The 57671-nt window shown below is 60.8% G+C and carries 49 protein-coding genes and 1 pseudogene (2 of these 50 cut by a window edge); 22 read left to right on the top strand and 28 right to left on the bottom strand.

Translation table 11 applies throughout. The features are described 5' to 3' along the window. Both SOP95_RS02060 and SOP95_RS02065 read right to left on the bottom strand, forming a co-directional pair. Window positions 1-154, bottom strand: partial view of a LysR family transcriptional regulator gene (locus SOP95_RS02060; protein WP_323605794.1) — the beginning only. The gene continues 827 nt to the left of window position 1, outside the view; the window shows 154 of its 981 coding nt (coding positions 1-154); it begins with the start codon at window positions 152-154; its stop codon lies off the left edge, out of view. Between the two features lie 73 nt (window positions 155-227). Continuing rightward, window positions 228-668 carry a carboxymuconolactone decarboxylase family protein gene (locus tag SOP95_RS02065; protein ID WP_323605796.1) on the bottom strand — a complete coding sequence of 147 codons (441 nt, stop codon included), beginning with the start codon at window positions 666-668 and terminating at the stop codon, window positions 228-230. Between the two features lie 205 nt (window positions 669-873). Here SOP95_RS02065 and pdxR point away from each other — a divergent pair, with 205 nt between their 5' ends. From pdxR to SOP95_RS02085, 4 genes are all read left to right on the top strand, one after another. Then, window positions 874-2307, top strand: a complete 1434-nt coding sequence (gene pdxR, locus SOP95_RS02070; RefSeq protein WP_274076969.1) for a MocR-like pyridoxine biosynthesis transcription factor PdxR — start codon at window positions 874-876, stop codon at window positions 2305-2307. A gap of 124 nt (window positions 2308-2431) precedes the next feature. Continuing rightward, the gene (locus SOP95_RS02075; RefSeq protein WP_046818089.1) at window positions 2432-2725 is read left to right on the top strand and encodes a putative quinol monooxygenase; all 294 of its coding nucleotides are present in this window, start codon (window positions 2432-2434) and stop codon (window positions 2723-2725) included. Between the two features lie 194 nt (window positions 2726-2919). Continuing rightward, window positions 2920-3330 (top strand): cupin domain-containing protein, encoded by a 411-nt coding sequence (locus SOP95_RS02080; protein WP_323605799.1) that lies wholly within the window; start codon window positions 2920-2922, stop codon window positions 3328-3330. Between the two features lie 228 nt (window positions 3331-3558). Beyond that, window positions 3559-4269: an ATPase gene (locus SOP95_RS02085; RefSeq protein ID WP_323605800.1), complete on the top strand. Its 711-nt coding sequence runs from the start codon at window positions 3559-3561 to the stop codon at window positions 4267-4269. 161 nt (window positions 4270-4430) lie between these two features. On the opposite strand, the gene SOP95_RS02090 is transcribed toward SOP95_RS02085, so the two are convergent. From SOP95_RS02090 to SOP95_RS02100, 3 genes are all read right to left on the bottom strand, one after another. Beyond that, on the bottom strand, window positions 4431-9320 hold the full coding sequence (locus SOP95_RS02090; protein ID WP_323605801.1) for an NAD-glutamate dehydrogenase: 4890 nt from the start codon (window positions 9318-9320) through the stop codon (window positions 4431-4433). A 502-nt stretch (window positions 9321-9822) separates the two neighbouring features. Then, complete coding sequence (locus SOP95_RS02095; protein WP_323605802.1) at window positions 9823-11217, bottom strand: hypothetical protein; 1395 nt, start codon at window positions 11215-11217, stop codon at window positions 9823-9825. A 316-nt stretch (window positions 11218-11533) separates the two neighbouring features. After that, window positions 11534-12652 carry an RHS repeat-associated core domain-containing protein gene (locus SOP95_RS02100; RefSeq protein ID WP_323605803.1) on the bottom strand — a complete coding sequence of 373 codons (1119 nt, stop codon included), beginning with the start codon at window positions 12650-12652 and terminating at the stop codon, window positions 11534-11536. A 170-nt stretch (window positions 12653-12822) separates the two neighbouring features. On the opposite strand from SOP95_RS02100, the gene SOP95_RS02105 reads away from it, so the two are divergent. The 7 genes from SOP95_RS02105 (at window position 12823) to SOP95_RS02135 (ending at window position 20388) form a co-directional block, all read left to right on the top strand. Next, a complete protein-coding gene (locus SOP95_RS02105) occupies window positions 12823-13176 on the top strand; it encodes a hypothetical protein (protein ID WP_323605804.1) in 354 nt (117 codons plus the stop codon). Window positions 13177-13536: 360 nt separating this feature from the next. Further along, window positions 13537-14496: an AAA family ATPase gene (locus tag SOP95_RS02110; protein WP_008150800.1), complete on the top strand. Its 960-nt coding sequence runs from the start codon at window positions 13537-13539 to the stop codon at window positions 14494-14496. A 5-nt stretch (window positions 14497-14501) separates the two neighbouring features. Then, window positions 14502-15446: a DUF58 domain-containing protein gene (locus SOP95_RS02115; protein WP_274076976.1), complete on the top strand. Its 945-nt coding sequence runs from the start codon at window positions 14502-14504 to the stop codon at window positions 15444-15446. Continuing rightward, entirely contained in the window at window positions 15443-15937 is a 495-nt protein-coding gene (locus SOP95_RS02120) for a DUF4381 domain-containing protein (RefSeq protein WP_274076977.1), read from the top strand. Before SOP95_RS02115 ends, SOP95_RS02120 begins: the two co-directional genes overlap by 4 nt. Beyond that, the gene (locus tag SOP95_RS02125; RefSeq protein ID WP_274076978.1) at window positions 15930-17009 is read left to right on the top strand and encodes a vWA domain-containing protein; all 1080 of its coding nucleotides are present in this window, start codon (window positions 15930-15932) and stop codon (window positions 17007-17009) included. Before SOP95_RS02120 ends, SOP95_RS02125 begins: the two co-directional genes overlap by 8 nt. Continuing rightward, a complete protein-coding gene (locus tag SOP95_RS02130) occupies window positions 17006-18739 on the top strand; it encodes a tetratricopeptide repeat protein (RefSeq protein ID WP_323605812.1) in 1734 nt (577 codons plus the stop codon). Before SOP95_RS02125 ends, SOP95_RS02130 begins: the two co-directional genes overlap by 4 nt. Beyond that, window positions 18736-20388: a BatD family protein gene (locus SOP95_RS02135; RefSeq protein ID WP_323605814.1), complete on the top strand. Its 1653-nt coding sequence runs from the start codon at window positions 18736-18738 to the stop codon at window positions 20386-20388. Before SOP95_RS02130 ends, SOP95_RS02135 begins: the two co-directional genes overlap by 4 nt. A 96-nt stretch (window positions 20389-20484) precedes the next feature. On the opposite strand, the gene SOP95_RS02140 is transcribed toward SOP95_RS02135, so the two are convergent. Further along, window positions 20485-21840, bottom strand: coding sequence for a lytic polysaccharide monooxygenase (locus SOP95_RS02140; RefSeq protein WP_323605815.1), 1356 nt, complete (start codon window positions 21838-21840; stop codon window positions 20485-20487). A gap of 353 nt (window positions 21841-22193) precedes the next feature. On the opposite strand from SOP95_RS02140, the gene SOP95_RS02145 reads away from it, so the two are divergent. The 3 genes from SOP95_RS02145 to SOP95_RS02155 are packed head-to-tail and all read left to right on the top strand — an operon-like array spanning window position 22194 to window position 27669. Continuing rightward, window positions 22194-23438 carry an exonuclease SbcCD subunit D C-terminal domain-containing protein gene (locus SOP95_RS02145; RefSeq protein WP_323605816.1) on the top strand — a complete coding sequence of 415 codons (1245 nt, stop codon included), beginning with the start codon at window positions 22194-22196 and terminating at the stop codon, window positions 23436-23438. After that, window positions 23435-27076, top strand: coding sequence for an AAA family ATPase (locus SOP95_RS02150; RefSeq protein WP_323605817.1), 3642 nt, complete (start codon window positions 23435-23437; stop codon window positions 27074-27076). Before SOP95_RS02145 ends, SOP95_RS02150 begins: the two co-directional genes overlap by 4 nt. After that, entirely contained in the window at window positions 27073-27669 is a 597-nt protein-coding gene (locus tag SOP95_RS02155; protein WP_323605819.1) for a glutathione S-transferase, read from the top strand. The genes SOP95_RS02150 and SOP95_RS02155 overlap by 4 nt, the downstream gene beginning before the upstream one ends. A gap of 9 nt (window positions 27670-27678) precedes the next feature. Here the strand turns inward: SOP95_RS02155 and SOP95_RS02160 are convergent, their stop codons facing one another. From SOP95_RS02160 to SOP95_RS02200, 9 genes are all read right to left on the bottom strand, one after another. Continuing rightward, on the bottom strand, window positions 27679-27936 hold the full coding sequence (locus tag SOP95_RS02160; RefSeq protein ID WP_274076985.1) for a hypothetical protein: 258 nt from the start codon (window positions 27934-27936) through the stop codon (window positions 27679-27681). Further along, on the bottom strand, window positions 27933-28145 hold the full coding sequence (locus SOP95_RS02165; protein ID WP_274076986.1) for a hypothetical protein: 213 nt from the start codon (window positions 28143-28145) through the stop codon (window positions 27933-27935). Before SOP95_RS02165 ends, SOP95_RS02160 begins: the two co-directional genes overlap by 4 nt. 115 nt (window positions 28146-28260) lie before the next feature. Further along, the gene (locus tag SOP95_RS02170; protein WP_274076987.1) at window positions 28261-28386 is read right to left on the bottom strand and encodes a hypothetical protein; all 126 of its coding nucleotides are present in this window, start codon (window positions 28384-28386) and stop codon (window positions 28261-28263) included. 200 nt (window positions 28387-28586) lie between these two features. Further along, window positions 28587-28766 (bottom strand): hypothetical protein, encoded by a 180-nt coding sequence (locus SOP95_RS02175; protein ID WP_018926171.1) that lies wholly within the window; start codon window positions 28764-28766, stop codon window positions 28587-28589. 156 nt (window positions 28767-28922) lie between these two features. Beyond that, window positions 28923-30092, bottom strand: a complete 1170-nt coding sequence (locus SOP95_RS02180) for a lactonase family protein (protein WP_323605827.1) — start codon at window positions 30090-30092, stop codon at window positions 28923-28925. After that, window positions 30085-30381, bottom strand: coding sequence for a DUF5629 family protein (locus tag SOP95_RS02185; protein WP_323605828.1), 297 nt, complete (start codon window positions 30379-30381; stop codon window positions 30085-30087). Before SOP95_RS02185 ends, SOP95_RS02180 begins: the two co-directional genes overlap by 8 nt. Before the next feature lie 165 nt (window positions 30382-30546). Further along, window positions 30547-32121, bottom strand: a complete 1575-nt coding sequence (locus SOP95_RS02190; protein WP_442967712.1) for an aldehyde dehydrogenase (NADP(+)) — start codon at window positions 32119-32121, stop codon at window positions 30547-30549. Window positions 32122-32131: 10 nt separating this feature from the next. Beyond that, the gene (araD1, locus tag SOP95_RS02195) at window positions 32132-33124 is read right to left on the bottom strand and encodes an AraD1 family protein (protein WP_323605831.1); all 993 of its coding nucleotides are present in this window, start codon (window positions 33122-33124) and stop codon (window positions 32132-32134) included. Window positions 33125-33278: 154 nt separating this feature from the next. Beyond that, window positions 33279-34601 carry an MFS transporter gene (locus SOP95_RS02200; RefSeq protein ID WP_323605833.1) on the bottom strand — a complete coding sequence of 441 codons (1323 nt, stop codon included), beginning with the start codon at window positions 34599-34601 and terminating at the stop codon, window positions 33279-33281. A 193-nt stretch (window positions 34602-34794) separates the two neighbouring features. Here SOP95_RS02200 and SOP95_RS02205 point away from each other — a divergent pair, with 193 nt between their 5' ends. After that, on the top strand, window positions 34795-36531 hold the full coding sequence (locus SOP95_RS02205; RefSeq protein WP_166620189.1) for an IlvD/Edd family dehydratase: 1737 nt from the start codon (window positions 34795-34797) through the stop codon (window positions 36529-36531). Between the two features lie 202 nt (window positions 36532-36733). Continuing rightward, window positions 36734-37453 carry a FadR/GntR family transcriptional regulator gene (locus tag SOP95_RS02210; RefSeq protein WP_323605836.1) on the top strand — a complete coding sequence of 240 codons (720 nt, stop codon included), beginning with the start codon at window positions 36734-36736 and terminating at the stop codon, window positions 37451-37453. Window positions 37454-37567: 114 nt separating this feature from the next. On the opposite strand, the gene SOP95_RS02215 is transcribed toward SOP95_RS02210, so the two are convergent. Together SOP95_RS02215 and SOP95_RS02220 are read right to left on the bottom strand one after the other, a co-directional pair. Continuing rightward, the gene (locus SOP95_RS02215) at window positions 37568-39952 is read right to left on the bottom strand and encodes an efflux RND transporter permease subunit (protein WP_323605838.1); all 2385 of its coding nucleotides are present in this window, start codon (window positions 39950-39952) and stop codon (window positions 37568-37570) included. Between the two features lie 28 nt (window positions 39953-39980). Next, window positions 39981-41033, bottom strand: coding sequence for a YCF48-related protein (locus tag SOP95_RS02220; protein WP_323605840.1), 1053 nt, complete (start codon window positions 41031-41033; stop codon window positions 39981-39983). A 289-nt stretch (window positions 41034-41322) separates the two neighbouring features. On the opposite strand from SOP95_RS02220, the pseudogene SOP95_RS02225 reads away from it, so the two are divergent. Continuing rightward, window positions 41323-41442, top strand: a pseudogene (locus SOP95_RS02225) (outer membrane lipoprotein carrier protein LolA); the annotation flags it as partial. Window positions 41443-41584: 142 nt separating this feature from the next. Here the strand turns inward: SOP95_RS02225 and pepN are convergent. Genes pepN through SOP95_RS02255 form a run of 6 tightly spaced genes read right to left on the bottom strand, consistent with a single transcriptional unit; the run spans window position 41585 to window position 48102 of the window. Next, entirely contained in the window at window positions 41585-44242 is a 2658-nt protein-coding gene (pepN, locus tag SOP95_RS02230) for an aminopeptidase N (protein ID WP_274076996.1), read from the bottom strand. A gap of 10 nt (window positions 44243-44252) precedes the next feature. Further along, window positions 44253-45083 carry a DUF2797 domain-containing protein gene (locus SOP95_RS02235; RefSeq protein ID WP_274076997.1) on the bottom strand — a complete coding sequence of 277 codons (831 nt, stop codon included), beginning with the start codon at window positions 45081-45083 and terminating at the stop codon, window positions 44253-44255. Further along, on the bottom strand, window positions 45080-45340 hold the full coding sequence (locus SOP95_RS02240) for a YeaC family protein (RefSeq protein WP_274076998.1): 261 nt from the start codon (window positions 45338-45340) through the stop codon (window positions 45080-45082). The genes SOP95_RS02235 and SOP95_RS02240 overlap by 4 nt, the downstream gene beginning before the upstream one ends. Window positions 45341-45374: 34 nt before the next feature. After that, window positions 45375-46244, bottom strand: a complete 870-nt coding sequence (locus tag SOP95_RS02245) for a rhomboid family intramembrane serine protease (protein ID WP_323605841.1) — start codon at window positions 46242-46244, stop codon at window positions 45375-45377. Further along, window positions 46241-47212 (bottom strand): metallophosphoesterase, encoded by a 972-nt coding sequence (locus SOP95_RS02250; protein ID WP_274077000.1) that lies wholly within the window; start codon window positions 47210-47212, stop codon window positions 46241-46243. The genes SOP95_RS02245 and SOP95_RS02250 overlap by 4 nt, the downstream gene beginning before the upstream one ends. Further along, the gene (locus SOP95_RS02255; protein WP_274077001.1) at window positions 47212-48102 is read right to left on the bottom strand and encodes an NAD(+) kinase; all 891 of its coding nucleotides are present in this window, start codon (window positions 48100-48102) and stop codon (window positions 47212-47214) included. Before SOP95_RS02255 ends, SOP95_RS02250 begins: the two co-directional genes overlap by 1 nt. Window positions 48103-48213: 111 nt before the next feature. On the opposite strand from SOP95_RS02255, the gene SOP95_RS02260 reads away from it, so the two are divergent. After that, window positions 48214-49164, top strand: a complete 951-nt coding sequence (locus SOP95_RS02260; protein ID WP_323605843.1) for a DUF1853 family protein — start codon at window positions 48214-48216, stop codon at window positions 49162-49164. Between the two features lie 103 nt (window positions 49165-49267). On the opposite strand, the gene SOP95_RS02265 is transcribed toward SOP95_RS02260, so the two are convergent. Beyond that, the gene (locus SOP95_RS02265) at window positions 49268-50371 is read right to left on the bottom strand and encodes a DUF2855 family protein (protein ID WP_323605844.1); all 1104 of its coding nucleotides are present in this window, start codon (window positions 50369-50371) and stop codon (window positions 49268-49270) included. A gap of 55 nt (window positions 50372-50426) precedes the next feature. On the opposite strand from SOP95_RS02265, the gene SOP95_RS02270 reads away from it, so the two are divergent. After that, window positions 50427-51086, top strand: coding sequence for a TetR/AcrR family transcriptional regulator (locus tag SOP95_RS02270; RefSeq protein WP_323605846.1), 660 nt, complete (start codon window positions 50427-50429; stop codon window positions 51084-51086). 9 nt (window positions 51087-51095) lie between these two features. Here SOP95_RS02270 and SOP95_RS02275 read toward each other — a convergent pair whose 3' ends face one another. Continuing rightward, entirely contained in the window at window positions 51096-51656 is a 561-nt protein-coding gene (locus SOP95_RS02275; protein ID WP_274077005.1) for an NADPH-dependent FMN reductase, read from the bottom strand. A gap of 183 nt (window positions 51657-51839) precedes the next feature. On the opposite strand from SOP95_RS02275, the gene SOP95_RS02280 reads away from it, so the two are divergent. Both SOP95_RS02280 and SOP95_RS02285 read left to right on the top strand, forming a co-directional pair. Then, the gene (locus SOP95_RS02280; RefSeq protein ID WP_274077006.1) at window positions 51840-52073 is read left to right on the top strand and encodes a hypothetical protein; all 234 of its coding nucleotides are present in this window, start codon (window positions 51840-51842) and stop codon (window positions 52071-52073) included. An 87-nt stretch (window positions 52074-52160) separates the two neighbouring features. Then, window positions 52161-53054: a LysR family transcriptional regulator gene (locus SOP95_RS02285; RefSeq protein WP_323605849.1), complete on the top strand. Its 894-nt coding sequence runs from the start codon at window positions 52161-52163 to the stop codon at window positions 53052-53054. Here the strand turns inward: SOP95_RS02285 and SOP95_RS02290 are convergent. The 3 genes from SOP95_RS02290 to dnaQ all read right to left on the bottom strand — a co-directional run bounded on the left by SOP95_RS02290 (window position 53020) and on the right by dnaQ (window position 56874). Next, window positions 53020-53634 (bottom strand): GNAT family N-acetyltransferase, encoded by a 615-nt coding sequence (locus SOP95_RS02290; RefSeq protein WP_274077008.1) that lies wholly within the window; start codon window positions 53632-53634, stop codon window positions 53020-53022. The genes SOP95_RS02285 and SOP95_RS02290 overlap by 35 nt on opposite strands. Before the next feature lie 14 nt (window positions 53635-53648). Then, window positions 53649-55904 carry an Orn/Lys/Arg decarboxylase N-terminal domain-containing protein gene (locus tag SOP95_RS02295; protein ID WP_323605852.1) on the bottom strand — a complete coding sequence of 752 codons (2256 nt, stop codon included), beginning with the start codon at window positions 55902-55904 and terminating at the stop codon, window positions 53649-53651. A gap of 187 nt (window positions 55905-56091) precedes the next feature. Beyond that, window positions 56092-56874 (bottom strand): DNA polymerase III subunit epsilon, encoded by a 783-nt coding sequence (dnaQ, locus tag SOP95_RS02300; RefSeq protein ID WP_442967713.1) that lies wholly within the window; start codon window positions 56872-56874, stop codon window positions 56092-56094. 121 nt (window positions 56875-56995) lie between these two features. On the opposite strand from dnaQ, the gene SOP95_RS02305 reads away from it, so the two are divergent. Then, window positions 56996-57671, top strand: partial view of a site-specific integrase gene (locus tag SOP95_RS02305; protein WP_323605855.1) — the 5' portion only. Its footprint extends 536 nt past the window's final position; only the first 676 of its 1212 coding nucleotides appear in the window; the start codon lies at window positions 56996-56998; its stop codon lies off the right edge, out of view.

The raw sequence follows: 57671 nt of genomic DNA on the forward strand, positions 1-57671 counted from the left end.
CCTGCATGAAGCAGCCGCAGCGGGCGGTGACGCTGAAGCACTGCGCCAGCAGCGGATCGATCTGCGCCGCACGGGTGCGCCAGGACGTGGATTTATCGAAGGCTGCGCGATATTGCGCTACAGGCAGCGAACTGCGGGTTTCCATGAATGACATCGATGACTCCCTGTCGGTCTTTCACCGGGAGCTCCATCTTGCACATCGTGCATGAAAGACGTGTGACAGGCGCTCAGGCGCTGGGTGTCTGGCGAAAACTCACGGCCAGTCGATTCCAGCTGTTGATGGTGGTGACGGCAATGGTCAAATCGACCAGTTCAGCTTCGCTGAATTGCGCCCGGGCCTGCTCGTAGACTTCATCCGGCACATGGTTCTGCGACAGCAGCGTCACCGCCTCGGTCCAGGCCAGGGCCGCGCGCTCGCGCGGATTGAAGAAGTTGCTGTCGCGCCAGACCACAATCGAATACAGGCGGCGATCGGTCTCGCCCATGCGCCGGGCGTCCACCGAGTGCATGTCGGTGCAGAACGCACAGCCGTTGAGCTGCGAGGCACGGATCTTGACCAGGTGCAGCAGCGCCATCTCGATGCTCAGGCTACTGGTCAGGGCTTCCATGGCGATCATCGCTTTCATTGCCTTGGGCGAGGCGCTGTAGTAATCCAGGCGGGGCTTCATGGCGCGATCTCAGGTAGCGACGATGTGCCCCCAAGGTAGTCGTTGATAACGCGGCGTTACAGATCCAATTGGGCGAATTTTCCGTGGACCACCGGGCTGCAGACCAATTGGCGGTTTTTCCTGCACGCAACTTATGTATAAACACAAGTTGCGGTTAATCTGGCGCGATGCACACGCGCCTCAACAGCCCAGGAGCCTTGCCGGTATGGAACTACACGTCGTCATTAACGGCCGCAAGGACCTGGCGGGCCAGTTGTACAAGCAACTGCGCAGCGCTATCGAATCAGGCCGCCTGGCAGCCGGTTCGCAACTGCCGCCAAGCCGGCTGCTGGCCGAGCAACTGGGCATTTCACGCAAGACCATTTCCGATACCTATGCCCAGCTGACCTATGAAAACTTCCTCACCGGGGTGATCGGCAAAGGCACCTACGTCAACGCCCGGGCCACGAAAGTCGAGCGCAAGCAGAGCCCTGACGAGCTCGCCGGCTTTGAGGTGATCGAGTCCTGGCGCAAACTTCCGGTATTTCTGCGCCACCCGACGCTGGAAGGCTCGCTGCGTTACGACTTCATTGGCGGCGCCACCAGCAAGGGCCAGTTCCCCCAGGACGACTGGCGCCGCTGCACGTCCCATGCGTTGCGCCAGATTGCCGGGTCCAAGGGTTTCTACAGTCTGCCTGAAGGCCTGCCGGCCCTGCGTAATGCCATCGCGCAACACATCGCCTTTTCTCGCGGGGTCAATTGCCGGGATGAGGACGTGGTGGTGTGCAACGGTGCGCAACAGGCGCTGGACCTGATTTCCCGGGTGCTGACCCGCCCTGGCAGCATCGTGGCCATGGAAGACCCCGGTTATCCACCGGCGCGCCTGCTGTTCGGCACCCACGGCGCCACGGTGATGGGCGTACCGGTGGACGCCGAAGGCATTGTGGTGGAGCAAATCCCCCGCGGAACGCGGCTGATCTACGTCACCCCGTCCCACCAGTTCCCCTTGGGCATGCCCATGAGCCAGGAGCGGCGAATCGCCTTGCTGGCCAAGGCCCATGAACTGGGCGCGATCATCATCGAGGACGACTACGACAGCGAATTCCGCTACGAAGGCCGCCCCACGGACTCGCTGCAAAGCATGGATGAACGCGGGATCGTCGCCTATGTCGGGACCTTCTCGAAAACCCTGCTGCCGGAGCTGCGCCTGGGGTACGCGATCCTGCCGCCGGCGATTCTCGAGGCGGTGGTGCGCGCCAAACAGCTCACCGACCTGCACACCTCCACCCTGCCCCAATGGGCACTGGCAAAATTCATCGCCGAAGGCTGCCTGCTCAAGCACATTCGTCGCTGCCACACGATCTACGCGGGCCGGCGCGAACGGATCCTGGCGCGCATGGCCGGCGATCTCTCACCCTGGCTCGAGGCGGTGCCGACCACGGCGGGTTTTCACATGGTGGTGCTGTGCAAGGTGCCAGTGGATGTGGCACTGGTGATCGAGCTGGCGAAAAAAGTTGAAGTCGGGCTCTATGCCATCGACAGCTTTTTCTATCAGCAAGCGCCCCAGGCCGGGTTTTTCCTCGGTTTCGGCGCTATCGAGACCCTGGACATTGACATCGCCCTGGATCGTTTTCGGGACATTTTGCAGCAGGTTGCCTGACGGATTGGTCTGCGGCTTTATTAAGCGATTGGCTATTGGTGGTCCGGAGGTGCAGGCCTATCCTGCATAGGCGTTATCCCTCAATGAGCAGGATTCGTCCGGCCTGATTCAGGAGTGTGTGCCAATGTCCTACAACGTGATCAATACCGTAAAGGTGCAGGCCGTCGCCGGCCGCTCGGATGAACTGGGTCAGCAATTGCAAAAAATTGTCGATACCCTGCGCGAACTACCGGGCTGTGAATCCTATATGGTCGACCGCTGCCCTGAGGACAGTAACCGTTGGACCGTCAGCGCCCACTGGCAATCGGAAACGGCCATGCAATCGCATTTCAACAGTCCCCAGGTGCAAGGCTTCATCGACCTGATCGATTGCCAGTTGGCCAACGCCGTCGACTTCAACAGCTTTCCGATCAGATAAACACGGTTAAGATCGCAGTCCCTTGTCGCGCTTGCAGAGTATGGGTACCTCTGCAAACGTGGTCGGGGACTGCGATCTTTTTCGTTCAATCGCCGCACATTGGTCCCCTGGCCTTCCCGAAAATTGGCTGTTTGTTTGTCCCCACCGACGCCATAGATTGGTCCCTGACGACTAACCACTGCAGGTGATCAACCATGAACGTTTTGCGCTTCTCTCTCGCTGCCCTTGCCTTGACCGTTTGCACCTCGGCGTTTGCCCATGAGGCCGGTGATCCTTCAGAAAAGGTCACGGTGTTGCAGGACCAGATGCTGAAAAACGCCCCAGGCAAAAAGGCTTTGATGATCGAGGTCGACTATAAGCCAGGCCAAGCGTCGATCGCCCACAAACATGACGGCACGGCCATGGCCTATGTGCTTTCGGGATCGATCACTTCTCAGGTGAAGGGCGAAAAAGAGATCACGTACAAGGCCGGTGAGTATTGGTACGAACCCGCTGGCTCGGAACATCTGGTCTCGAAAAACGCCAGCGCAACCCAACCTGCAAAACTGTTGGTGTTCATGGTGTTGTCGCCGGACGAAAAAGTCCTGGTCCCCTTGAAAGACTGATCGCTGAACGAACAGCCATAAATAAAAAGGCTTTAATCTGCGATTGGGGTCTTTTTATTTCCCAGGGCACTTAACCGCACTTCTTTAAACCAAATAAAACTATTGATCACCGGATAATAGCGGATATTGGCTATTTCATTCAGTGACTCCCGGTTTAGTCTGAAGTCACTGCCGGCCACGCCCGGCAACTTAACTTTCCGACTGATGTTGTTTCAGTGGAGAAACACCATGAAACTTGCACTTGTCAGTACGTTGACAATAACGGCCCTGTTAACCGGCTGCTCGATTCCCACGGCACCTTCCGCGGTCTCTTCGCTGGACGGCATCTTCACCGCCCCCGTAGGTCGCAGTAGCGCCTCCAGCATTCCCAACGGCCATGACGTTTCCCTGGGCGTGGTCTACAGCCGCAATACCCAGGCCAATCGCGCCTACCTGCAGGAGTACCAGGCCAATGCCGGCACCGGCTTCGGCCAGAGCCTGCTGGTTCAACCGATTCACGATGCCTATGTCGCCACGTCCAAGCCCGACCTGGCGGTGGACTGGGTCAAGGCCTCGCTGCAACGGCAGTTCGGTTCGGTCACGGTGTATCCGGACATGCAGAGCCTCAAGGCGGCGAAACCGGACGTGGTCGCCATCGTCGACAGCCGCAGCCAGTTGATCACCTCGCGCAGTTCGGACGTCGAGGCCAATGTCAGTGCCGACTTCTACGATCGCAACTTCAACTATATCGGCACTGCAAGAGGCCATGACGCCGTAGCACTGAGCCCGGTGTGGGCCGACTATAAACGCAGTGAAGAGATCGTTGCCGATATTAATGAACAGCAGAATGTGCAAGTAAGGGCACTGCAGAAGTTTGACCAATCGCTCAGTAATTTATTGACCAGGCCGACAGATAAAGTGTCGATGGTTGATAATAAACAAGGTCATAAGTTGTATTAAAAGATAGGGCCTCTTCGCGGGCAAGCCCGCTCCTACAGGTTAGCCGAGTAACCCTGTAGGAGCGGGCTTGCCCGCGAAGGGGCCAGAATTGACGCTATAAAAACCTGGGCGAAAAAAAGCCCCGCATCTCTCAATGCGGGGCTTTTTCAATCAACGCCTGATCAGGCCGCCGGCTCAAGCACTTCGCTGGCAGGTGCAGGGGTAGTCACCACCGCTTGCCCGCTCAAAGCCAAATCCAGCAGTTCGCGGTTGGCCACCGCGTACATGGCGTAGTCCGTGCCGCTGGCGGCACGGATTTCCACCAGCATCGCGCGCCAGCGTTCGATCATGCTGCCGTGCTGTGCCATCCACAGCGACAGGCGTGTTTCCACGTCCTGGGTGCCGTCGCCCTGTTGCAGGACCGAGATGGTGATCGCACGTTGCTGCCAGTCGACGTCATCGCGGAACGCTTCACGGGCCAGGGCCTGCCAATTGTTTTCAACCGGCAAGGCACTGATCTGTTGCAGGTACCAAGTGATGTCCAGCGCGCTGCCCACGGCGAAGTAGGCCTTGGCCACGTCCGCAGGGTTCTGGCCGGTCACGTCGGAGGCCTCGATGATCGGCAGCAGGGTGTACAGGTGCGAAGTACCCGCCACCATGCGCGCCAGCAACTCCGGTACACCGGCTTCGACGTATGCCTGGTAGCGCGACTGCCAGTTCTCGCGGATCTCGCCACTGAGCAGTTCGTCGAGCTTGAGGCCCAACTCCTTCAGGTGCGGACCGAAGTGCGCGACGTCACGGGCAGCGTTCTGCTCGTTGCGACGGGCACGCAGGAACCAGCGCGTGGCGCGACGGCCCAGGCGCATCAGCTCGTCCATCAGCTCCAGTTGCACGTCGGCGGACACCTGGTAGTCCAGGTTTTCAATCTGACGGAACCAGTGCGGGAGATGGAAAATGTCACGCACGATCACGTAGGCACCGGCCACGTTCGCCGGGCTCATGCCGGTCGACTCTTTGAGTCGCTGAACGAAGGTGATGCCCATGTGGTTCACCAGATCGTTGGCGATCTGGGTGCTGACGATTTCGCGCTTCAGACGGTGACGACGCATCGCTGCGGAGAACTTGCTCACCAGGGTTGGCGGGAAAGCGGTTTCCATGTCGCGGGTCAGGTAGTCGTCATCCGGCACCAGGGAGCCCAGCAGCTGCTCCTTGAGGTCGATCTTGCTGTAGGAGATCAGCACCGACAACTCGGCACGGGTCAGGCCATGGCCTTCAGCGATGCGCTCGTTGATCGCTTCTTCGTTCGGCAGGAACTCGATGGCGCGATCCAGCTTGCCGCGACCTTCCAGATCGTTCATCAGGCGCTTGTACTCGGCAATCCGCGGCAAGGCGCGACGGGCCGCCAGGGACAGGGCCTGGGTCTGCTTGTAGTTGTTGCCCAAGACCAGGCCACCGACTTCGTCGGTCATGCTCGCCAGCAACTGGTTACGCTGCTTGTCGGTCATGTCGCCGGCCTGAACCACTTCGTTCAGCAGGATCTTGATGTTTACTTCGTGGTCGGAGCAGTCCACGCCACCGGCGTTGTCGATGAAGTCGGTGTTGGAACCGCCGCCATTGAGACCGAACTCGACACGCCCCAGTTGGGTCATGCCCAGGTTACCGCCCTCGCCCACCACTTTGCAGCGCAGTTCGTTGCCGTTCACGCGCAGCGCATCGTTGGCCTTGTCGCCGACATCGGCGTGGCTTTCGCTGCTGGCCTTGACGTAGGTACCGATACCGCCGTTCCACAACAGGTCCACCGGTGCCTTGAGCAAGGCATTGAGCAGTTCGGTCGGGGTCAGCTTGTCGGCCTGGATGTCAAAGCGTTCCTGCATCTGCGGGGAAATCGCGATGCTCTTGGCGCTACGGGAGAAGATGCCGCCGCCTTCGGACATGATGCTGGTGTCGTAATCCGACCAGGCCGAACGCGGCAGGTCGAACAGTCGCTGACGCTCGGCGAAGCTGGTCGCCGGATTCGGGTTCGGGTCGATGAAGATGTGCAGGTGGTTGAATGCCGCGACCAGTTGCAGTTTGTCGGACATCAGCAAGCCGTTACCGAACACGTCACCGGCCATGTCGCCGACGCCCACCACAGTGATGCTGTCTTCCTGGACATTGATGCCGCGCTCGCGGAAGTGGCGTTGTACGCCGACCCACGCGCCCTTGGCGGTGATGCCCATTTTCTTGTGGTCGTAACCGGCCGAACCACCGGAGGCGAACGCGTCACCCAGCCAGAAGCCGTAGTCGATGGCGATGCCGTTGGCGATGTCGGAGAAGGTCGCGGTGCCCTTGTCCGCGGCGACGACCAGGTACGGGTCATCGTTGTCATGGCGCACGACGTTGGTCGGCGGCACCAGGGCGCCGTCCTTCAGGTTGTCGGTAATGTCCAACAGGCCCGAAATGAAGATGCGGTAGCAGGCGATGCCCTCGGCCGCGATCTCGTCACGGCTGCCGCCCAGTGGCAGGCGACGCGGCAGGAAGCCGCCCTTCGCACCCACCGGCACGATCACCGAGTTCTTCACTTGCTGGGCTTTTACCAGGCCCAGGACTTCGGTTCGGAAGTCTTCTTCACGGTCGGACCAGCGCAGGCCGCCACGGGCGACGTTGCCGAAGCGCAGGTGCACGCCTTCGACCCGTGGCGAGTAGACGAATATCTCGAACTTCGGCACCGGTTTTGGCAGTTCAGGGATCAAGTGCGGGTTGAACTTGAAGCTGAAGTACGACTTGTTATGGCCGTTGGCGTCGGTCTGGTAGAAGTTGGTGCGCAGGGTGGCCTTGATCAGGTCCAGGTAGCGACGCAGGATGCGGTCTTCGTTGAGCACCTGGACGTCGTCCAGCGCGGTCAGGATCGCATGTTCCAGACGCTGCTCGAGATCGTCGCTGCTCAGCTTGCGCGCCAGGTAGAAACGGGTCTTGAACAACCGGGTCAGTTCGCGAGCGATGTCGGTGTGGTTGTTCAGGGTGCTGGCGATGTAGCCCAGGTCGAAGCCCAGGCGGATCTGCTTGAGGTAACGGGCGTAGGCACGCAGCAGCGCCACGTCACGCCAAGGCAGGCCGGCGGTCAGGACCAGGCGGTTGAACGCATCGTTCTCGGCATCGCCGCGCACGATATGGACGAACGCGTCCTGCAGGGTGTCGTTGAGTTGCTGGATATCCAGGTCCAGGCCTTCGGCTGCGGTGAAGGCGAAGTCGTGGATCCAGAACTCGCGGCCATTGGTGTGACGCAGGCGGTACGGGAATTCACCCAGCACGCGCAGGCCGAGGTTTTCCAGGATCGGCAGGACGTCGGACAAGGCCAACGGGGTGTCGGCGTGGTACAGCTTGCAATGCAGCTCGCGCTGGCCGACCTGGCCCAGCGGCTGGTAGAAGCTCATCACCAGCGGGTTCTTGTCGTTGAGGCTCAGCAGGTGCTGCATGTCGACCACAGCCGAATGCGCGGCGAAACGCTCGCGGTAGCCGGCCGGGAAGCCTTTCGGGAAGTCGGCCAGCACGTTGGTGCCCTGGGCCTCGCCGAAGCTTTCGACGGTCAGCGCCGAGTAATCGTCCTGCCAGCTGCGGCAGGCCTGGATCACTTCGTTTTCCAGCTGCTGCGGGTCGATGTCGATGCGGTTTTTCGGGTCGACGCGCAGGATCAGCTGCACACGGGCCAGCACGGACTCGGAGAAGAAGGTCCAGAACTCGCAATCCGAGGCTTTCAGGCGATCCATCAGCACTTGCTGGATCTTCTGCCGTACTTCGGTGGAGTAGATATCACGCGGCACGTAGGCCAGGCAGTAGCAGAAACGACCGTACGGGTCCTTGCGCAGGAACACGCGGATCTTGTTGCGCTCCTGGATCTGCACGATTGACATCACGGTGCTGAACAGCTCGTCCACCGGCGTCTGGAACAGGTCGTCGCGCGGCAGCACTTCGAGCACCTGGGCCAGTTCCTTGCCCAGGTGAGCCTTGGCCTGGAAGCCGGAACGGCGTTCGATTTCCGCGACCTTGCGGCGGATGTACGGGATGACCCGCACGCTCTCGCCATACACCGAGGAGGTGTACAGGCCCATGAAACGGCATTCCTTGATGACCTTGCCGTTGGCGTCGATTTCACGGATCGACACGTAGTCCGGGTAAGCCGGACGGTGTACACGGCTTGGGTGCGCTGCCTTGGCGAACGACAGCAGGGTCGGTTCGCGCAGGTAGTTGACGGCGTAGTCTTCGATGCGCAGGTCATCGTAGCTCAGGCCGGCGCGCAGCAGTTTGGTCAGGCCGAGGAAGGAGTCCTTGTCATAGACGATGTGACCGCCATCGGCTTCATCGCTGACCACGAACTCTTCGTAGCCGAGGAAGGTGAAGTGGTTGCCCACCAGCCATTCCAGGAAACTCTTGATTTCGCTCTTTTCGTCGGCATCGACGCCGAACTGGCTGTTGTCCAGGTTGGTGAGGATTTCCTGGACCTTGGCTTTCATCGGCTCGAAATCGCCCACCGCCACGCGCACTTCAGCGAGCACCTGCTCCAGCTCTTTGGCCAGCACGTTCAGTTCGGCGTTGTTGGCGCAACGGTCGATTTCCAGGTACATCAACGACTCTTGCAGCACGTCGTCGCCCTGGGTGCCTTTTGGCAGGATTTCCAGCAGCTCGCCCTTGCTGCCACGACGCACGCTCAGCACGGTGGTCTGCAGGGTGTGGATGCTGTAGCCGCGACGGTTCAGCTCGGTGCGCACCGAGTCCACCAGGAATGGCAGGTCGTGGTGCAGCACTTCGACCGCGGTGTGGGTCGACTGCCAGCCGTGGCGTTCGTAATCGGGGTTGTAGACGCGCACTTGCGGTTGCGCGTGATCGAAGCGCTCAAGCAGGCGCCACGCAGAAAGAGTACAGCCAGCGAGGTCAGACAACCGACGTTGGGTCAGTTCATCCAGGGAAATGATGCCGAAGAATTGTTCAGCGAACAGCGCCACTTGTGGCAGTGCCTGTTCACTGATGTGCTGCGCCAGTGCCGCTTGCAGTTGGTGCTGGAAGTCGGCTTTGCTGGCTGCGGTGAAGAACGCCATCTGTGGTACTCCGCTTGGGCTTGTTATTGATGAAAGCGTCGCGCGTAACACCCCTGTTCGGGGCTATGTTTCAAAGCTATCCGTCACCCTGCTCCTGATTCTCGGGCAGAGGAAACAGGGCGACAGGAGGGTGAAGCTAAACGAGACACTCGGGTCACATTCACCTTCCGCGAATGGGCATCTGCAAAAGCGACTGGGCTGCGTGCAGCGCAATGCCTTTACGGGTGCTCATCCGTTGCGCAGCTTAACGAGTGCGGCAAGACCCATGCTTGCGGTGCTGCGACATATTCGGTCAACGGTACGCTGCTCTGCAGGCGCGCCTTGAACAACACTAGCAGCCGAAGGCGATTTCGGGGCTGATTGCACAGTTTTTGCGGGACAACCGTACCAGAACGGCAGGTCGGGACGCGCCCTCCCCGGCCCAACCAGAAATTGACAACATCCATGATCGCCGAACCGACCATGGACGCTAATGCTGCTCATTGAAGGAACCTCGACCGATTCAGTCGATCAAGTCATCGAACGCCTGAAATCGGCTCACTGTCGCGCAGTCGTAACAGAGCATTTGAATCGTCTTCTTGTCCATGCTGGCATCGACGTTGGTTGAATCACATTCACGACAAAACAGCTGCAGATGCCCGGCCTGGTCCGCCGTGCAGCCATTGCCAGAGAAAAACCGTGGCACCAGTTCGTCACGCCAGTAGAGGCCCGGGGACTTGGAGAAACCTGCTCCGCTGTCCTTGAGTACCACGTCATACAGGATTCGGTGCAAGGCCGACTGCGGCACTCGCGAATCGCGATAGGCGGTTTTGCGCCAGTTTCGCGCCTTTGCATCCTGCGCCGTGCCCAACATGTTGCCCGGGATGGTGTTGCAAGCGTGGTTACGGCCCTTGGAATTGCCGGTGGCGTAGAAATGCGCGGCATTCTTCACCGCCAACCGCGCAAAGTAGTAGATGTGGCTCACCGAAAAGTCCTGCAGAAGCTGGCCGACAACGGTTTCGGCGCGCCCCTGGGCACTGAATACAAAACTCACTTCACTGGCCAGGATCTGGATGTACTGAAGCGACTCGTCCCGGGCCAGGCTCAACATCAAGGCGTACAATTCGCTTTTCCAGGCGGGCTGAACACTGCCTGACAGCTCTTGATACAAAGCTCCGTACAGTGCGTCGCGAGTGCCGCGTATGCCGGGTTCCAATGCGACATTGGGTAGCCAGCGCACGGAGCAGAAGTCTTTGATCTGGTAGCCGGACGCCCGATCGAAGGCCTTGATGTCGCCATCCAGGTCGACGTCCAGCGCTCCGGTCTCGTGCAGGTTCCTCACCAGCGCTTCACTGGCCTCATCAGTGGGTGCCAGAGGTTCGCTCCTGACCCCGGTGGCGAGCGAGGCAATGCGCTCGCCACCGTCGACCTGGCCGTCGTCGAGCAAGGCGAGCAGTGCCAGTTTCTGGACGAAGCCCAGCGATGCATAAGGCACCGACGGACGCGGCGTGGCGTAGCGTTTCTGCAGCTCGAGACGATCACGCTGCGCCTGGGCGGCGATTTCCTGCTGGCGCAGCTTGTAGCACTCATTGCAGGTACAGCGCTTGATTCGCCCTTGGTGGCCAAGCTCATGGTGATAGTGCTCGCAACGCACGCACTTGAAAGGGTTACGAAGTGAGACAGGGGTACCCTTGGCGTGCCGGCGCACCCACATGGGCAGGTCGCAGTAGGGGCACGTCAGGTCCTTGCTGATGATCGGCGGCAATATCTTCAACAGACTGCGGACTTCAGGCGCAATGTTGAACTCGATTTTCAGGTCGGCACTTTTTTCACCGTCCAGATAGCGCTGGTACAGTTGCTCGATTTGTTCCTCGGACAGGTGCTTGATCTCATCTGCCCGTTCGAAATACTGACTCATCGAAAGAGGTCCTTTTTTAATGATTGATTGCGCACTCCTTTGCGTCTGGGCGATCACGCTAAGGGATTGAAATGCGCAAAGACAAGTAAAAAACCTGCTTCCGGGCGTTATTTTCAGGGCTCGCAAACCTCCTGCAACAGGATCGGAAATTTCCTATGGCAAGTTAGGAAAAGTCCGTGAGAAGCACCCTTCATCATTCACAGAATCGACTTTGAACGGCTTTTCGATGCATCAGACTGATAATGGAAATCGATTATTTTCGCCGTTCCAGCAACCTGAGGCAGCAGAAATTTCCGTCAGGAGAGACTCCGATAAACTAGCTTCTGATTCGACGACCCACCCCCGCGGAGACTGATGGCTCGAAGCCGACTGGACGATATGGGTGATCGAATAAATCGAAGATCAATCTCCGCGTACTATCGTTTTTCAAAATCCCGAAATAGTAGCTATTCTTACCGACCTCACCCACTTTAAGTCTTGCTAAAACTTGCGTAGGCTTGGTATACCTGATTACCCCAATGTAACCTTTTGTCGGCACTCCGGAAAGATTGGCAAGCCCTTGAGCAAAAGACGCTGCCCCCCCAATAGCCTCGCCTGAACGACAGAACGCCGTTCGTAAATTTGCATACTTACTAAATTTCACTCCGCTGCTTTTGGCCATATTGTAAAACTGTTCGGAGTTGATCATTCTTTTTTCATCCCACCAGGCGTACCCCCCATCCTCATTTCCATGCCCTTGAAAAGTGAGCCTCGGCTTTCCTTTGTAAGTATCTTCAAACATTATGAAGCCGTCAGACAGCTTGGTTACTTTCCTCACTGGTTTGACACGCATACGTTGAAAGGGTGTGCTGAATGGCATTTCTCTCGAAGAGGACTTGAACAAGGATTTTAATACGGAAAGGAAAGAATGACCCGACGGATCAATCCAGTTAACAGGATCTCCCGCACAATAGGCGTATGCATTCAATCCGCCGCTCTCAAACGGGCTCAAACTGTCGGGACTGTTAAACCGCTTCAGAACCGGATTAAACGCCCGATAACCATTGCCCAACAAATAATGCCCGGTCACCGGATCCACACGCTGCCCATTGAAACCCAGCAAATTGCTCAATACGCTTTCGCGAGTGCGATGACCGTAAGGCGAGTAGGCCATGGTTCGTTGCGCATTCGCTTGAAGGGTACTGAGGACGGTACGTTGAAGGTCAGTGGCCAATAACGTGCTGGCGACCCCGCCGACGTGTTGGTGTTGTTGCACCAGTACCTGATCACCCTGCTGAATGATCGACCACCGCTCAACCGCTGCAATCTCGGTAGCCAAGCGGTCTTCACAGTAAAAACGCTTACGCTCGCGGGGATCCGCCAGGCCATGACTGACCAGACGATTGAGAGCGTCGTATTGATAGTGGATAAGCGCAGTTTTCGATTGTCTGGACATTGGGGGGATTCCTGCAGCCCTGGTTTAGGGAACGTCCTTGATTGTCGATTTTTTTGCCTGGATACACCACTAGCAGAACTGCTAGGTTCAACACACCCCAGCAAAAAAATCACGACGCTGGCAAAATCGCGTTTTAATGCCAACGCCGCGCTCAGCGCCAGGAATTTCCCATGCAAATGACAACCGCCCTCTTGATCGTCAACCCCTGTGATGACGAAGAAGACAACATGGCCATGCTCTGCTGCCACAGCGAAAAGGGCGAGATGTTCCTGATGAGCCGTTACCCGGACGAGGATGAGCTGGAGATCACCCTGGATGGCGAGCCTTCGACTCTGGATGGCGTGAAGGTCACACTTAGCCCTTCCCTGCTGAAGATCGAAATCGCGGCGGCGGATGCCGATGCGTTGAATGGGGATGATGTGCTGGAGATCACCTTCAATCCGGACATGGTGGATCTGGCGGAGGTTCAGGAAACCCTGAAGAATATCCTTGACGGTACCGGGACCTTCATCAGCCAGGTTTGAGGTGCCTGAACCGGCCCTATCGCTGGCAAGCCAGCTCCTAACGTGGATCGGGTACGGTCAGATGGGTTGGCTTTAAGACCACCATCGCGAGCAAGCCACAGCGAACGATGTGTCGCACAGATTGCCTGCACACCGCCAATACCTGTAGGAGCTGCGGTGCGACGATTCGACTTGCCAGCGATGAGGCCCTGACAGTCACCTAAGGACTGTCGCCCTGCAAAAACCAGCAAATCCCCAACCATTTCCCGCACTTTGCACAAAATGCCGTTAGTCGCCGCCCCCCGCGATGGATTAAAGTAACGCCCCCAGCCCTGGCGTTATACGAACGTCTTCGGTCACCCTCTCCAGGAACAGTCATCGATGGAACATCGTGAAGCGCTGCTAGCGCTGCGAACCTTTCTTTCAACGCAGATTCTCGGCCAGGAAAAACTCATCGAGCGCTTGCTCATCGCCCTGCTTGCCGACGGCCACATGCTGGTTGAAGGGGCCCCTGGCCTGGCCAAGACCAAGGCCATCAAGGAACTGGCAGAAGGCATCGAAGCGCAGTTCCATCGCATCCAGTTCACCCCCGACCTGTTGCCCGCCGACATCACCGGTACCGAGATCTATCGCCCGGAAACCGGCAGCTTCGTGTTCCAGCAGGGCCCGATCTTCCACAACCTGGTGTTGGCGGACGAAATCAACCGTGCCCCGGCCAAGGTTCAATCGGCATTGCTCGAAGCCATGGGTGAACGCCAGGTCAGTGTCGGACGCAGCACCTATGAGCTTTCGCCGTTGTTCCTGGTGATGGCCACGCAAAACCCGATCGAGCAGGAAGGCACCTACCCGCTGCCCGAAGCGCAGCTGGACCGTTTCCTGATGCACGTGAAAATCGGTTTTCCGGACGCGGCTGTCGAACGCCGCATCCTGCAACAAGCCCGTGGCGAAGCCTTGAACGGCGAAACCAAGCCCGAACGCCGGGTCAGCCAGCAGGCGATCTTCGCCGCACGCAAGGAGATTCTCGGCCTGTACATGGCCGACGCCGTGGAGGAATACCTGGTGCAACTGGTCATGGCCACGCGCACCCCGGCCAAGTTCGATCCGGAAATGGCCGAATGGATCGCCTACGGCGCCAGCCCCCGCGGTTCGATTGCCCTGGATCGCTGCGCCCGGGCGCACGCCTGGCTGGCCGGGCGCGACTTCGTCAGCCCCGAAGACATCCAGGCGGTACTGTTCGATGTATTGCGCCACCGCATCATTCTTTCCTTTGAAGCCGAAGCCGCCGGTATCGACCAGGACCGGGTGGTCCAGCGGATTCTCGACGTCGTAGCCGTCGCTTGACCCCGATGAACGCCATCCTGCCGCCCGAACCGGGCATCCGTGTCAGCCTCGCCGAGTTGATCGAGATGCGTCATCGCGTGCGTGAAGTGCAGCTGTTTTCCACACCGAGCCAGCGCAGCCCGCTGATCGGCCTGCACCACTCCAAGCTGCGGGGCCGTGGCGTGGATTTCGATCAGGTGCGGGTTTATCAAGCCGGCGACGACGTGCGCAGCATCGACTGGCGCGTCACCGCCCGGACCCAGGAACCCCACACCAAGCTGTTTCACGAAGAACGCGAGCGGCCGATCTTCATCATGGTCGAGCAGAGTCGTCGGTTGTTCTTCGGCTCGGGGCTGATGTTCAAGTCGGTGCTCGCCGCCCAGGCCGCGAGCCTGATCGGCTGGGCCGCGCTGGGGCATAACGACCGGGTCGGAGGCCTGGTGTTCGGCGACAATGAGCATTACGAAATCAAGCCAAGGCGCAGCAAACAGAGCCTGCTGCAGTTGCTCAACCGCCTGGTGCGGGTCAACCAGTCGCTGCACACCGAAAGCGAGCCCGATCGCGATGCGTTCGGCATTGCCTTGCGCCGCGCGCGGGAGGTGTTGCGGCCCGGCAGCCTGGCGATCGTGATCTGCGACGAGCGCGCCTTGTCCGAAAGCGCCGAACAACAGCTGAGCCTGTTGTCGCGCCATTGCGACCTGTTGCTGCTGCCATTGTCCGATCCGCTGGATCATGCCCTGCCTGCCGCCGGACTGTTGCGCTTCGCCGAGCGTGGCGCACAACTGGAACTCGACACGCTCAACTTCGACCTGCGCCAGACCTACCGCGCCCAGGCCGAAGCGCGCATCGCCCGCTGGGAGCTGCTGGCACAGAAGCTTCGAGTGTTGTTGATGCCGCTGAGCACGCAAAGTGAAATGGTCGAGCAACTGCGCGAGTACCTCAACCCACAGCAGCCGGGGAAAGGTCGATGAGCAGTCTCGAGCAGTTGCAGCCACTGATTTCTCCGCCCCCCGTGGAGTTCTGGCCGCCGGCACCGGGCTGGTGGTTGCTGCTGCTGTTGCTGCCGGCCATCGGCTTTGGCCTGTGGAAGCTGCGGCACCTATTGACTCGCCAGCAACCGGTAGCCCCCGTCGAACAACCGCTGGACCCGGTGCGCGTGGCCGCACTGGCGGAACTGGCGCGCATGCCCAAACCTTACGACGGCGCGCCCGCCGGTGCCTGGCTGCAGCAACTCAATGGCCTGCTCAAGCGTCTGTGCCGCAACCATTACCCCTACAGCCAGAGCCATACCCTCAATGGCCGCAAATGGCTGGCTTTTCTCGACAACCGCTGCCCCGCTGCCGGCCTGACCCGCTGGATGGTGCTGGTCGAAGGCGCCTACAAGCCCGAATGCAAGCTGGACGACAAGGCCATCGCCGGCCTGACCCAGGCGGTCGACACCTGGATTCGCAAACATGTTTGAGTTCGCCTGGCCGTGGATGTTCGCCCTGCTGCCGCTGCCCTGGTTGATGCGTGTGCTGTTGCCGGTGGCCGACAGTGGCGAACCGGCACTCAAGGTCAGTTTTCTCGCTGACCTCGAAGGCCTGGCCAAACGCCGCGCCCGGGCCAACTTGCCCGCCTGGCGTCAGCAGGCGCCGTTTTTGCTGCTCTGGTTGCTGCTGCTGAGCGCCGCCGCGCGCCCGCAATGGCTCGGCGAGCCGTTGCCGATTGCAGCCAGCGGGCGCGACCTGCTGGTGGCGGTGGACGTGTCCGGTTCGATGGACTTTCCCGATATGCAGTGGCAGGACGATGACGTCAGCCGCCTCACCCTGGTCCAGCATTTGCTCGGCGATTTCCTCGAAAGTCGCGACGGCGACCGGGTCGGGCTGATCCTGTTCGGCAGCCGGGCGTACGTGCAGGCACCCCTGACGTTTGACCGGCATACCGTGCGCGTCTGGCTCGACGAAGCGCGTATCGGCATCGCCGGCAAGAACACCGCCATCGGTGACGCCATCGGCCTGGCCCTCAAGCGCCTGCGACAACGCCCGGCGCAAAGCCGCGTGTTGATTCTGGTCACCGATGGCGCCAACAACGGCGGCGAAATCGATCCGCTGACCGCCGCGCGCCTGGCGGCCAAGGAAGGGGTGAAAATCTACCCGATCGGTATCGGCGCCGACCCGGAAGAAAGCGGCACCCCCGGTTTCCTGGGGATCAATCCGAGCCTGGATCTTGACGAACCCACCTTGAAGGCGATCGCCGACGCCACCGGCGGCCAGTACTTCCGCGCTCGCGATGGCCAGGAACTGCAAGCGATCAAGGGCACCCTCGACAAACTGGAGCCCGTGACCCAGCAACCGACCCAGGCCCGTCCGGCCCAGGCGTTGTACCACTGGCCGCTGGCGCTGGCGTTGTGGCTGAGCATGCTGCTGGTGGTGCGCGAGCTGTGGCCGGACAACCCGCTGCAACGATTTTTCACCAAGGACCTGTTCTTGCAATCGCCATTGCCTGACTGGCGCCAGCGCCTCAAACGCCTGCGCCTGCGGAGGCGCCGATGAGCGCACTCTGGCCGTACTTTTTCCGCCCCTGGTGGCTGCTGTCGCTGCCGCTGCTTGGCTGGTTGCTCTGGAAACTGTGGCATCGGCAGAAGCGCGCGGGGCGCTGGCAGATGATCCTGCCGCCGGCGTTCCATGCGGCGTTGCTCAGTGGCGGCAGCGGACGCGAAAGCAAACTGCCGTGGATCGCCCTGGGCCTGGCCTGGTCGATCGCTGTCGTCGCATTGATCGGACCGAGCTTTTCCCGCGTCGAGCAGATCAGCCAGAAACCCGCTGACCCGCTGGTGGTAATCCTTGAGCTGACCCCGCAAATGCTCGCCACCGACGTTCAGCCAAACCGCCTGGAACAGGCCCGGCGCAAACTCTTCGACCTGCTGCAAAGCCGCAACGACGCGCAGACTGCAATCGTCGTCTACGCCGGCAGCGCCCACACCCTGGTGCCGCTGTCGGACGACCTGTCCACCAGCCGCAACCTGCTCGATGCGCTCAAGCCGTCGTTGATGCCCGAAGCCGGCCAGCGTGCCGATCTGGCGGTGGTCAAGGCCCTGGCCTTGCTGGAACAGGCCGCACTGGGCGACGGTCGGATCCTGTTGATCGGCACTTCCCTGAGCGAACCGGAGCGCCTGGGCATCAGCCGCGCCTTGAGCGGCAAGTCGACGCAATTGCTCATGCTTGGCATCGGCACCGCCGACGGCGCCCCAATCACCCAGGAGGATGGCAGTTTCCTCAAGGACGAACAGGGAGCGATCCTGGTGTCGCGCCTGGATGAGCCCGGCCTGAAGGCCTTCGTCAACGAGCTGGACGGACACTACCGCCACGCGCGCCTGAGCGATGGCGATCTGCGCGCCCTCGGCCTGCTCGACGGGCCGCGCAACCTGCGCAACGACGGCCAGACCCTGCGCCTCGACACCTGGGCCGACCAGGGCTACTGGCTGCTGTTGCCGCTGCTGTTGCTGGCCGCCTGCGCCGGTCGTCGCGGCTGGTTGTTCTGCCTGCCGCTATTTTTCATGCTGCCGCAACCGGGCTATGCCTTCGACTTCCAGGACCTGTGGCTGCGCCCCGACCAGCAGGGCCAGCACTTGCTCAAGCAGAAACGCCCGGCCGAGGCGGCCCGGCACTTCGAAGATCACCAGTGGCAAGGCGTGGCTCTCTACGAAGCCGGCGACTACACGGGCGCCGCCCAGCGGTTCGCCGAGGGCAACGACGCCCACGCCCACTACAATCGTGGCAACGCCCTGGCCAAAAGCGGCGAGCTGGAGGCGGCCGTGGATGCTTATGAACAGGCCCTCGAACGCCAACCGGATCTGCGCCCGGCCCTGACCAACAAGGCCCTGGTGGAAAGCCTGCTCAAGCAGCAAGCCACCGCGCCCGCCCCTGACAAAGCCGCCAATGAGGAGGCCGCCGATTCGGCGCAGGAAACACCACCCAGTAGCGTTGCGCAGCCGTCGACAACGGGTGAGCCGCAAACCGCTGGCGAACCGACCCAAGCCGCCACCGAGCCGTCCGCCACAACACCGCCGCGCCCCGGCGCCAACGAGGTCCCGGGCAGCGAACTGGGAGATGAACAGCACACCATTGCCCCCATGCCCCCGACCAGCGACAGTCTCGATGCCGAGCAGCAGCAGGCGCTGGAGCAATGGCTCAGGCAGATCCCGGACGACCCGGGTGAATTGCTCAGACGCAAGTTCTGGTACGAACAGCAACAACATCAGGATCAGGGAAAAACTCGATGACCCGCTTCACCGCCTTCATGCTCGCCCCGCTGCCCGCCTTGTTGCTCTGTGTCGTGCAGGCCCAGGCAGCCGAGCTGGTCGCCAGTGTCGACCGGGCTCGCCTGAATTCCGGCGAGACCATCGAACTGACCCTGGAATCCAACGACGTGACCCAGTTCGGCAAGCCGGACCTGACGCCACTGGAGCCCCTGTTCGAAGTGCGTGGCACCCGCCAGGTCAACCAGTTGAACACCCTCAATGGCGACAACCAGGCCACCACCCGCTGGATCGTCACCCTGCTGCCCTTGCACAACGGCACCCTGGTGATCCCCCCGCTCGCGCTGGGCGACGTGCAGAGCCAGCCGATCACCGTGCAAGTGGTCGAGAGCGACACCCAGGCGAGCCCGAACAAGCAGGCAGCGGTGTTCATCGACGCCAGCCTCGATCAGACCACCGTGTACGTGCAGGCCCAGGCGATCCTGACCTTGCGCATCTACCATTCGGTGTCCCTGTACGACGACAGCAGCCTGCCGCCCTTGCAAATTCCCAACGCGCGCATCGAACAGCTCGGCGAGTCACGCACCTACGAGAAAGACATCAACGGCATTCGCCATGGCGTGATCGAGATGCGCTACGCGATCTACCCGCAACACAGCGGTGAACTGATCATCCCGGCGCAGATATTCAATGCCGCACTGGTGGAGGCGCAGCCCGTGCAGGACGCCAGCGCCCAAGCGCCGAAATCCGGCAAGTTGATGCGCGTCAGCTCCGGCGAGATCCTGCTGACGGTCAAGGCCAAACCCATCACCTATCCCGCCGACCTGCCCTGGCTACCGGCTCGCAGCCTGACCCTGAGTGAAAGCTGGAATCCAGAGCCGGAACACGTCCAGGTCGGCGATTCGCTCACCCGCAGCCTGACGGTCAAGGCCGAAGGCCTGGCCAGTTCACAGCTGCCACCCCTGCCCGGCACCGAGGTCAGTGGCCTGCGGCGCTATCCCGATCAACCGGTGCTGGGTAACCAGAATACCGAACGAGGCCTGGTGGGCAGCCGCGAAGATCGCGAGGCGCTGGTGCCTTCGCGCAGCGGCGCCATCGACTTGCCGTCGGTCGAGGTGGTCTGGTGGAACACCTTCGAAGACCATCTGGAGCACAGCAGCCTGCCCGCCCGGACCCTGCAGGTGGCGGCCAATCCGAGCCTGCTGGTCGATACTCCGGCCGGCGCCACACCAATGGACAGCAGTGCCAGCAACGAAACCCTCTGGCGCTGGAAACTCAGCACCCTGATCCTCGCCTGCACCACCCTGCTGGGGTTCGGCCTCTGGTGGCGGGCACGCTGGCAACCGGCAATCCTGCGGGCGGCACAAACCGGCCCGAGCCCACGCACGGTGCTCGACGACCTCAAGCGTGCCTGCCAGGCCAACGACTCCCACGCCACCCGCCAGGCGCTCGACGCCTGGGCCCGCCAGCAACCGGAAACCCTGGCCGACATGGCCGCCCGCTTCGTCCCGCTGTCCGACGCCCTCGACGGTTTGAACGGCGCTCTGTACAGCGAAACCGGCCAGCATTGGCAAGGGGAAGATTTGTGGCGGGCGATCCGGACGATTCCGATTGCCGAACGGGTTCAGGATCCGGTTGGGGACAGTGGGTTGCCGCCGCTTTATCCGAAATAAAATCAAAAGATCGCAGCCTGCGGCAGCCCCTCCAAGGGCTGCCGCAGGCTGCGATCATCAAGGCCTTTCAGCAAAGCACAATGAGTCCGTCAAAGGTCAGGCCAGTTTGACCCAAAGCACATTGTCGCCCACCCCAGGGGCCCAGTCTTCTACGTAGGAGGTGTGTGCCTGAAGGCAGGACCAGTTCTTTGCAGCGTGTCTCACTCGCTGGTCTTTTGCATACTGAGTGTTCAGTTTCCATGCCGGATACTCGCCCCCGCCACTCTCAGTGCTGACGCTCAGAACGTTACTGGACGACGAAAGCTTGTTGTTCAGGTCGCGCGCTTTCACCGCGTAACGGTATGGGGTGTCTGGTGTGAGGCCAGAGTCGACAAAAGAGGTCTGAGTGACGCTCACGGTTTTGATATGAATGTCGTCCCGATAGATCAGGTAGTCGACTATTGGGTCCGTGCCGGTGGATGCCCCCCACATCAGGCTGACACTTTGTGTGGTCTGGCCCATGCTGTGCAGGTTTGTCGGAGCGGTAGGCCCCGCGCCACCTTCTGGCAAGGTATGCACCTGAATCGGCCGGCTGGGCGCAGAGATATGGCTGCGATCGTCGACCGCGCTGATGGCATATGTGTACTGGGTTTCAGGCGCCACGCTGTTATCGGCAAAAGCAAGATTCGGAGCGTCTACATCAACCAAAAATCTTCCGTTACGCGAAATGCGGTAGGAGGCGATCGGAAAGGGACCGGTTCCTGCATTCCAATTCAACAGTACCTGCTTGTCAGTGACCTTGACAGCAGCCAGTCCAGTCGGTGGATCCGGCCGTTCACCGCCGCCTTCCGGTGGCACGAAATTCAGATCAATCACTTGGTAAAAAGCCATGGAAGTGTTGGCCACTTCCCAGACGGCCAGCAATGCGTGGTACCCGTCCCGTTCCGGTAGTGGGACACCATGGGTGGTGGGTGAAGCGGGCAACATTTGCTCGCCATGGGACCAATGCGGTTGCAGGTTGATTTGCACTGTGTAAAACGGCTCCGCTTCAAACTGGTCGCGCGACAGGACCTTGTCAGGATCCCAACCTTCCCTGGTCATGAAATAGTTCCAGCGCCGGGTCGCGTGCTTCGCGCTGAAACGCCAGGAAATGTCCAGCGTTTCGCCACTTCGCACATCATGTTTTTTCCAATGACTCCCTGGTTCATCCAGTTGTGCACCGGTCAGTTGATTGGCACTGGCAATTTTTCCATCCGGAGGCGGCGGGACGTTGGCGTCGTCATCTTTGGCAAAAGTATCCCTGAGCCCGCCGGCAGTCAGAGGAAAAAACTTGCCGGACTCGCGTTGGTTCAGAGCCCCTAAGTCGAGTCTCCCCGCGAGCCACTCAAAATGTGCCCGTGAAGAGGGAGAAAAAACGTGGCCATGACGCGCATTGTTGCTTCTACTGATAGAGTTCGGACGACCCTGTGACATCGTATTTCTCCATTAACAATCGTAGTAACTTCGATAACCCTGGAATCACATGTAACGCCCTAACCACATCAGCCACTGTCCGACCTGCCTCGCCTCCCTTCTATTGGAAAGCACACCCTGTCGCTTGCACTGTAAGGCTCCATGCTCGAATCCATTGAATACCCGGCTCGCCCTGGCGCCTACTGACAGATCTGACAGTGGGGACAGACGGTCGCAGGTTTTCAACACCGAATGCAGACGTCTTGACCTTTAAAGGTGTTCTGCAACAACAGTCTTTTGCCAGTAAACTCTCTCCCCTTTCGCCGCCATCATTTGTCTTCGCGGCCATCACCTTTTTTGTAGCGGAGTTGCCCTTGCGTCTGTTCCACACCTCCGACTGGCACCTCGGGCAGAACCTGCACGGCCAGGATCGTGATTTCGAGCACGGCTGTTTTCTCGACTGGCTGCTGCGCCAGCTCAAACTGGATCAGCCGGATGTGCTGCTGATCGCCGGCGACATCTTCGACACGGTCAACCCGCCGGTCAAAGCCCAGGAACGCCTTTACGACTTCATCGTCAGCGCCCATGAGCAGCAACCCTTGCTGACCATCGTGATGATCGCCGGCAACCACGATTCCGGCTCACGCATCGAACTGCCCGCGCCCTTGATGCGCCGCTTGCGCACCCATGCCCTGGGCCGCGTGCTGTGGCTGGATGACGGGCAACTGGACGCCGAGCGCCTGTTGCTGCCACTGCCAAATGCCCAAGGCGACATTGCTGCCTGGTGCCTGGCGCTGCCGTTCCTGCGCCCGGCCGAAGTCACCGGCGCCCATCTGGGCGACAACTATTTGCGCGGCATCGGCCAGGTTCACGAATGGCTGATTGAAGCGGCCAATGCCAAACGGCAGACCGGACAGGCACTGATCGCCATCAGCCATGCGCACATGGCCGGTGGTTCGGTGTCGGAAGACTCCGAACGCAGCCTGATCATCGGCAACGCCGAAGCGCTGCCCGCCAGCCTGTTCGGACCGACCATCAGCTACGTCGCCCTGGGGCATTTGCACAAGCCACAGAAGGTCAACGGCGAGGAGCGCATTCGCTACAGCGGCTCGCCCATTCCGTTGTCGTTCTCGGAGATCGGCTACCAGCATCAGATTCTCGTCATCACACTCGACGGCGAAACCCTGGTCAGCGTCGAACCGAAACTGATCCCTCGCTCAGCGAACCTGCAACGTATCGGCCCTGCGCCCCTGGCCGACATCCTTGTGCAACTGGCCGACCTGCCGATCATCGACCTGCTGGCCGACTACCAGCGCCAGCCCTGGCTGGAAGTGCGGGTACGCCTCGACGAGCCGCAACCGGACTTGCGCCATCAAGTGGAAAGCGCCCTGGAAGGCAAGGCCGTGCGCCTGGTGCGCATCGCCGCCGAATACGCCGGCAACGGCAGCCGCGAAGGTGCCGATGAAGGTGCCGGGTTGATCGAACTGGACCAGCTCACGCCCCATGAACTGTTCAGCCGTGCCTGGCAGGACAACTACGGCAGCGAGGTCGATGAGCAAACCCTAAAGGACTTTGCCGAGCTGCTGCAAGACGTGCAGATGGAGGACGAACAGCCATGAAGATCCTCGCCATCCGCCTGAAAAATCTCGCCTCACTGGCCGGGCCGTTTGAAATCGACTTCACCGCCGAACCCCTGGCCAGTGCCGGACTGTTCGCCATCACCGGCCCCACCGGCGCCGGCAAGAGCACCCTGCTCGACGCGTTGTGCCTGGCCCTGTTCGGTGCCGTGCCGCGGCTGAACAACACCGGGCGCGACGCCAAGGTGCCGGACGCCGATGGCGAAATCGGCACCGGCGACCCGCGCACCCTGTTGCGCCGCGGCACCGGCGAAGGATATGCCGAAGTGGATTTTGTCGGCGTCGACGGCCGCCGTTATCGCGCACGCTGGGAAGCCAATCGCGCCCGGGAAAAGGCCGGTGGCAAACTGCAAGCCAGCCGCCAGAGCCTGCGCGACCTCGATCAGGATCAACTGCTGGCCAGCCAGAAAGGTGAATACAAGACCCAGCTCGAAGCCGCACTGGGCCTGAATTTCGAACAGTTCACCCGGGCCGTGCTGCTGGCGCAGAGCGAGTTCAGCGCCTTCCTCAAGGCCGATGACAACGACCGCAGCGAACTCCTGGAAAAACTCACCGACACGGCGCTATACACCCGGCTGGGCCGGCGGGCCTTCGACAAGACCAAAGAAGCCCGCGAAGCCCACAAATTGCTGCAGGACCAGGCCAGCGGCGTCACGCCCCTGGCGCCTGAGGCCCGCGCCGAGCTCGACGAGCGCTTCCAGGCCGCGCAGCAGCAGCTTAGACATCAGCAGGCGCAGCTCAAGCAGCTTGAACTGCAGCACACCTGGCTCAGCGAACTGCGCCGTTTGCATGACGCGCAACTGGCTGCTGCCGAACAACTGCACAGCGCCCGCCAAACCTGGGAAAGCCTGGCCGGCGAGCGCGTGCAGCTGACGCGCCTGGAGCAGCTCGCCCCGCAACGGCACCAGTTCGCCCGCAAGTCCGAGGTCGATGCGTTACTCACGCCCTTGGCCGAGCAAATCGCCCAGCATACCCGCCAGCACGGCGAACTCAGCGAGCGTCAGGCGCTACTGGAACAGGCCCTTGGCACGACCCGGATCGCATTGGGTGAAGCGCAACAACGGCAAACCGAATGTGCGCCGCTGTTGCGTCAGGCCTTCGAGGAACAAAGCACCCTCGCCCGCCTGGCGAAGGACACGGCCCTGGCCGCCGAAGCCAGACAGAGCGCCGAGCAAGCCTGCACCCAGGGCCAAAGCGCGATTCAAACCTTGCACGAGCAACAGGCCCGGGCTGGCGAACACTTGCAGCGCATGGCGGCCGAGCTGGAACAGAGCGTACATCTGGCGCCCTTGAGCGAGGCATGGAACGCTTACCGCGATCGCCTGCAACAGCTGATGCTGATCGGCAATCGCCTGAACAAGGGCCAGGCCGAACTGGCCAACCTCGAACAGAACGCCGTGCGCACCACGCAGGCGTTCACTGCGCAGAAACAGCAACTGGAGGTGCTGTTCAAGGAGGCCGGCGCCGAACCAGACGCCGTCGCCGAGCAGATCGGCATCCTCGGCAGCCTGTTGCAGGACAACCGCAAGCAATTGCGGGCCATCGAAGACCTGACGCGGCTGTGGGACAGCCAGCAGGACCTGGACCAGCGCGGCGCCGAGTTGCAGCAACGCCAGGTCGCTGCGCAACAGGAACGTGAGCGCCTGACCCAGGACGGGGTAAAGGCCAAGGCTGAACTCGCCGTTGCCGAGCAGACCCTGACCGTCACCCGCGAGCTGCTGGAGCGCCAGCGCCTGGCCCGCAGCGCCAGTGTCGAGGAACTGCGCGCGCAGTTGCAGGATGACCAGCCCTGCCCTGTCTGCGGCAGCAACGAGCATCCCTATCATCAACCCGAAGCCCTGTTGCAAAGCCTGGGTCGCCATGATGAAAGCGAGCAGGCAACGGCCCAAAAAGCGGTCGACCAGCTCAAGGAAACGCTGACCGAACTGCGGGCGGAAGTGGGCGGACTGATCGCCCAGCAAAAAGAACTGCTGCAACAGCAGGAACATTTGGCGACCCAGCAACAAGCCCTGGCGCCAAGCCTGGAAGCGCATCCGCTGGCCACCGCCCTGCACAATCAGGACTACGCCAAGCGCGGCGCCTGGCTCAGCCAGCAAAACACCCAGTTGAACCAGAGCATCAGCCAGGACGAACAACGGCAAACCGCCCTGCTCACCCTGCAACAGGACGCCGCGCGCCTGACCCAGCAATTGCGCCACGCCGAAACCGCGCACCAGCAAGCGGCCCAGCATCTGGACAATCAACAGCGTGAGCTGGGCAATGACCGCCAGCGCCTGGACGAAGAACTCGGCGCGTTTGCCAGCCTGTTGCCAGCCGACACCCTGGAAGCGCTACGTCTCGAGCCCGCCGCGACCTTCATGCAGCTCGATCGGCAGATCGCCGAGCGCCTGGCGCAACTCGATCAGCAAAAGGAAGAACTTGCCGAGCAGCAACAGCGTCAGCAACACCTGGAGAAGGAACAGGATCGGCAGCAAACCCGTGTGCAACAATTGCAAACCGCCGAGCAGCAGTTCAATGCACTGGCCGCGCAACAACAGGCGAGCCAGCAGGCGCTCGGACAATTGCTCGCCTCCCACGCCAGCGCCGAACAGTGGCAGCAGCAGCTGGAGCAGGACGTGGAACAGGCGCGCAACGCCGAAACCACGACGGCCACGGAACTGCAGAACGTACTCACGCAGCTCGTGCGAATCGCCGCCGAACTCAAGGCGCAGCAAGAGCGTTTGCACACCCTGGAAAGCGAACAGCGCGAGCTCGGCGACAAAATCGCCGACTGGCGCGCCCGCCACCCGGAACTGGATGACGCTGGCCTGGACGACCTGCTGCGGGTCGACGACGCCCATGTCAGCGAACTGCGCCAACGCTTGCAGCACAGCGAAAAAGCCATCGAACAGGCCAATGTCCTGCTACAGGAGCGCGACAAGCGCTTGCTCGATCATCAGGCGCAGCACAACGGCAACCTCGATGACGAACAGCTCGCCAACGCGCTTACCGAGTTACAAAACCAGTTCGGCGTCAGCGAGCAGCTCTGCGCCGAACTGCGTGCCGAACAGGCTGAGGATCAGCGCCGGCAGAACGCCAATCAGGCCCTCGCGCAACAGATCGCCGACGCGTACAGCGAATACCAGCGCTGGGCACGCCTGAACGCGTTGATCGGTTCGGCCACCGGCGACACCTTCCGCAAGATCGCCCAGGCCTACAACCTCGACCTGCTGGTGCACCACGCCAACGTGCAATTGCGCCAACTGGTACGGCGCTATCGCCTGAAACGCGGCGGCAGCATGCTCGGTTTGCTGGTGATGGACACCGAGATGGGCGACGAGCTGCGTTCGGTGCATTCGTTGTCCGGTGGCGAGACCTTCCTGGTGTCGCTGGCCCTGGCGTTGGGACTTGCATCGATGGCCTCGAGCACGCTGAAAATCGAATCGCTGTTCATCGACGAAGGCTTCGGCAGCCTCGACCCGGAGTCCCTGCAACTGGCGATGGACGCCCTCGACGGCCTGCAGGCCCAGGGGCGCAAGGTCGCGGTGATCTCCCATGTGCAGGAAATGCATGAGCGGATTCCGGTGCAGATCCAGGTCCGCCGCCAGGGCAACGGCCTGAGCACCCTGGAGGTGAAATGATCACGCTCTACTCGTTCCGCCGCTGCCCCTACGCCATGCGAGCGCGAATGGCGCTGCGCTACTGCGAAGTGCCCGTGGACATTGTCGAAGTCAGCCTCAAGGCCAAACCCGCCGACATGCTCGCACTGTCGAGCAAAGGCACGGTGCCGGTGCTGGACGTGGACGGCCAGGTCATCGATGAAAGCCTGGACATCATGCGCTGGGCCGTCGCCCGCCATGACCCGCAGGACTGGTTGCTCAAGGATGATCCGCAAGGACAGTTGGCCATCGAGGCGTTGATCGAGGAGAACGATCAGCACTTCAAAGTGCACCTCAATCGCTACAAGTACGCCGAGCGCTATCCTGAGCAACCGATGGCGTTCTATCGCGCCGAAGGCGAGGTGTTCCTGCGCAAACTGGATGAGTTACTGGAGGGACGCGACTACCTGCTCACGGATCACCCGAGCCTGGCCGACGTGGCGCTGATGCCGTTCATACGGCAATTCGCCCATGTCGACCGCGAGTGGTTCGCGCAAACGCCCTATCGACGTCTGCAGGCGTGGCTGCAGCGGTTTCTGGAGTCCGATTTGTTCACATCGATCATGAAGAAATAGCCCCCTCTGTTACGCCAACACTTCACACATGCCAATGGCCGAGCAATCCACCTGGAACGGTCCGAAAAAACTTTCCTCGGACTTGATCGGCGGATTGCCGGCCAGCATGCCCATGGCCTTTGCCGTTTCGATGTTGCGCGCAATGTTGTGATTGGCCTCAATGGCCCGGGCTACGCCGCCTATCGAACCTTGCCCTATCCCCAGCAAGGAAAATCCGTTGGTGATGAAGGCCAGGAAAGCGATGACCAAAAGTTTGCAACGGTTCATGCTCCGCCCACTCCCGCCAGTTCCGCCGGATCGACCATCGCCTGCTGTGCGCGATGTTCAAACTGGATGCCAGGGTGTGCGACATGAATCGGCGGTTCGACGCTTTGCTGTGACTGCGGCGAAAGACTGATGACCAGCACCATGACCAGGTAAAGACCGATAGCCACATAGGCGCCGTGTTTGGCAGAGGTGATGATCGAGCTGGCCATGATGAACTCCGTGGACATGTTTCAGAGTCCACAGAATCAATCAAAAAAGCACCGGTAACCAACGAGTCTGATGCATAGCAAATATCAACTTCGTTGATCATTAACCCAGACTATCTCAGTCTTCAATAAAACTCATCATGCGCTCGCGGGCAGCGTCAGGTTCGCCGGGAATGGGTACGGCAGCGGACAGGATGGGGGTCGAGTAGAGGGACAGCAGTACGACGGCGAGACGCAGGGTCATTTTGGCAATCCTTTTCTGATGAAGGAGGAGTCAAAAAATCAGCGTCAAATTTAGAGGCATGGCCACCTGATATCAAGCATTACAGGATGGCTTGTCGCAAACGCGTTATGCAGGAGCGACATCACTTCAACGCCTTTCGCGGCCTGGGCTTCGATCGGCAAGTGACTTCGCTCCTGCATAAAGGCGGCAGGGCTGGAATTTCAGTGCTGGTTTTTGTGGTCCAGCGCGGCGTAGAAGTTGGCACTCTGTTGCAAGTATTTCTGGGTGTAGCTCTGGGTGTGGGATTTTTTGTCGCTGATTTCAACGTTGGCGCTGGCTGGCAGGGCAACGGTGGCGGAAATGGCGGAAGCGGCGATCACGGAGAAGAGATTGAAGTTCATGCGGGAGTTCCTCGAAGTCAGTTGGCTTGCCTGGCCGGTGGGGCCGTGAAGCAAACTTAACCCTCGAGGCTTAGCCGCTTGAAATGCTTTGTAGCACTTCCACATATCACGCTCATCGATAGAAGGATGCAGGCCCCATCAACCGGGGCCTGCGGCCTATTGACGCACCAGGAATTTCAGGTCACTGGGGGCATCCATCGGCAGGTTTTGCACGGTCTTACCCAACAAGCCAGTCTTGGCATCGCGCTCGACGACGACAATCCGGTTGCTTTTCTGGTTGGCGATCAGCAGGAACTTGCCACTCGGATCGAGGCTGAATTCCCGGGGATGGTCGCCTTCTACCGCGCGACGTTGCAGCTCCTTGAGGTGGCCGGTGGCTGGGTCGATGGCGAACACCAGTAACTGGTTGGCGGTGCCACGGTTGCTGACATAGAGGAACTTGCCGTCCTTCGAGGCATGCAATGCCGCGGCGGCCTTGTCCGAAACCGGCTGACCCGCAGCCAGGTCGACCATCTGGGTTTGCTCCAGCTTGCCGTCGCGGTAATCGAACACCGCCACTTGCGCGCTCATTTCCATGGTCAGCCAGGCATGCTTGCCATCGGCACTGAACAGCAAATGGCGCGGCCCGCTGCCCGGTGGCAACTGAACGAACGAGGGAGTCGCCGGGGTCAACGGCAAGTCGGGATTGGCCTTGGGGTCGAAGCGGTAGACAAACACCTTGTCCGCCCCCAGGTCGTTGGAAAACACATAGTTGCCATCGGGCGACGAGACCGTCGAATGCACATGCGCCGACGTCTGCCGCTCGGGATTGACCCGACTGGCCGGATGGCTGCTCATCTGCACCACAGGCTTGAGCGTGCCATCGGCCGCCAGCGGCAACACCGCCAGGGTGCCACCCGGATCTTCAGATACCGAGTAGTTGCTGACGAACAAGTGGCTGGCATCAAGGCTGAGACCCGAATGCGTCGGCTCGTTGCCCAGGCTCTGTACCTGGTTGATCAGGCTTAACTCATGGGTCTTGGGGTCAATGGCATAACTGCTCACGCGCCCGACCGGATCGGCCTGGCCCGGGCCATTTTCATTGACCACGAACAGGCGCTGCTGGTCCTTGGACAGGGTCAGCCAGGACGGATTTTCGCTGTTGATCACCTGCAGCGGCTTGGCGTCGATCTGCCCGGTGGCGCTGTCGAAGGCCAGGCGATAGATGCCCTGGCTTTGGCCAGCCGTGTAGGAACCCACGAGCAATTGATAGTCGTCGGCGGCCGCCACCTGTACGCCCATCGCGCCGATGCTACCGGCGATCAATAGCGGCCAGAGGTTACGCATCCTGTTGATCATCGTCGTCGTTGTCACCGCTGACGACGTCGCCGAGGCAGACCAGGCGGTGTTCGCCGTTGTTGTCATTGATCAGCCAGCTTTGCAAGGTCGCATCGAACGTTGCCGCCTGAATCTGCGCGGGAGTGAATTCCCAGTGCAGGGCATTGCGACCGTCCATGCATTCGATGTGCAGGTTGTCGTCTTCATCGAGGGAGAACTCGAAGGCGTGGTAGCCGTCGATTTCGACCATCCCGCAGTGTTCGAGGGCGTTGAGCAAGGTGTCGGTTGCAGCAGTCATGGCAGTCAATCTTTGAATGGGAAAAACGCAATGATAGCTCAGCCACACCGCTGAACAACTGTAGGAGCGAGCTTGCTCGCGATGGTCGTTAACGATTACGCGTGTTTTCTGGCTATACGCGGTGCCCTTAAGTCCATCGCGAGCAAGCTCGCTCCCACAGGGGGGTCAGATCGCCTCGCGGGACGGTTGGCCATCCACCAGGCGCTGGATACCCAGCGGATTGCTGTTTTTCAGCGCATCCGGCAACAGGCTATCCGGATAGTTCTGGAAACACACCGGGCGCAGGAAACGGTCGATGGCCAGGGTGCCCACCGACGTGCCGCGCGCATCCGACGTCGCCGGATACGGCCCGCCATGGACCATCGAATCACACACCTCCACCCCGGTGGGATAACCATTGAGCAGGATTCGCCCGACCTTCTGCTCCAGCAACCCGGTCAGCTCGCTGAACTGCTCGAAATCCGCCTGCTCGCCGATGATGGTCGCGGTCAGCTGACCATGCAGGCCGTGCAGCGCGGCGCTCAGTTGTGCCTGATCCGCCACTTCGACCACCACGGTGGTGGGGCCGAACACTTCCGCTTGCAGCACCTCGTCGCCATCGATCAGCAGGTTGACGTCGGCCTTGAACAGCTGCGGCTGCGCCTGCCGCCCCTGTTGCGCATCGCCCGCCAGGTGTTCGATCCGAGGATGATCGAGCGATGTTTGCAAGCCCTTGGCATAGCTGCCCAGGGTCCCGGCGTTGAGCATGGTCTGCGCCGGTTGGTCGGCCATCATGTCGGCCAGTAGCTGGAGGAAGGCGGTGAACTGCGGCGAACGGATGCCGATCACCAGGCCAGGGTTGGTGCAGAACTGGCCGCAACCCTGGACCACCGAAGCCGACAGGCCACGGGCGATGGTTTCCGTGCGCGCCTGCAACGCCTGGGGCAGCACGATCACCGGGTTGATGCTGGACATTTCGGCAAACACCGGGATCGGTTGCGGACGCGCGGCGGCCATGTCGCACAAGGCTCGACCACCCTTGAGCGAACCGGTAAAGCCCACCGCCTGGATGGCCGGATGCTTGACCAGCGCTTCACCCACCCCGCCGCCGTAGATCATGTTGAACACGCCGGCCGGCATCGCGGTTTTCTGTGCCGCGCGAATGATCGCATCGGCCACCTGCTCGGCCGTGGCCATGTGGCCGCCATGGGCCTTGAACACCACCGGGCAACCGGCGGCCAGGGCCGACGCGGTGTCGCCACCGGCGGTGGAGAACGCCAAGGGAAAGTTGCTGGCCCCGAACACCGCCACCGGTCCGAGCCCGATACGGTACTGACGCAGGTCCGGACGCGGCAACGGTTGACGCTCAGGCAGGGCCTGGTCGATGCGCGCGCCGTAGAAGTCGCCACGCCGCAGCACAGCGGCGAACAGGCGCATCTGGCCGCTGGTGCGGCCACGCTCACCGATAATCCGTGCGGCAGGCAGCGCGGTTTCGCGGCACACCACGCTTACGAACTCATCCCCCAGCGCATCCAGTTCATCGGCGATAGCGTCGAGAAATTGTGCGCGCCGCTCTGCACTCAAGGTGCGATAAGCCGGGTACGCTGCAGCGGCAGCCTTGGCGGCGGCATCGACTTCTTCCGGGGTGGCCTGGATGAAAGCATGGGGCAACGCCTCGCCGGTTTCGGCGTCGACGCTGTGCAATGTCACGCTGCCCAACGCACTGCGCTGGCCGCCGATGTAGTTGTGACCAAGGATCATAGGTAACTCCTTAAAGTGAGCCGACGGTGCCGGGTTCGAAAGCCGCATCGACAGGCGCGATGCCATTGATCAACGGCGCGCCAAATTCTTCCTGGCTGATCTCGAACACATCGCCCGGTTGCGTGCGAATGCCATCGGCGAACGACAGGGTCGCGGTGCCGAAGAAGTGGATGTGCACATCGCCCGGACGCAGGAACTGGCTGTACTTGAAATGGTGGAACTCGAGGTTGGCCAGGCTGTGGCACATGTTGGCCTCACCGCTGAGGAACTCGTTCTGCCACAGCACCTGGCCATCGCGCAGGATACGGCTGGTACCGGCCAGGTGTTGCGGCAGCTCGCCCACCCGCAGCTCCGGTCCATAGCTGCAACTGCGCAGTTTCGAGTGGGCCAGGTACAGGTAGTTCTTGCGCTCCATGACGTGATCGGAAAACTCGTTGCCCACGGCAAAACCGAGGCGGTACGGCTTGCCGTCGTGACCGATGACGTAGAGGCCGCTGAGTTCAGGCTCTTCACCGGCGTCTTCGGCAAAGGGTGGCAGCGGGAACGGCTGGCCCGGGCGTACGACAATGCTGCCGTCGCCCTTGTAGAACCATTCCGGCTGGACCCCCGCCTGGCCTGCCGCGGGTTTGCCACCCTCCACGCCCCACTTGAAGATGCGCATGGTGTCGGTCATCGAAGCTTCATCACCGGCCTGCTGGTGCATCTTGTCCCGGGCCGACGCGCTGCCCAGGTGAGTCAGGCCGGTGCCACTGACCAGCATGTGCGCCGGGTCCGGATGATCCAGCGGCGGCAGGATGCGCAGTTGCGCCAGCAGCACGGCGTAGTCATGGCTGATGCCCAACCCGAGGCTCTGCACCTGCTGCTCAAGATTGACCCCCGCCTCGATCGCCGCCAGCGCCAGGTCGCGCACCGTGCGGGCGTCTTGCACTTCACGGACCAGACCTTCCTCGACCACGCCTACGCGGCGTTCGCCGTTACTCAATTCGAACTGAACCAAACGCATGAATTTTCTCCATTTACTTGAAAACACCGCCCCCCCGGTAGGAGCTGGCTTGCCAGCGAAAGCGGCGGCACATTCACCGTCAATGTGTCAGATAGATCGCCATCGCTGGCAAGCCAGCTCCTACAGGGGTGGTGGTGATTGCCAGATTTTTGTGTCAGGTACGGGTAGCCCCACGCGCACTGGCGGCAAACTCATCCACCGGCAACACATGCTTGCGCTCCAGCAGGCGATACACCACGCCGGTCAACACCAGGCCGAACAGCATCACGCAGGACAGGAAATACAGCCCCGACGCGAGGTTGCCGGTGTACTCCTTGAGCGCGCCGATCACGAACGGGCCGATGTAGCCGCCGAGGTTGCCCACCGAGTTGATCAGGGCAATGCCCGCCGCCGCACTCGCGCCAGCAAAGAAGCGACCGGGCAAGGTCCAGAAAATCGCCGTGCAGGAAAACAGCGAGAACGCCACCAGGCACAGCGCCGCCAGTTGCAACACCGGCACCGAGAGCCAGGCACTGAAGAACAGGCCGATGGCACCGAGCACGTACAGAGCGGCCAGGTGGCCATACCGATCATTCAATCGATCGGAGCTGCGCGGGATGATCAGCAAACCAACGATCCCGAAGATGTACGGCACCGATGACACGAACCCGGTCACCAGATCAGTGCCGCCGAACTGCTTGATCAAGGTCGGCAGCCACAGGCCCAGGCCATAGATGCTCAGGGTCACCGGCAGGTAGAACAGCGCCAGCAGCAACACGCGTTTGTCCTTCAGGGCGTGCAGCGGATTGCCGTGACGGGTCTGGCCATACTGCTCGAGGTCCTTTTTCAGCTCGCCACTGAGCCAGTCCTTCTCCGCCTGGTCCATCCACTTCACCTGTTGCGGGCCATCCGGCAGCCAGCGCAGCACCGGCCAGGTCAGCAGGATCGCCGGGGTGCCGATGACGATGAACAGCCACTGCCAGCCATGCAGGCCGAACCCCCCTTCCATGCCCAGCAAACCACCGGATATAGGTCCGGTGATCATCATCGCGATGGGTTGGGACAGAATGAACAGGCCCAGGATCTTGCCGCGATGGCGTACCGGGAACCACTGGGTGATGTAGTAGAGGACGCCTGGAAAGAACCCGGCTTCCGCCGCGCCAAGCAGAAAGCGCATCAGGTAGAAGCTGTTCGGCCCCTGGACGAATGCCATGCCGATGGTGATGGCGCCCCAGGTGACCATGATCCGCGCGAACCAGCGCCGCGCGCCAAAGCGGTCAAGCATCAGGTTGCTGGGGATTTCCAGGAGGAAATAGCCAATGAAGAACAGCCCTGCGCCCAGCCCGTACGCCGCATCGCCCAGGCCGATGTCGGCGCCCATGTGCAGCTTGGCGAAACCTACGGCGGAGCGATCCACATAGGCGATCAGGTACAGCAGGATCAGGAAGGGAATCAGTTTCAGCGTGATGCGACGTATCAGCCGCAGTTCCTGGCTCATGAGATCGGTCTCCGATTGTTGTTGTTATAGAACCTCGGGGGACGCCTCTCACGGCAAACCGTCAGGGCCATCCCTCCGCTGAAAACGACTATATAGTAATACTATTTACCCAACAACACTTCCAAATAGACGAATTTGCGCATATGTTACGCTTCAGCTCGAACAATATAGTCATACAATAAGAGAATCGATCATGTCTGATAAGAAACCCACCCTGCGCTCCGCCCAATGGTTTGGCACCGCCGACAAGAACGGCTTCATGTACCGCAGCTGGATGAAGAATCAGGGCATCGCCGACCACCAGTTCCATGGCAAGCCGATCATCGGCATCTGCAACACCTGGTCGGAACTGACCCCGTGCAACGCGCATTTCCGCCAGATCGCGGAACACGTCAAACGCGGAGTGATCGAGGCCGGGGGCTTCCCGGTGGAGTTCCCGGTGTTCTCCAACGGTGAATCCAACCTGCGCCCGACCGCCATGCTCACCCGCAACCTGGCGAGCATGGACGTCGAAGAAGCGATTCGCGGCAACCCCATCGACGGCGTGGTGCTGCTGACCGGTTGTGACAAGACCACCCCGGCCTTGCTGATGGGCGCGGCCAGCTGCGACGTGCCGGCGATCGTCGTCACCGGCGGGCCGATGCTCAACGGCAAGCACAAAGGCAAGGACATCGGCTCCGGCACCGTGGTCTGGCAGCTCAGCGAGCAGGTCAAGGCCGGCACCATCACCATCGATGACTTCCTTGCGGCCGAGGGCGGCATGTCCCGCTCGGCCGGTACCTGCAACACCATGGGCACCGCCTCGACCATGGCCTGCATGGCCGAAGCATTGGGCACTTCCCTGCCCCACAACGCGGCGATTCCCGCTGTCGATGCGCGACGTTATGTGTTGGCGCACATGTCCGGCATGCGTGCCGTGGAAATGGTCCGGGAGGATTTGAAGCTGTCGAAGATCCTGACCAAGGAAGCTTTCGAAAACGCCATCCGGGTCAACGCCGCCATTGGCGGTTCGACCAACGCCGTGATTCACCTCAAGGCCATCGCCGGGCGCATCGGCGTGGAGCTGGACCTGGACGACTGGACCCGCATCGGTCGCGGCATGCCGACCATCGTCGACCTGCAACCGTCCGGACGTTTCCTGATGGAAGAGTTCTACTACGCCGGTGGCTTGCCAGCGGTACTACGCCGTCTCGGCGAAGCCAACCTGATCCCGAACCCGAACGCCTTGACCGTCAACGGCAAATCCATCGGCGAGAACACCAGGGACGCGCCGATCTATGGCGAGGACGAAGTGATCCGTACCCTCGACAACCCGATCCGCGCCGACGGCGGGATCTGTGTACTGCGCGGCAACCTGGCACCACTGGGCGCGGTGCTCAAGCCCTCCGCCGCCAGTGCCGAGCTGATGCAACACCGCGGGCGTGCGGTGGTGTTCGAGAACTTCGACATGTACAAGGCGCGCATTAACGATCCGGAACTGGACGTGGATGCCAATTCGATCCTGGTCATGAAAAACTGCGGGCCCAAGGGTTATCCGGGCATGGCCGAAGTCGGCAACATGGGCCTGCCGGCCAAGCTGCTGGCCCAGGGCGTGACCGACATGGTGCGCATTTCCGATGCACGCATGAGCGGTACCGCGTATGGCACGGTGGTCCTGCACGTGGCACCGGAAGCCGCAGCCGGTGGGCCTTTGGCGGCGGTGAAGGAAGGTGACTGGATCGAGCTGGACTGCGCCAGCGGCCGGTTGCACCTGGATATTCCGGATGCTGAACTGGCGGCGCGCATGGCTGACTTGCAACCACCGCAGCAATTGCTGGTGGGCGGTTACCGTCAGCTGTACATCGACCATGTGTTGCAGGCGGATCAGGGTTGCGACTTTGACTTCCTGGTCGGTTGCCGTGGGGCCGAAGTACCCCGCCATTCTCACTGACACCACCGCCCCCTGTAGGAGCTGGCTTGCCAGCGAAGGCGGCCTGACAGTCAACCCTAATGTTTGCTGTCAGGGCCTCTTCGCTGGCAAGCCAGCTCCTACAGTCGTTCTGCGCCAGTCAAAACCCGGTGCTAGCGACCGTCACTCCCCACGCCTGCTATCATGCCCGCCATCTCCATCGCCCAGGACCGCGCCGTTCCCCATGGATTACCGCAAACCCTCCGACCGCAAAAGCATGCACTCGCGCATCGTCCAGGAACTGGGCATGCAGATCGTCTCCGGACGTTTCCTGCCGGACGACAAACTGCCTGCCGAGGCCCTGCTCTGTGAGGAATATGCCGTCAGCCGGCCAGTGTTGCGCGAAGCCACCCGGGTCCTGGTCGCCAAAGGCCTGGTGTACTCCCGTCCGCGGGTCGGCACCGTGGTCAAGCCGCGCAAGGAATGGCACATGCTCGACCCGGACGTCCTGCATTGGCTGATGCAAAGCAGCCCGCAGAACCAGTTCTTCGACCTGCTGACCAGTGTGCGCAGCATCATCGAACCGGCCGCCGCCGCCCTCGCCGCGCAGTTCGCCACCGACGCGGATATCGCCTCCATCGGTGAAGCCTACCAACGCATGGAGGCCGCGCCGACGCCCGAAGCCCTGCTGCAACCGGACCTGGATTTTCATAGCCGCATCGCTGATGCGACCCATAACGACTTGCTGGCCAACCTGTGCAACATGCTGTCGGTGGCGATTGCCGAAGCATTGAAGCATTCCAACCAGCGGCCGAACCTGCATGAACTGGCGCTGCCACGGCACAAGGCGATACTCACGGCGATCGAGAACCGCGATGCGTTGGGCGCGCGGCATGCGACGCTGGTGCAGCTCGATGATGCGCGCAGTGCGTTGAATGTGGTGCTAGGCAGCGATCCCTCATAAAACGCGATCCCCTGTAGGAGCTGGCTTGCCAGCTCCTACAGGGGTCTGGTGTGAATTTTAGATGTAAAAAAGCCGCAACCCTGAGGCTACGGCTTTTGTGTTTCTGGCCCTGGATCAGTGAGCAAACAGCGAATTGCCTTTCTGCCCCGCCAGCTTCTCCGGCTTGATCAGGAACCGCGCCAGTGCCGGCAGCAGCCACAATGCACCGAACATGTTCCACAGCAGCATGAAGGTCAGCATCAGGCCCATGTCAGCCTGGAACTTGATGGCCGAGAAGATCCAGGTGCACACGCCGATCGCCAGGCACAAACCGGTGAACAGCACGGCCTTGCCGGTGGATTTCAGCGTCTGGTAGTACGCCTCCTGCAACGGCAGGCCCGCACGCAGGAAGCTTTCCAGGCGGCTGTAGATGTAGATGCCGTAGTCCACGCCAATCCCCACACCCAGCGCTACCACCGGCAGGGTCGCGACTTTCACGCCGATGCCCATGAAGGCCATCAGGGCGTTGCCCAGCACCGAAGTCAGCACCAGTGGCAACACGATGCACAGGGTCGCCGCCCAGGAACGGAAGGTGATCATGCACATGACCGCGACGCAGATATACACCAGGATCAGGATGGTCAGCTCGGACTTCTTGATCACTTCGTTGGTGGCTGCCTCGATCCCCGCGTTACCGGCCGCCAGGATGAACTCCAGGTTTTCGGTGTTGTGCTCCTTGGCGAACTCCTGCACCGCATGCACCGCGCGATCCAGGGTTTCGGCCTTGTGATCGTTGAGGAACACCAGCACCGGCGCCAATGAACAGCTGTTGTTGTACAGGCCATCGGCACGGGCGATGGAGTTGTTCAACACGTCCGGGTTACGCGACAGGGTTTCCCATTTCAGGTTGCCCTCGTTCATGCCCTTGATCATCTGCTTGGACACGGTCACCAGGGAAATCGCCGACTGCACGCCCTCGGTGTTCTGCATCTTCCACATCAGCTCGTCGATCGGCGCCATGGCTTCGTAGCGCGAGCAGCCTTCGGACTTGGTCTTGACCATCACCACCAACACGTCGGAACTGGTGGAGTAGTTGCTGATGATGAAGTTGTTGTCCTTGTTGTAGCGCGAGTCCGGGCGCAGCTCCGGCGCACCCTGGTCGAGGTCACCGATTTTCAGGTTCTGGCTGTACCACAGGCCGCCACCGAAGGCGACCAGCGCCAGGAGAATGGACACCGGTGCAACTTTGGCGCTGGCAAAGTTCGACAGCAGGCGCCAGAACGGATGCTCACGCACCGCGTCTTTCTTGCTGCGTTCGACCGCGCGCTTACTGATGCCGACGTAGGAAATCGCCACCGGCAACAGGATCAGGTTGGTGAACACGATCACTGCCACACCGATGGAAGCGCCGATGGCCAGCTCGCGAATCACACCGATGTCGATGATCAGCAGCGTGATGAAGCCCACGGCATCGGCGAGGATCGCGATCATCCCCGGCAGGAACAGTTGGCGGAACGTACGTCGCGCGGCAGTCAGGGCGTTTTCCGCCTCGCTCGATTGCAGGGCGATACCGTTGATCTTCTGCACACCATGGGAAATACCGATGGCGAAGATCAGGAACGGCACCAGCATCGAGTACGGGTCGAGCCCGAAGCCGAAGAAGTGCATCAACCCCAGCTGCCAGATCACCGCCACCAGCGTCGTGCTCAACACGGCGACGGTACTGCGCAGGCAGTTGGTGAACCACAGCAGGAGGATCAGGGTGATGACGAAGGCGATGCCGAAGAACATCACCACCATCACCAGGCCGTCGATCAGGTCGCCGACTTTCTTGGCGAAACCGACGATGTGGATCTTCACGTTCGGGTTCTGGGCTTCGAACTTGTCGCGGATCTTGTCTTCAAGCTCATGGGAAAACTGGCGGTAGTCCAGCGCCAGCAGCTTGCCCTGGTCCTGCGGGTCCGGGTAGGACTCCAGCAGCGGGATGTCGACGATGCTCGATTTGAAGTCGTTGGCCACCAACCGCCCGACCTGCCCGGACTTGAGCACGTTGTTGCGCAACAGGTCGAGGCTTTGCTGGGAGCCGTTGTAGCTCTGCGGGATCACTTCACCGCCAGCGAAACCCTCCTCCGTCACTTCCGTCCAGCGAATGCTCGGACTCCACAGCGACTTGAGGCCGGAGCGATCGACGCCGGAGATGTAGAACACCTCGTCGTTGATCTGGCGCAGAGTCTCCATGTACTCCTTGGAGAAGATGTCGCCGTCAGTGGCTTCCACGGAAATGCGTACGGTGTTGCCCAGGTTTGCCAGATCGTTGCGGTGCTCCATCATCTTTTGAATGAATGGATGCTCGAGCGGGATCATTTTTTCAAAGCTGGTGGACGGCCGGATCAGCGTCGCCTGCCAGAACAGGAAAATACTCACCAGCAGGCAGATCGTGATGACTGCCGGGCGGTTGTTGAAGATCAGGCGCTCAAGAAACGTCGCCTTGTCCTGATGAGGTGTGCTTAAGGAAGTCATAGCTGCGCCTTCTTATTATTAACCCGGCTCATTTGCCCAGCTCTGCGCCGTTTGGCGAAGTGGCGCGAACGCCGCCCTGTCCAGCCAGAATCAGATTGCCATTGCCTGCGGCGACCACCGACGACAGCGAGATACGATCGCGACGGTTGAACACGCTGAAGGTTTCACCGTTGTCGCTGCTGCTGATCACCGATCCGCCGTTGCCAACGATCACGATCGAACCATCGTCAAGCAAGGTCGCGCCGGACAGACCGAACTCCAGGTCACCGCGCTCAGCCTTGAGCTCGACTTTTTCCCAGTTGCTGCCGAAATCGGTGGAGCGGTACAGATTGCCGCGCAGGCCATAGGCCAACAGCGTGTTGGGTTGCGCGGTGCCAATCACACCGAACAGCGAACCTTCATACGGGCCTTCGAGCTTTTCCCAGGTCTGGCCCCAATCGGCCGAGCGGAACATGCTGCCCTGCTCGCCGACGATGAACAGCCCGGCATCCTTGACTGCGGTGATGGCGTTGAGGTGGAACTGGTCTTCGTTGTCCAGGCGATCGCTGACGTCTTCCCAGTTTTTCCCGCCGTCGGTGGTGGCCATCAGCGCCCCGTAGGCACCCACGGCAAAGCCGTTGCTGGCGTCCTGGAACCAGACGTCGAGCAGCGGCGATTCGCGTTTGAGATCTTCGAATTGCTTGGTCCAGGTACTACCGCCGTCCTCGCTGGCGAGGATCTGCGCGTCATGACCGACGGCCCAGCCGTGCTTGTCATCGACGAAGAACACCGAGGTCAGCAGCTGCCGGGTTGGCACCTTGGCCTGGGTCCAGGTCGCGCCCTGGTCATCGGAATAGAGAATGTGCCCGCGATCCCCGACCGCCACCAGGCGCTTGCCGGCGTGCACGACATCGAGCACCAGGCTTTTGCTGGCCTTGGCCGATTCAACGGAATAAACAACGTCGGATGCCGGCGCATCAGCGGCCAGCACCGGTGCCGACCACACGGCACAGCCCAACAGCGAGAGCGCTGTAGCCAGCAACGCGAACTTGCGCAATGCCGGCGGGCGGCAGATACCCACACCCATGACAGGCTCACTCATAGACCTTCCCCCATTATTATTGTTAGGTCGTTCAACCTTTCAGGGCGCCGTAAGGGGTGTTCGCGGGATGACCTGTTTCAAAGCATAGTCTTGAAACCCGCAATCCAGAGCCCCTTCGGAAGCTGGCTTATCCTATCGGTGTTCTTGAAGGGCTGACAATCGACGGCACGTTATGTTTTGTTAACCGGAGGGGGATGGGGGATTTCTGAATGATTGGGTATCAGGTGGGGTGATTGCGCTTTTTTTGGGGGGGTGGTGTACATATCCATTATTCAGGTAACGGCCACTTATGGTTTCGCTCTTACCTGTAGGAGCGAGCTTGCTCGCGATGGAGGTCAACGATGACGCGGGAAGCCTGACACCCCACGGCGCTCTCGGGTTTTTCGCGAGCAGGCTCGCTCCCTCAGTTTGATCGCAGTACATCTGTGGGAGATGGATCGCCTATAAGGCAGCCATCGCTGGCAAGCCAGCTCCTACAGGTTGATCGGCGTACATCTGCGGGAGATATGCCCCCGCAGGGTCCGAGGAACACTGCGGGAGCAAGACCAACCTCAAGCCAGGCTTTTGCTGACCACCTCAAACACATCACTGGACAGTTGCCCCGAAGCCCGAATCCGCTCCAGCTCACCTTTCATCAAGGCCTGACGAGCATCATCGTACTTGCGCCAGCGCGTCAAAGGCGCCAACTGCCGGGACGCAATCTGCGGATTGAAGCCGTTCAACTCAATGACCAGATCCGCCAGGAAGCGATACCCGGAACCATCCGCCGCATGGAAGTTGATCAGGTTCTGCCCGGCGAACGCGCCGATCAGTGCGCGCACCTTGTTCGGGTTCTTGATGTTGAACGCCGGGTGCTGCATCAATGCCTTGACCCGATCCAGGCCACCGGGCAGCACACTGCCGGCCTGGACGCTGAACCACTGGTCCATGACCAACGGGTTGTCCTTGAAGTGCTCGGCGAAGCTGGCCAGGGCCTTGGCCTTCTGTTCTTCGAATGGCGAGTTGACCAGTACGGCAAGCGCAGTCAGGCGTTCGGTCATGTTGTCGCAGGCCTCGAACTGTTCCAGCGTCGCCGCCAGCACTTCAGGCTTGCCGCTGAGCATCAGGTACGACAGCGCAATGTTCTGCAATGCGCGACGGGCGAAATGCTCGGCTTCGGCCACGTAGGGGGTCTGCTTGGACAGGTCGCGGTTGGCCTGGTAACGCAGCCACAGGCCTTCGAACAACGCATCGGCCAGTTGCTTGCGGGCAAACTCGCGGGCGGTATGAATCGCCTCGACATCGGCAACTTCACTGATTTCGGTCAGGTAGGCTTCGCTTGGCAGCGAGAGCATTTCGGCGACCATCGCCTGGTCCAGCGACTCATCCGACAGCACGGTACGCAAGGCCGAAACCAGACGCTGATCGAGCACCAGCGCCTCGCCCTTCTGCTGCTGGGCGATCAGTTCCTGCAGCACCTGCACCGACAGTTGCTGACCCGCATCCCAACGATTGAAGCCGTCGCTGTCGTGCTGCATCAGGAACATCAGTTGGTCACGGTTGTACGGGAAGCTCAGTTTCACCGGCGCCGAGAAACCACGCAGCAGCGACGGCAGCGGCTGTTCGGCGATGTCGACGAAGGTGAACGTCTGCTCGGCTTCGGTCACCGAGATCACTCGGGAAGTGCCTTGCGCCGCCGCTTCACCGGCAAGACGCAGGGCCATTTCACCGCCCTGGCTATCGAGCAGACCGAGTTCGACCGGAATCACGAACGGCAGTTTTTCCATCTTGTCCGGCGTTGCCGGGCAGCTCTGGCGGAAGGTCAGGCTGTAGGTTTTCGCCGCGGCGTCGTAGGACTCGCTCACCACCAGGCGCGGGGTACCGGCCTGGCTGTACCAGCGCTTGAACTGGGACAGGTCGACGCCGTTGGCATCTTCCATGGCCTTGATGAAGTCATCGCAGGTCACGGCCTGGCCGTCATGGCGCTCGAAGTACAGGTCGCTGCCTTTACGGAAGCCTTCGGCGCCCAGCAGGGTGTGGATCATGCCGACCACTTCCGAACCCTTTTCGTACACGGTCAGGGTGTAGAAGTTGGAGATTTCGATGAAGCTGTCTGGACGCACCGCGTGGGCCATGGGACCGGCATCTTCGGCGAACTGGTGAGTACGCAGGTACGCCACGTCCTGGATACGCTTGACCGTGGCCGAGTTCATGTCGGCGGAGAAGCCGGAATCGCGGAACACGGTGAAACCTTCCTTGAGCGACAACTGGAACCAGTCGCGGCAGGTCACGCGGTTGCCCGACCAGTTGTGGAAGTATTCGTGGGCTACGATCGCCTCGACCCGCTGGTGCGCGGCGTCGGTGGCGGTTTCGGCCTTGGCCAGCACGGCGCTGGAGTTGAAGATGTTGAGCCCCTTGTTCTCCATGGCGCCCATGTTGAAGTCGTTCACGGCGACGATCATGAAAATGTCCAGGTCGTACTCGCGACCGTAGACCTCTTCGTCCCAGCGCATGGACTTCTTCAGGCTGTTCATGGCGTGCTGGCACTTGTCGATGTTTTCCGGCTCGACATAAATGCGCAGCGCCACGGAGCGCTGGCTCATGGTGGTGAAGCTGTCTTCGACGCACCACAAATCACCGGCCACCAGCGCAAACAGGTAGGCCGGCTTCTTGAACGGGTCTTCCCAGGTCGCCCAGTGCCGGCCGTCTTCACCAGGCCCCGAGGCAATCGGGTTGCCGTTGGACAGCAGCACCGGATAGCTGTGCTGCTCGGCGACCACCGTGGTGGTGAACGTGCTCATCACGTCCGGGCGGTCGAGGTAATAGGTGATCTTGCGGAAGCCCTCGGCCTCGCACTGGGTGCAGAACATCGTGCCGGACTTGTACAGGCCTTCCAGCGCAGTATTGGTTTCCGGGTGGATGCGCACGCTGGTGTCGACCGTGAACGTGGTGCTGGTCGGCTGCAGGGTCAGGTGATTTTCGGTCAGCTGGTACTGGGCTGCAGAAAGCTCCTGGTCGGCCAAGGTGACCGACAGCAATTCCAGCTGCTGGCCATCCAGCACCAGCGGCGGCAACCCCGGGCCTCGCTCGGGGTTGCGGCGCATCACCAGTTGCGCATGGACCAGGCTGTGGTCCTCGAACAACTCGAAGGTCAGGTGCGTTTCGTCGATCAGGTACTCGGGCGCCTGATAGTCCTTGAGGTAGATCATCTTCGGTTGTTCGGTGCGCATGCTGGAGTCCTTAACTATGCACGGCGAGCTGATAAGCCGTGTATTTACGAATGTTGATCACGCCGGTATCGAAGATCAGGTACTGACCCTTGATCCCCATCAGCGTGCCTTCGGCAATCGGGTTCTTGTCCAGGTTGAAGCTGACGATCTTCGCCGGATACTGCTCGACCGGAAAGCGGATTTCCAGCGGTTCGACGTCGGCAATCGTCTGGATCGCCTGCAGGCCGAATCGTTCCTGCAGTCCTTGCAGACCCTCGGCGCAGCTGTCGAACAACTGGTCACGGATCTGCGGCAGGTCCACCGACACCGCATCGCCCTTGAGCAAGGCGCGCCAGTTGGTCTTGTCGGCGACCTGGCTGCGGAACAGGTCTTCGACGAAGCCTGATTGCTGGCGGGTCGCGACGCGCATGATCGGCAAGGCCTGACTGGCGCCCTGGTCGATCCAGCGGGTCGGCAACTGGGTGGCGCGGGTGATCCCGACCTTGACCCCGGAGGAATTCGACAGGTACACGATGTGATCGGTCATGCAGAACGTCTGGCCCCACTCCGGCTCCCGGCAGGTGCCGGCGTCGAAATGGCAGCGTTCCGGGCTCATGATGCACACGTCGCACTGGGCCAGCTTGGTCATGCACGGGTAGCAGTAACCCTGGCTGAAACTGGTCTTGGTCTTGCGTCCGCAATGGGTGCAGTGAATCGCCCCCAGGTATTCCAGGCGCACCGTGGTGCCGATCAACGGATTGACCGGAACCTCGACGTCGCCCAGGCGAAACGCATATTGCACGTTCGGCCCGTCCAGGCGCGCCGACATTTTACTGATTGCACCGCGGCCAATCTCGATCAATGGATGGCATCCGACTTGAACAGGATATTGGGCACTTGAATCGACTTGGAGCTGCATTCCTGCGGGCCCATGTAGCCAGTACGCTCTTCTTCAGGCAGGTTCTTGACTTCCCAGGCGATCATCGCCTGCAACGACAGTTCGCGTTGTTCGGCGGTGAGCTTGCCACCGTCGGACCATTTACCGATTTCCACCGCCAGTTTCAGGCTCTGGTAGATGTCCGGGGTGATGTTCTTGATCATTTCGTTGAAAGAGGACATTGGGTCTCCGCGCTCTTTGAATCACATAACAGTTTTAGGCGGCCAGTTTACGGCGGTTGTACAAACCACCCAACAAGCCGGTCAAGCATCCGACGAGCAACCCGCCGACGTGGGCCGCGTTGGCAATTTCGCCGAAGCCGATCATCGAGACCAGCCCGGACAGGCACAGCAGCAACCATATCAGCATCATCGCCAACACCCCGCGGGGCAGGCGATAGGCGCTGTTCGGCGACAGGACCTGAAAGATCCAGCAGTGCCCGAGCAGGCCGTACAGCACGCCGGACAAGCCGCCAAACAGGGTCGGGCCGCTGAAAACATACTGGGCATAGTTGGACACGAGGCTGAACAGCAAGGTCAGACCGATCAGGTTGATACTGCCCTGGCGCGACTCGATGCGCCGCCCCAGCTCCCAATACCACATGCCGTTCATGGCCAGGTGCAGGATGCCGAAGTGGATCAGCATCGGTGTCACCAGGCGCCACCACTGCCCCGCCGCCAGGCTGTCGGCCAATGGCACGAAATGGATGTACTCGCCGACCACGCGAAAATCGAGAAAGGTCAACCAGCGCAATGTCGTCAGGTTATCGCCCAGCAGCGTCAGCGCGCCGACGATCAGGCTCAACAGCAGCACCGTTGCCGTGGCTTTGCCATGGCGCAGCTGGTCGGCGAAGTCCGCTCGACGCATCGTCTGTGCCACCGGAATGTCGAGTTTCTGCTCCGGATCGCCCTCGGGATATCGTTCGTACAGCACCCGCACGTCGTGGCTGATGTTTTCCGGCACCCACAGCACCTGCTCGCCCGCTTCCTCGCTGACCCTATGCGGCACCTGCATGCGTTGCAGCAACTTGACGAAACCGCTCAGGTCCACCGCCAGCGGCAGGCGCAAGACTGCGATCTTGCTCATTGCAGCACCTCCGGTCGCTCGACATCGACCCAGACAAACTTGTGCGGATCGAGCCGGGTTTCCTGGTCCAGGCGATAGGCCACCAGTTTTCCGTAGAGCACCGCACTGTAGTCCAGGCACGCCAGGTTCGGACGAATCGGTGCCGGTTTGCCGCTGCGCCAGTAATGGCCGACGAACAGCAACGGTTCGTCGATGCCGTAGCGCAACAGCGTGTTTTTCTCGGTGGACGACAGTGGCGTGCGGGCCACCGGGTCGGGCAAGGCGTCGGGTTGGAACACGATGTCTCCGTAGGTTTGCGGATCCTCTTCCCAGAATTTCGTGCGGAAGAACGCGCGGGTCAGGCCGTCGCCGCTGGTCATGGTCAGGCCATGGGGCAGGCGCATGTCGGTGCCGCGCAACAGGCGGTCAAACACGGTGCAGGCGAAACTGCCGGGCACGGCCGAGGACTGGAGGAAGTGCTCATCGACACAGCCATCGGGGAACAAGGCCCGCAGCGGCTCGATCAAGCCGGCGTCCCAACAGGCATGCACCACCCGGAAGCGTCCGGCATCGACGAACAGCGGCAGTTCATAGAACCACTGCTGGAAGTCATGCCAGTCCGCCGGATGGTGTTCGAACTGGGTCAGGGTCTCGTGCAGCAGGCGCGCATGGCGAGGGGTGTGTTCGCGCACGAACTGCTTGCCGCTGCCAGGCAGCGCCGGGGTGACCCAGCCCAGGGCATTGAATTCGTGGTTGCCCATGATGCACAGCGCCTGGCCGGCCTCGACCATGTCATGGACGATGTGCAGCGCCTCGCGAATCCGCGGACCGCGGTCGATGATGTCGCCGACGAACACCGCCATGCGCGAGGCATGGCGCCAGACGCCCGCTTGCTTGTGGTAACCGAGCCGGTCGAGCAAGTGCTCAAGGGTCAGAGCGCAACCGTGCACGTCACCGATCAGGTCGTAGCTACGCGCGGGATCGAGCATCAGTCGCCTCCACCACCCAACCGGCTGCCCCAGCCGAGCTTGGTCCGGCACACTTCATAGTAGTTGTGATCGAGCGGGTGGATCAGCCGCAACTTCTGCGCCTTTTTGCTCACGGTGATGGTGTCGCCGGGCGCACAGGTAAAGTGGTTCTGCCCGTCACACGAGACTTGCGGGTAAATCTGCATATCCTTGGACACGACGATTTTCAGCTCACTGTTGCCATCGACCACAATCGGCCGGCCTGACAAGGTATGGGGGTACATCGGCACAATCACAATAGCGTCGAGCTTGGGATGCATGATCGGGCCACCGGCCGAGAGCGCATAGGCCGTGGAACCGGTGGGCGTGGCGACGATCAGGCCGTCGGCTTTCTGGCTGCAGACGAACTGGCCGTCGATGTACAGTTCGAACTCGATCATGCGTGTCGATTTGCCGGGGTGCAGCACCACATCGTTCAGGGCATCGCCCTGGCCAATGGCTTCGGCGTGGCGGCGAACTTCGGCCTGCAGCAGAAAGCGGTTTTCCACCAGATAGTGGCCGTCAAGCACTTCGGCGACCTTGGTTTCCAGCTCATCGGGGCGGATGTCGGTGAGAAACCCCAGGCTGCCGCGGTTGATGCCAAGCACCGGGATATTGTGCTTGGCCAGGGCACGGGCCGCGCCCAGCAGGCTGCCATCACCGCCCACCACGATGACCATGTCGCAGACCTCACCGAGCATCTTGCGCGACGAGGTTTGCAAACCGTGGCCCGGCAGGACTTCGGCAATGGTGTCTTCGAGGATCACGTGCAGGTGACGATCGAGCAGAAAACGTTTCAGTCGGCGTACGGTATCCAGCACCTGGGAACTGCCCAGGCGACCGATGATGCCGATATTGCGAAATTGCTCCATGGGGCCCCTAAGCTCTGTGACGGCGAAAAGCACGATTATGGGCGAAAGCACGGGATAGACAAAATCCTTTCAGCTTCAAGGTGTGCCCGCGATTCGGGCTATGCTCGCAAGATGATCCTATTTCCAGATTTGCTGCAGTTACCCCACCAGTTGCGCCACCCCGAAGTGCGCGACCTGGCGTGGGTCATCCTCGCCCCGCCGATGCTCAGCGCCACGCCCTGGCCACAACGTCATCCGCTGGCCGGCAGCGACTGGGTGCAGGCCCCGCAACTACTGGAAAACTGGCTGCGAAAACTCGACCGGGACAGTTACGGCTTGCTGCACTGGCTGGCCCAGGCCCGTACCCGCCGCCTGGGCCTTTATTATGAGCGACTCTGGCAGTTCGCCGTGCAGCATGCGCCGGGGATCGAGTTGATTGCCGCCAACATGCCGATCCGTCGCGAGGGTCACACCCTGGGCGAGCTGGACATGCTGCTGCGCGATCGCGACGGCGTGCATCACCTGGAACTGGCGATCAAGTTGTACCTCGGCCCGCAGAACGGCGACGGACAAGACGCCGCGCAGTGGCTCGGTCCGGGTTGCCACGATCGGCTGGACCGCAAACTGGCGCACCTGAGCCAGCACCAACTGCCAATCTCCGCGCGCCCGGAGAGTCGCGAGGTGCTGGCGGCGCTGGATATCCGCCAGTTCAATGCGCATTTGTGGCTGGGCGGCTATTTGCTTTATCCCTGGCCGGGACAGGCATCATCGCCCAGTGGCGCGCATCCCCAGCACTTGCGCGGTCGCTGGCTGCATCAAAAGGACTGGCCGGCGTTTTTCGCCCAGAGCCCGCCCGGCCGCTGGCAACCCCTGCCCCGCCATGCCTGGCTGGCACCGGCGCACTACCCCGGGGAGCAGACGTGGGGCGCTGAACAGCTCAATGCCTGGCTGAGCGAACTGGAGCCTCTGGCGCCGGCGCAATTGCTGGTGCGTCTTACGGAAAATGCCCTGGGTGACTGGGAAGAAGCGGAGCGGTTGTTTCTGGTGGCCGATCTTTGGCCGAATGTGCCGGGGCAGGGTTGAGTTTTTTGCTGATTCAACTGGCCCCATCGCCAGCAGGCTGGCTCCCACATTTGAAATGCATTCCCCTGTGGGAGCCAGCCTGCTGGCGATGGGGTCAACCTGGTCACAACCTAATCACATGCCCCTCCACCGGCGCGACCTCTCCATGAAACAAACGGGAAATAAGCGCCTGCGCCGCTTCATACCCATGACCTTCCACCACCTCCAACAACGGCGGCTCACCACCCGTCACCTTCCGGAAAAACTGCAGCAATCCCTCACCAATATGCTGACTCACCCCTTCCGGCCCCCATTCGGCATTGCGCTTGCGGATCTGAATCGGCGCAAAAAAGAACACCGGTTGCGGCCCCTCGATGGCCGTAAGCCGAGCCTCATCGGTACTTTGCGCCGAGCCGGCAAAGCAGCTATAGACCAACCGTCCGGCAAAATGCCGGTGCACCCGGTCACGCAAATCAAGGTCGCCGGAAAAATCCACATACAGCGTAGGACGGTCATTGGGCAGGTTCGCCAGCTCGGCGTAAGACACCACTCGCTCGTAGCACCCAAGGGTCTCGACAAAGGATTTGTTGCCGGCAGAGGTCAGCGCTACCCGTTCCAGCCCGGGATGATCGCCCAGGCAGACTGCGGTGCCATAGGCAGTTTTGCTCGAAGCGCTGGAGAACACCAGCCGGGCTGCTCCGAAGAACTGCTTGTCCTGCAAGAAGTCCGCAAGCATGGAAGAGGTCAGGAACAGCGGCTTGAGCAGAATCTGCAGGTTTTCGGTTTTCGGGCTGTAGTACGCATCCCAACTGCAACGGGTGTATTGGTTGTACGCCGAGGTCAACCCGAGTCGATGTTCGGCACCGTCGTAGAAACCACGTTCGGTGACCCGCTCCGGGCGCATCCACAGATGGCTGGCCAGGGGAAAGTACCCGTAGAACCGCTCCCCGACCTTGATGCCAGCCACATCAGACGCCACGACATCGGCGAATCCCCAGGCAGGCACATGGCCCCATTCCGCCAACCCTGTAGGAAAGAACCCCCAGTAGTTCATCGAATGGCCATAGGCGGCGTAGGTAATGTTGTTGGTCGTCAGCGCGCAACGGTCAATCTTCAGGATCACCTCGCCGGCTGCCGGGACCAGGCTTCGTTGCACCTGCTCGATCCGGCTTTGGTCAAGGGCGTTTTTACGGGTGATCAGCCGTGTTACGGTAATTGGACTTTGCATCTTTCAGTCTCCTGCTGCGCAAACGTGGCGGGTAGCACCAGAGTAATGGCAGCCAATGAAGAGCGGGTTCGGAAACTCCAAGGGCGGCGAGCCCGCCGTCAATCCCCGGGCAAAACCGCTGAAACGGCCGAGTCAGGCCCGGGCGATTTTCACCGTCGAAGCGATTTACCAGGCTTTTGTTCGGATTTGGCAAAGAAATGGCTGGGCCGGTCTGACCACCCGGGAAGTGGCACTGGAAGCAGGCGTTGCGGTTGGCACGCTGTACGACTATTTCCCGAGCAAGGAGGCGCTGCTGTCCGGTTACATACGGCATCAACTGGATGCCCTGTTACAGCACATGGATGAATCGGTGGTACAAGCCAATGACCTGGACTGGCCGACCCGGATCAAACGCCTGATCTACATGACCTGCAATCCCGTCGACGACCGCCAGCCCCTGTTCAACCATGCCGTTTCGCTCATCGAACACCAGATCGCCGAGCCGAAACACCATCGAAGGGTGTTCGAAGAACTGTCACGCAAATGGGGCGAAGCGCTCGCCGCCTGTAGCGACTTGCCTGTTCAGCCCTCACAGACAACCATCGATGCGTGGGTCATCATGGCCTGGGGCGGACGGCGTTATTGCGTTACTGCACAACCTGCGGCGGCGCAAACCGCCGCATGGTTGTCGGAAATGGAAACGCTGATCTGTGGCCGACTGGCCAGCGCTACGTAATCCAAAGCATCAAAGCTTCTTGTGCTGTTCAACCCACTTGCCGTAGGCATCGATGAATTTCTGCAGGAACGGCCTGACGGATTCAGACAGGTTGCCCGCCTCGTCGAACGCGGAACCGGCGCCGCCCAGGTAGGCTTCAGGCTGCTGCATCAATGGCACATCGAGAAACACCATGGACTGGCGCAAGTTGTGATTGGCCCCGAATCCACCGACCGCACCCGGGGAAACACTGATCACCGCACCCGGCTTGCCACTCCAGGCACTCTTGCCATAAGGCCGCGAACCCACGTCGATGGCATTTTTCAACGGGGCCGGCACCGAACGGTTGTATTCCGGGGTGACGAACAGCACTGCGTCGGATGAACTGACTTGTTGTCGGAAAGTACTGTAGGCTGCCGGCGGTGAAGCACCATCGATGTCTTCGTTGTACAGTGGCAAATCACCGATTTCGACGATTTCCAGCTTGAGGTTGGCCGGCGCCAGATCCGCCAGCGCGAGGGCGACCTTGCGGTTGATCGATGCTTTGCGCAGGCTGCCGACCACTACGGCGACGTTATAGACATTGCTCATGGAAGACTCTCGATTGTCCGTGGGAGGAGCCTGTAGTTATAGATGATCAGGCGACGGTTCGACCAATGAACATGGGTATATCTGCGTCCTGATTATATTTTTTTTACGTAGGAAAACTTACCGTGCTCAGTGGCGGTCTATCCACCGCACATTGAGTGATTTATCTCCAGAGGTTCTAAGCAGATGGCAGCAGTACTCGTCGGTCAGTTCCATGCAAGAGACGCGGAAGGCCGCATTTATTCCGTACATGAGTTCCAGGAATCCACCCCGCCGGCAGACGGCTACGCAGGCTCGACGCCTGTCACCACGTACAAGCTGGCCATTGGCGATCGCGTGAACAAGCTCGATGAAAACGAATTCATGCTGGTGCAATCGGGCGTGACCATCACCCGCGAACCGGTAAACGTCGTTTCATAACCCGGTGTTATGAGCAGAAGGCAGATGCGCAGACTTGGGTTAGGATTCAGACACTGACTCCTCACCTGCTGAACATGGACTTCACGCATGCGCTTACGCCATATCGAAGTGATCCAGGCGCTCCTGCAGACCGGTCACCTGGGCACCGCCGCCGAATGGCTGCAGTTGCCGGTGGCCGAAGTCGAACGCATCCTGCGCGACGCCGAGGATCAGTTGGGTTTCATGCTGTTCGCCAGCGTTCGCGGGCGTTTGCAGGCCACGCGTGAGGCGCGGGAGTTGCAGGTCGAAATCACCCGCCTCTACGATGCCCTCGAACCGGTGCAACGCCTGGCCAACAGCCTGCGGCAATACCTGGCCCCGCCGCTGCGCATCATCTGCACCCCGCCCCTGGCCCAGCACTTGTTGCCGCAAAGCATCGCCGCCCTGCGCCGGCGCCTGCCCGACGCGCCCTGCACGCTCCTGAGCCAACCCACCCGCGATATCGTCCGAAGCCTGTTGCTGCGCGAAAGCGACCTCGGCCTGAGCCTGCACGATCCCGAGCATGCCGATATTCATTGCCAGCCGATCGCCCAAGGCAAGCTGCAGCTGCTCGCCCCCCACGGCTGGCTGCAACCCAAGCAGAAGTACATCTCGCTGCAGGACCTGGCCGGTCAGGCAATGGTGGGCCTGGAAGGACATGACCCGCTCAGCCCGGCGCTTGAACACAAACTGCATGCGCTGCGGCCGGCGCCGGTCATACAAACCCGGGTGCAGACTCACCAGATGATGCGCAGCATGGTCGAGGCCGGTGAAGGCTTGGCCATTGTCGACCCCTTTACCGCCCTCGGCGCCAAAGGGGCCGGGCTCGATGTCTGCCCGCTGGCACCGGCCGTGCCGGTCAGCCTCTACGCCTTGACCCTGAAGAACGGCGAGCCCGGGCCGGCCATTCAGGCGTTGCTGGCGATCATCACGGAACAAGCCGCGGCGATGTTGGCGAACTGATCGGGTGTTCCAGCGGGTTGTCGAAGAATCGGTACCAGAACAGCGCCACTTCGGCGGTATTGGGATCAATGCCGCGATAACGCAGATGGTCGATACCGCCGATCACGTAGCCGCAACGCTCGTAAAGCCGGCAGGCGCCCAGGTTATTGTTCTGGGTTTCGAGCATGATGCCCGGCAGTTTCTTCTTGCGACTCCAGAACTGCGCGACATCCAGCAACGCCTTGGCCACGCCGTGGCGCCTGGCCGGTGCGTGCACCGCCAGTTCGTCGATGTGGGCAAAGCCGTTCCAGTTGGTGCTGATCACCAGGTGGCCCACAGGCTCATCGTCCAGGTACGCCATGAAAATCGCACTGTCGGCGGCATCGCGAAAGCTGCTGAACTCCTCCGGATCGATGCCATAGCACTTGCGATACGGGATGATCGGCGTGACCCGCCACTGCTCCACCGGCTGGCCTATTTCAGGAGCACCGTAGGCGGCGACTTCAAAACTGAAATCACTGCCCCAGATGTAAGCGGCAAAGCCCTCGTCGGCGACTCGCACCGACAGCCCTGGGTAATTCGGATTCATGACCGGTTGCATACTGGGAAAGGTCCTCATTCCTTGATGCAATCGACGGTGTAGTGCCGTCCATTGCCCTCGTCTTCGTGTTGCAATCCGTGCACATCTGCGACGAAACCCGGGAAGCTGCTGTCGAACGTGCGAGCAAACGCCAGGTAGTCGATGATCGAGCGGGTCGCTTCGGTAAATCGCTCGCCGGGCATGATCAACGGAATGCCCGGCGGGTACGGTACCAGCATGACGGCAGCGATGCGCCCTTCCAGGGCATCGATCGACACCGCTTCAACTTCGCCACGCACCAGATGATCATAGGCGTCCGCCGGCTTCATGGCGATTTGCGGCAGAACCGTGTACATGCGCTTGAGATGTTTGGCCGTGGCATTGCTGCGGTAACAGGCGTGCAGCTGATCGCACAGGTCACGCAAGCCCATGCCCAGATAGCGCGCGCCGTGCTGCTGAGCCACACAGGGCAGGCAACTGGCCAGACTGACGTTGGCGTCGTAGCTGCGCTTGAACTCCAGCAACTCGGTGAGCAGCGTGCTCCACTTGCCCTTGGTGATGCCCATCGAGAACAACACAAGGAACGAATACAGCCCGGTCTTTTCGACCACCAGCCCGCGCTCCCAGAGAAACTTGCTGACTACCGCCGCCGGGATTCCGCGTTCGCTAAGCGCACCGCCCGCGGTCAGGCCCGGCATCACCAGGCTGACCTTGATCGGATCGAGCAGGACATAATCGTCGCTCACCTCGCCAAAGCCGTGCCAGTCATCCCCCGGTTGCAACAGCCAGTCCTCGGTCACCACCCGGTCGATGCCTTCCACCGACGGCGGCTGCCAGATGGAAAACCACCAATCGTCGGCGGCGATGTGCTGGCGCAGATTGGCCAGCGCCCGGCGAAAACTCAGGGCCTCGTCGAACATTTCCTGCAACAGCGAACGCCCGGCCCCGCCCTCCATCATCGCCGACGCCACATCCAGCGAAGCGATGATGCCGTACTGCGGCGACGTGGAGATGTGCATCATGAAAGCTTCGTTGAAACGATCGCGGTCCAGCTGCCGGGCGCCACCGTCCTGCACATGAATCATCGACGCCTGGCTGAAGGCTGCCAGCAGCTTGTGCGTGGAATGGGTGGTGAACACCAGTGGACTGTCTTCACTGCGGGAAGTACCCATGCCGTAGCGCCCGGCGAAGAATTCATGGAACGCCGCGTAGGCATACCAGGCCTCGTCAAAGTGCAACACCTCGACACTGTTGCCCAACTGCTGCTTGATCAGCTCGGCGTTGTAGCAGAGGCCGTCGTACGTCGAATTGGTCACCACCGCCAGCTTGACCTTTGGCGCCCGGCCCCGGGTCAACGGACTGGCGTCGATCTTGGACTGGATCGATTCGCGGCTGAATTCGCTCAGCGGAATCGGGCCGATGATCCCCAGCTCATTGCGCTCCGGGCACAGGTACAGCGGGATGGCACCGGTCATGATGATCGAATGCAGCACCGACTTGTGGCAATTGCGGTCCACCAGCACCAGGTCGTCGCGCGCGACCATGGAGTGCCAGACGATCTTGTTCGCGGTCGAGGTGCCATTGATCACGAAGAAGGTGTGATCGGCACCGAAGTTACGCGCCGCACGCGCCTCCGCCTCGGCCAGGGGCCCTGTGTGATCCAGTAGCGAGCCCAGTTCCGGCACCGATACCGATAAATCCGAACGCAGGGTGTTTTCCCCGAAAAACTGGTGGAACGCCTGCCCTACCGGGCTTTTGTGATACGCCACCCCACCACCATGGCCGGGGGTGTGCCAGGAATAGTTGGAATCTGCGGTGTGTTGCACCAACGCCTTGAAGAACGGCGGCAGCAAGCCATCCAGGTACTTGCGAGCGGCCCGCGCCACCTGGCGGGCGAGGAAAGGCACGGTGTCTTCGAACAGGTAGAGAATGCCGCGTAACTGATTGAGCTCGGCCATGGCGTCGGCCGGCGCGTTTTCCAGGGTTACTTGCTCACCCAAGGCGAAAATGGGCAGGTCCGGGGCACGCACCCGCGCCAGCCCGATCAACTCGGCCATATTTTGTAACAAGTGCGAATGAGCGCTGGCGTCTTCCGCTGCGATCAGCATGCAGGAGAGCCCGTGATGGGTCGAGGCAACCAGCCGGCCTTCGGTGTAATCCATCGCCGAGACGATACTGAAACCTTCCTGCTCCAGTTCCCGGGCGATCCCCCGCACGCGATCGCCAGCGACGGTGTCGGCCTTGATGTCGCGATGGACGATCAGGACCGGGAATTTCAGATCTTTATACATGGTGCTCAGTGTCCTGAGGCGGCAGGCCAGAGACTGCCAATCACCTCAGGGTAGAGGGTTGGAGCGGATGTGGCGAGTGCGATGCACTGAAATGGGTCGTCAGATCTTGTTTAAGATCAAAAGATCGCAGCCTCATTTCACCTGTAGGAGCTGTCGAGTGAAACGAGGCTGCGATCTTGTAAAGGACCTACGCCGACGCTTCGGCCTCAGCCTCAGCCAACTGCAACCACAAAGCTGGTCCACCCGCGGACTTGCTAATGATTTCCAAGCGCTTCATGTGCTGGGCCAAATCTTCTTCACTGGCGCGAATGATCCGCGTCGGCTGGCGGTTGGCCGGCAGGCGGCGGATTTCCGTGGCGGAGTTGTCCGCACCCTCGCCGGAGCCATTGCCATCCGAGGCATTGCCCGCCAGGGACAGGCTGGTCTGGCCGCCGGTCATGGTCAGGTAGACGTCAGCCAGGATCTCGGAGTCGAGCAAGGCGCCGTGCAGCTCACGGCCGGAGTTGTCGACGCCATAGCGCTTGCACAAGGCATCGAGGCTGTTGCGCTGCCCCGGGTGTCGTTCCCGGGCCATCATCAAGGTATCGAGGATCGAGCAGTGTTGCGTGATGTCCGCACGATCGTGCTGGCCCATCAGGGCAAATTCGTTGTTGATGAAACCAACGTCGAACGCCGCGTTATGGATGATCAGCTGCGCGCCCTTGATGAACTCGAAGAACTCTTCGGCCACCTCGGCGAAACGCGGCTTGCCCACCAGGAACTCGTTGGTGATGCCGTGGACGCCGATGGCGCCTTCGTCACTTTCGCGATCCGGTTGCAGGTACACGTGAAAATGCCGGCCGGTCAGGCGCCGGCCGATCAACTCGACACAACCGATTTCGATAATCCGGTGGCCGTCGGTCACCGGCATGCCGGTGGTTTCGGTATCGAGTACTACCATCCTGTTAGCTATAGTTTTGTTAACCGTCATCGCATCGCCGCCTTTTAAATACGCGAGAAATCTTAACATACCGTCTAAAAATCACCGCAAAAACTGACGATCAGATGTAAACCCGCATTGACATTCTCTTCCACTACGCAGAGGTGTAAATATGAATTATACCGTTAAGACCTTTATCGCGATTGGTGGCGAGCGGTTCTCTCAACTCTACGAAGCCGATGCACCTGGCTTCCCTTTATTTTATCCAACCGCTTTCATTGCCCGCGCTATCAGGTCCTCCACTACGCACGAAACTCAAAAGGTCTACCTTGCGGCGATCAAGAGGGTCTGTGAATGGGAATCCCGTAGGCACATCGACCTGGCCCATCGCTTCCATTGCCGTAAATTTCTAAGTGCTGCGGAGGTTGATGACCTCACAAGCCATCTGCGCGCAAGCAAGTTGACCAGTAAGACGGGGGTCATCAGCAGCGCTAAGTACAACACTTATGTTGCGTATGCAGCAGGGTATATACGCTGGCTCACACATGAGGTTATCGCCGACACAAACACCCACGACGTCAGAGAGGCGGTTCAGGCTCAAAATACCATGCTCTTGCGAAAAACAAGGCGCAAGGTCGGATCAAAATCTGCACGCGAGCAGCGGATTGTGGGGCTGAGCCTGCCTAATGAAACCCGCAACAATTTGTTAGACCTATTCAGTCAGCCCTTGAAGGGAGTTCGACACCCCCAAAATCTTGGCCAAAGATTACGCAATATTGTGATGCTACGTGTTCTTTACGAAACCGGTATGCGATTGGGCGAGCTGCTAAGTCTGAAGCTCAAGCATT

Source organism: Pseudomonas sp. YuFO8, from assembly GCF_035065025.1.
Classification (GTDB): domain Bacteria; phylum Pseudomonadota; class Gammaproteobacteria; order Pseudomonadales; family Pseudomonadaceae; genus Aquipseudomonas; species Aquipseudomonas putida_AE.

Excerpts from the sequence above, each read along its gene's own strand:
- SOP95_RS02105 (WP_323605804.1), top strand. The coding sequence starts at position 12,823 with ATGCAAATGACAACCGCCCTCTTGATCGTCAACCCCTGTGATGACGAA.
- SOP95_RS02140 (WP_323605815.1), bottom strand. The coding sequence starts at position 21,840 with ATGTCACAGGGTCGTCCGAACTCTATCAGTAGAAGCAACAATGCGCGT.
- SOP95_RS02210 (WP_323605836.1), top strand. The coding sequence starts at position 36,734 with ATGGATTACCGCAAACCCTCCGACCGCAAAAGCATGCACTCGCGCATC.
- SOP95_RS02265 (WP_323605844.1), bottom strand. The coding sequence starts at position 50,371 with ATGCAAAGTCCAATTACCGTAACACGGCTGATCACCCGTAAAAACGCC.
- SOP95_RS02065 (WP_323605796.1), bottom strand. The coding sequence starts at position 668 with ATGAAGCCCCGCCTGGATTACTACAGCGCCTCGCCCAAGGCAATGAAA.
- SOP95_RS02260 (WP_323605843.1), top strand. The coding sequence starts at position 48,214 with ATGATCCTATTTCCAGATTTGCTGCAGTTACCCCACCAGTTGCGCCAC.
- SOP95_RS02250 (WP_274077000.1), bottom strand. The coding sequence starts at position 47,212 with ATGCTCGATCCCGCGCGTAGCTACGACCTGATCGGTGACGTGCACGGT.
- SOP95_RS02165 (WP_274076986.1), bottom strand. The coding sequence starts at position 28,145 with ATGGCCAGCTCGATCATCACCTCTGCCAAACACGGCGCCTATGTGGCT.
- SOP95_RS02245 (WP_323605841.1), bottom strand. The coding sequence starts at position 46,244 with ATGAGCAAGATCGCAGTCTTGCGCCTGCCGCTGGCGGTGGACCTGAGC.
- SOP95_RS02205 (WP_166620189.1), top strand. The coding sequence starts at position 34,795 with ATGTCTGATAAGAAACCCACCCTGCGCTCCGCCCAATGGTTTGGCACC.
- SOP95_RS02240 (WP_274076998.1), bottom strand. The coding sequence starts at position 45,340 with ATGTCCTCTTTCAACGAAATGATCAAGAACATCACCCCGGACATCTAC.
- SOP95_RS02215 (WP_323605838.1), bottom strand. The coding sequence starts at position 39,952 with ATGACTTCCTTAAGCACACCTCATCAGGACAAGGCGACGTTTCTTGAG.
- SOP95_RS02115 (WP_274076976.1), top strand. The coding sequence starts at position 14,502 with ATGAACGCCATCCTGCCGCCCGAACCGGGCATCCGTGTCAGCCTCGCC.
- SOP95_RS02075 (WP_046818089.1), top strand. The coding sequence starts at position 2,432 with ATGTCCTACAACGTGATCAATACCGTAAAGGTGCAGGCCGTCGCCGGC.
- SOP95_RS02110 (WP_008150800.1), top strand. The coding sequence starts at position 13,537 with ATGGAACATCGTGAAGCGCTGCTAGCGCTGCGAACCTTTCTTTCAACG.
- SOP95_RS02095 (WP_323605802.1), bottom strand. The coding sequence starts at position 11,217 with ATGAGTCAGTATTTCGAACGGGCAGATGAGATCAAGCACCTGTCCGAG.
- SOP95_RS02130 (WP_323605812.1), top strand. The coding sequence starts at position 17,006 with ATGAGCGCACTCTGGCCGTACTTTTTCCGCCCCTGGTGGCTGCTGTCG.
- SOP95_RS02200 (WP_323605833.1), bottom strand. The coding sequence starts at position 34,601 with ATGAGCCAGGAACTGCGGCTGATACGTCGCATCACGCTGAAACTGATT.
- SOP95_RS02160 (WP_274076985.1), bottom strand. The coding sequence starts at position 27,936 with ATGAACCGTTGCAAACTTTTGGTCATCGCTTTCCTGGCCTTCATCACC.
- SOP95_RS02270 (WP_323605846.1), top strand. The coding sequence starts at position 50,427 with ATGAAGAGCGGGTTCGGAAACTCCAAGGGCGGCGAGCCCGCCGTCAAT.
- SOP95_RS02085 (WP_323605800.1), top strand. The coding sequence starts at position 3,559 with ATGAAACTTGCACTTGTCAGTACGTTGACAATAACGGCCCTGTTAACC.
- SOP95_RS02155 (WP_323605819.1), top strand. The coding sequence starts at position 27,073 with ATGATCACGCTCTACTCGTTCCGCCGCTGCCCCTACGCCATGCGAGCG.
- pdxR (WP_274076969.1), top strand. The coding sequence starts at position 874 with ATGGAACTACACGTCGTCATTAACGGCCGCAAGGACCTGGCGGGCCAG.
- SOP95_RS02255 (WP_274077001.1), bottom strand. The coding sequence starts at position 48,102 with ATGGAGCAATTTCGCAATATCGGCATCATCGGTCGCCTGGGCAGTTCC.
- SOP95_RS02185 (WP_323605828.1), bottom strand. The coding sequence starts at position 30,381 with ATGACTGCTGCAACCGACACCTTGCTCAACGCCCTCGAACACTGCGGG.
- SOP95_RS02295 (WP_323605852.1), bottom strand. The coding sequence starts at position 55,904 with ATGTATAAAGATCTGAAATTCCCGGTCCTGATCGTCCATCGCGACATC.
- SOP95_RS02080 (WP_323605799.1), top strand. The coding sequence starts at position 2,920 with ATGAACGTTTTGCGCTTCTCTCTCGCTGCCCTTGCCTTGACCGTTTGC.
- dnaQ (WP_442967713.1), bottom strand. The coding sequence starts at position 56,874 with ATGACGGTTAACAAAACTATAGCTAACAGGATGGTAGTACTCGATACC.
- SOP95_RS02285 (WP_323605849.1), top strand. The coding sequence starts at position 52,161 with ATGCGCTTACGCCATATCGAAGTGATCCAGGCGCTCCTGCAGACCGGT.
- SOP95_RS02090 (WP_323605801.1), bottom strand. The coding sequence starts at position 9,320 with ATGGCGTTCTTCACCGCAGCCAGCAAAGCCGACTTCCAGCACCAACTG.
- SOP95_RS02190 (WP_442967712.1), bottom strand. The coding sequence starts at position 32,121 with ATGATCCTTGGTCACAACTACATCGGCGGCCAGCGCAGTGCGTTGGGC.
- SOP95_RS02180 (WP_323605827.1), bottom strand. The coding sequence starts at position 30,092 with ATGCGTAACCTCTGGCCGCTATTGATCGCCGGTAGCATCGGCGCGATG.
- SOP95_RS02220 (WP_323605840.1), bottom strand. The coding sequence starts at position 41,033 with ATGAGTGAGCCTGTCATGGGTGTGGGTATCTGCCGCCCGCCGGCATTG.
- SOP95_RS02170 (WP_274076987.1), bottom strand. The coding sequence starts at position 28,386 with ATGACCCTGCGTCTCGCCGTCGTACTGCTGTCCCTCTACTCGACCCCC.
- SOP95_RS02120 (WP_274076977.1), top strand. The coding sequence starts at position 15,443 with ATGAGCAGTCTCGAGCAGTTGCAGCCACTGATTTCTCCGCCCCCCGTG.
- SOP95_RS02150 (WP_323605817.1), top strand. The coding sequence starts at position 23,435 with ATGAAGATCCTCGCCATCCGCCTGAAAAATCTCGCCTCACTGGCCGGG.
- araD1 (WP_323605831.1), bottom strand. The coding sequence starts at position 33,124 with ATGCGTTTGGTTCAGTTCGAATTGAGTAACGGCGAACGCCGCGTAGGC.
- SOP95_RS02100 (WP_323605803.1), bottom strand. The coding sequence starts at position 12,652 with ATGTCCAGACAATCGAAAACTGCGCTTATCCACTATCAATACGACGCT.
- SOP95_RS02175 (WP_018926171.1), bottom strand. The coding sequence starts at position 28,766 with ATGAACTTCAATCTCTTCTCCGTGATCGCCGCTTCCGCCATTTCCGCC.
- SOP95_RS02290 (WP_274077008.1), bottom strand. The coding sequence starts at position 53,634 with ATGCAACCGGTCATGAATCCGAATTACCCAGGGCTGTCGGTGCGAGTC.
- SOP95_RS02275 (WP_274077005.1), bottom strand. The coding sequence starts at position 51,656 with ATGAGCAATGTCTATAACGTCGCCGTAGTGGTCGGCAGCCTGCGCAAA.
- SOP95_RS02135 (WP_323605814.1), top strand. The coding sequence starts at position 18,736 with ATGACCCGCTTCACCGCCTTCATGCTCGCCCCGCTGCCCGCCTTGTTG.
- SOP95_RS02280 (WP_274077006.1), top strand. The coding sequence starts at position 51,840 with ATGGCAGCAGTACTCGTCGGTCAGTTCCATGCAAGAGACGCGGAAGGC.
- pepN (WP_274076996.1), bottom strand. The coding sequence starts at position 44,242 with ATGCGCACCGAACAACCGAAGATGATCTACCTCAAGGACTATCAGGCG.
- SOP95_RS02125 (WP_274076978.1), top strand. The coding sequence starts at position 15,930 with ATGTTTGAGTTCGCCTGGCCGTGGATGTTCGCCCTGCTGCCGCTGCCC.